At 74.2% G+C, this 55746-nt stretch carries 53 protein-coding genes (2 of these 53 only partly in view); 30 read left to right on the forward strand and 23 right to left on the reverse strand.

What is annotated here, in order from left to right; genetic code table 11:
• Positions 1-394 carry the 3' portion of a GNAT family N-acetyltransferase gene (locus tag ACZ6I1_RS02775; protein ID WP_469282332.1) on the forward strand. The gene continues 146 nt to the left of window position 1, outside the view, so only the last 394 of its 540 coding nucleotides appear in the window; its start codon lies off the left edge, out of view; the stop codon is at positions 392-394.
• A gap of 10 nt (positions 395-404) precedes the next feature.
• Here the strand turns inward: ACZ6I1_RS02775 and ACZ6I1_RS02780 are convergent, their stop codons facing one another.
• Positions 405-1097, reverse strand: coding sequence for a glycerophosphodiester phosphodiesterase (locus tag ACZ6I1_RS02780; protein WP_469282334.1), 693 nt, complete (start codon positions 1095-1097; stop codon positions 405-407).
• A 191-nt stretch (positions 1098-1288) separates the two neighbouring features.
• A complete protein-coding gene (locus ACZ6I1_RS02785) occupies positions 1289-1897 on the reverse strand; it encodes a PadR family transcriptional regulator (RefSeq protein WP_469282336.1) in 609 nt (202 codons plus the stop codon).
• 66 nt (positions 1898-1963) lie between these two features.
• Between ACZ6I1_RS02785 and ACZ6I1_RS02790 the strand changes: the two genes are divergently transcribed.
• The 6 genes from ACZ6I1_RS02790 to ACZ6I1_RS02815 all read left to right on the forward strand — a co-directional run bounded on the left by ACZ6I1_RS02790 (position 1964) and on the right by ACZ6I1_RS02815 (position 8140).
• Positions 1964-3088 carry an LLM class flavin-dependent oxidoreductase gene (locus tag ACZ6I1_RS02790; RefSeq protein WP_469282338.1) on the forward strand — a complete coding sequence of 375 codons (1125 nt, stop codon included), beginning with the start codon at positions 1964-1966 and terminating at the stop codon, positions 3086-3088.
• On the forward strand, positions 3085-4095 hold the full coding sequence (locus ACZ6I1_RS02795; protein ID WP_469282340.1) for an alpha/beta hydrolase: 1011 nt from the start codon (positions 3085-3087) through the stop codon (positions 4093-4095). The genes ACZ6I1_RS02790 and ACZ6I1_RS02795 overlap by 4 nt, the downstream gene beginning before the upstream one ends.
• Positions 4096-4176: 81 nt before the next feature.
• Positions 4177-5583, forward strand: a complete 1407-nt coding sequence (locus tag ACZ6I1_RS02800) for a DUF6421 family protein (RefSeq protein ID WP_469282343.1) — start codon at positions 4177-4179, stop codon at positions 5581-5583.
• A gap of 26 nt (positions 5584-5609) precedes the next feature.
• On the forward strand, positions 5610-6371 hold the full coding sequence (locus ACZ6I1_RS02805; protein WP_469282345.1) for an SDR family NAD(P)-dependent oxidoreductase: 762 nt from the start codon (positions 5610-5612) through the stop codon (positions 6369-6371).
• Positions 6350-7444: a threonine aldolase family protein gene (locus tag ACZ6I1_RS02810; RefSeq protein WP_469282346.1), complete on the forward strand. Its 1095-nt coding sequence runs from the start codon at positions 6350-6352 to the stop codon at positions 7442-7444. Before ACZ6I1_RS02805 ends, ACZ6I1_RS02810 begins: the two co-directional genes overlap by 22 nt.
• 93 nt (positions 7445-7537) lie before the next feature.
• Positions 7538-8140: a transglutaminase-like domain-containing protein gene (locus tag ACZ6I1_RS02815; RefSeq protein ID WP_469282348.1), complete on the forward strand. Its 603-nt coding sequence runs from the start codon at positions 7538-7540 to the stop codon at positions 8138-8140.
• On the opposite strand, the gene ACZ6I1_RS02820 is transcribed toward ACZ6I1_RS02815, so the two are convergent.
• A complete protein-coding gene (locus ACZ6I1_RS02820; RefSeq protein ID WP_469282350.1) occupies positions 8076-9317 on the reverse strand; it encodes an MFS transporter in 1242 nt (413 codons plus the stop codon). The genes ACZ6I1_RS02815 and ACZ6I1_RS02820 overlap by 65 nt on opposite strands.
• Before the next feature lie 80 nt (positions 9318-9397).
• Here ACZ6I1_RS02820 and ACZ6I1_RS02825 point away from each other — a divergent pair, with 80 nt between their 5' ends.
• Entirely contained in the window at positions 9398-9949 is a 552-nt protein-coding gene (locus ACZ6I1_RS02825; RefSeq protein WP_469282352.1) for a CGNR zinc finger domain-containing protein, read from the forward strand.
• Between the two features lie 138 nt (positions 9950-10087).
• Complete coding sequence (locus ACZ6I1_RS02830) at positions 10088-11290, forward strand: alginate lyase family protein (RefSeq protein WP_469282354.1); 1203 nt, start codon at positions 10088-10090, stop codon at positions 11288-11290.
• Positions 11291-11351: 61 nt separating this feature from the next.
• On the opposite strand, the gene ACZ6I1_RS02835 is transcribed toward ACZ6I1_RS02830, so the two are convergent.
• Positions 11352-12074: a lysophospholipid acyltransferase family protein gene (locus ACZ6I1_RS02835; RefSeq protein ID WP_469282356.1), complete on the reverse strand. Its 723-nt coding sequence runs from the start codon at positions 12072-12074 to the stop codon at positions 11352-11354.
• Positions 12075-12409: 335 nt separating this feature from the next.
• Between ACZ6I1_RS02835 and ACZ6I1_RS02840 the strand changes: the two genes are divergently transcribed.
• The 6 genes from ACZ6I1_RS02840 (at position 12410) to ACZ6I1_RS02865 (ending at position 17026) form a co-directional block, all read left to right on the forward strand.
• A complete protein-coding gene (locus ACZ6I1_RS02840) occupies positions 12410-12733 on the forward strand; it encodes a TlpA family protein disulfide reductase (protein ID WP_469282359.1) in 324 nt (107 codons plus the stop codon).
• A gap of 110 nt (positions 12734-12843) precedes the next feature.
• Complete coding sequence (locus ACZ6I1_RS02845; protein ID WP_362597307.1) at positions 12844-12924, forward strand: putative leader peptide; 81 nt, start codon at positions 12844-12846, stop codon at positions 12922-12924.
• 101 nt (positions 12925-13025) lie between these two features.
• Positions 13026-13550 (forward strand): flavin reductase family protein, encoded by a 525-nt coding sequence (locus tag ACZ6I1_RS02850; protein WP_469282617.1) that lies wholly within the window; start codon positions 13026-13028, stop codon positions 13548-13550.
• A 201-nt stretch (positions 13551-13751) separates the two neighbouring features.
• A complete protein-coding gene (locus tag ACZ6I1_RS02855; RefSeq protein WP_469282361.1) occupies positions 13752-14537 on the forward strand; it encodes an electron transfer flavoprotein subunit beta/FixA family protein in 786 nt (261 codons plus the stop codon).
• Positions 14538-14594: 57 nt separating this feature from the next.
• Positions 14595-15557, forward strand: coding sequence for an electron transfer flavoprotein subunit alpha/FixB family protein (locus ACZ6I1_RS02860; protein WP_469282363.1), 963 nt, complete (start codon positions 14595-14597; stop codon positions 15555-15557).
• Positions 15558-15727: 170 nt separating this feature from the next.
• Positions 15728-17026 carry a DUF6986 family protein gene (locus tag ACZ6I1_RS02865; protein ID WP_469282365.1) on the forward strand — a complete coding sequence of 433 codons (1299 nt, stop codon included), beginning with the start codon at positions 15728-15730 and terminating at the stop codon, positions 17024-17026.
• Between the two features lie 17 nt (positions 17027-17043).
• Here the strand turns inward: ACZ6I1_RS02865 and ACZ6I1_RS02870 are convergent, their stop codons facing one another.
• On the reverse strand, positions 17044-17931 hold the full coding sequence (locus tag ACZ6I1_RS02870) for a WD40 repeat domain-containing protein (protein ID WP_469282367.1): 888 nt from the start codon (positions 17929-17931) through the stop codon (positions 17044-17046).
• Positions 17932-17960: 29 nt separating this feature from the next.
• Complete coding sequence (locus tag ACZ6I1_RS02875; protein WP_469282370.1) at positions 17961-19463, reverse strand: WD40 repeat domain-containing protein; 1503 nt, start codon at positions 19461-19463, stop codon at positions 17961-17963.
• 192 nt (positions 19464-19655) lie between these two features.
• Between ACZ6I1_RS02875 and ACZ6I1_RS02880 the strand changes: the two genes are divergently transcribed.
• Entirely contained in the window at positions 19656-19904 is a 249-nt protein-coding gene (locus tag ACZ6I1_RS02880) for a hypothetical protein (protein WP_469282372.1), read from the forward strand.
• Here ACZ6I1_RS02880 and ACZ6I1_RS02885 read toward each other — a convergent pair.
• Positions 19894-20883, reverse strand: coding sequence for a LacI family DNA-binding transcriptional regulator (locus ACZ6I1_RS02885; RefSeq protein WP_469282375.1), 990 nt, complete (start codon positions 20881-20883; stop codon positions 19894-19896). The genes ACZ6I1_RS02880 and ACZ6I1_RS02885 overlap by 11 nt on opposite strands.
• A gap of 189 nt (positions 20884-21072) precedes the next feature.
• Here ACZ6I1_RS02885 and ACZ6I1_RS02890 point away from each other — a divergent pair, with 189 nt between their 5' ends.
• Positions 21073-22113: an NUDIX hydrolase gene (locus ACZ6I1_RS02890; RefSeq protein ID WP_469282377.1), complete on the forward strand. Its 1041-nt coding sequence runs from the start codon at positions 21073-21075 to the stop codon at positions 22111-22113.
• An 8-nt stretch (positions 22114-22121) separates the two neighbouring features.
• On the opposite strand, the gene ACZ6I1_RS02895 is transcribed toward ACZ6I1_RS02890, so the two are convergent.
• Both ACZ6I1_RS02895 and ACZ6I1_RS02900 read right to left on the reverse strand, forming a co-directional pair.
• Positions 22122-22877, reverse strand: coding sequence for an MBL fold metallo-hydrolase (locus tag ACZ6I1_RS02895; RefSeq protein WP_469282379.1), 756 nt, complete (start codon positions 22875-22877; stop codon positions 22122-22124).
• Between the two features lie 163 nt (positions 22878-23040).
• Entirely contained in the window at positions 23041-24405 is a 1365-nt protein-coding gene (locus tag ACZ6I1_RS02900) for a M20/M25/M40 family metallo-hydrolase (protein ID WP_469282381.1), read from the reverse strand.
• 180 nt (positions 24406-24585) lie between these two features.
• Between ACZ6I1_RS02900 and ACZ6I1_RS02905 the strand changes: the two genes are divergently transcribed.
• Complete coding sequence (locus tag ACZ6I1_RS02905) at positions 24586-25905, forward strand: geranylgeranyl reductase family protein (protein ID WP_469282383.1); 1320 nt, start codon at positions 24586-24588, stop codon at positions 25903-25905.
• A gap of 1698 nt (positions 25906-27603) precedes the next feature.
• Here the strand turns inward: ACZ6I1_RS02905 and ACZ6I1_RS02910 are convergent.
• On the reverse strand, positions 27604-28062 hold the full coding sequence (locus ACZ6I1_RS02910) for a nitroreductase/quinone reductase family protein (protein WP_469282385.1): 459 nt from the start codon (positions 28060-28062) through the stop codon (positions 27604-27606).
• Positions 28063-28221: 159 nt separating this feature from the next.
• On the opposite strand from ACZ6I1_RS02910, the gene ACZ6I1_RS02915 reads away from it, so the two are divergent.
• Together ACZ6I1_RS02915 and ACZ6I1_RS02920 are read left to right on the forward strand one after the other, a co-directional pair.
• Complete coding sequence (locus tag ACZ6I1_RS02915; RefSeq protein WP_469282387.1) at positions 28222-28920, forward strand: TetR/AcrR family transcriptional regulator; 699 nt, start codon at positions 28222-28224, stop codon at positions 28918-28920.
• Positions 28921-29077: 157 nt separating this feature from the next.
• Positions 29078-30130 carry a spherulation-specific family 4 protein gene (locus ACZ6I1_RS02920; RefSeq protein WP_469282388.1) on the forward strand — a complete coding sequence of 351 codons (1053 nt, stop codon included), beginning with the start codon at positions 29078-29080 and terminating at the stop codon, positions 30128-30130.
• A gap of 62 nt (positions 30131-30192) precedes the next feature.
• Here ACZ6I1_RS02920 and ACZ6I1_RS02925 read toward each other — a convergent pair whose 3' ends face one another.
• Complete coding sequence (locus ACZ6I1_RS02925) at positions 30193-30936, reverse strand: maleylpyruvate isomerase family mycothiol-dependent enzyme (RefSeq protein ID WP_469282390.1); 744 nt, start codon at positions 30934-30936, stop codon at positions 30193-30195.
• A 37-nt stretch (positions 30937-30973) separates the two neighbouring features.
• Here ACZ6I1_RS02925 and ACZ6I1_RS02930 point away from each other — a divergent pair, with 37 nt between their 5' ends.
• Together ACZ6I1_RS02930 and ACZ6I1_RS02935 are read left to right on the forward strand one after the other, a co-directional pair.
• Positions 30974-31627 carry an alpha-ketoglutarate-dependent dioxygenase AlkB family protein gene (locus ACZ6I1_RS02930; protein ID WP_469282392.1) on the forward strand — a complete coding sequence of 218 codons (654 nt, stop codon included), beginning with the start codon at positions 30974-30976 and terminating at the stop codon, positions 31625-31627.
• Positions 31628-31670: 43 nt separating this feature from the next.
• Positions 31671-32933 carry an ROK family protein gene (locus tag ACZ6I1_RS02935; protein WP_469282395.1) on the forward strand — a complete coding sequence of 421 codons (1263 nt, stop codon included), beginning with the start codon at positions 31671-31673 and terminating at the stop codon, positions 32931-32933.
• 111 nt (positions 32934-33044) lie between these two features.
• Here the strand turns inward: ACZ6I1_RS02935 and ACZ6I1_RS02940 are convergent, their stop codons facing one another.
• A complete protein-coding gene (locus ACZ6I1_RS02940) occupies positions 33045-33593 on the reverse strand; it encodes an ATP-binding protein (protein WP_469282396.1) in 549 nt (182 codons plus the stop codon).
• A 199-nt stretch (positions 33594-33792) separates the two neighbouring features.
• Here ACZ6I1_RS02940 and ACZ6I1_RS02945 point away from each other — a divergent pair, with 199 nt between their 5' ends.
• Entirely contained in the window at positions 33793-34965 is a 1173-nt protein-coding gene (locus ACZ6I1_RS02945) for a PLP-dependent cysteine synthase family protein (RefSeq protein ID WP_469282398.1), read from the forward strand.
• Positions 34966-35066: 101 nt separating this feature from the next.
• Here the strand turns inward: ACZ6I1_RS02945 and ACZ6I1_RS02950 are convergent, their stop codons facing one another.
• Positions 35067-35555: an SRPBCC family protein gene (locus tag ACZ6I1_RS02950; protein WP_469282400.1), complete on the reverse strand. Its 489-nt coding sequence runs from the start codon at positions 35553-35555 to the stop codon at positions 35067-35069.
• A 179-nt stretch (positions 35556-35734) separates the two neighbouring features.
• On the opposite strand from ACZ6I1_RS02950, the gene ACZ6I1_RS02955 reads away from it, so the two are divergent.
• Positions 35735-38290, forward strand: coding sequence for a hypothetical protein (locus ACZ6I1_RS02955; protein ID WP_469282402.1), 2556 nt, complete (start codon positions 35735-35737; stop codon positions 38288-38290).
• Here ACZ6I1_RS02955 and ACZ6I1_RS02960 read toward each other — a convergent pair.
• From ACZ6I1_RS02960 to ACZ6I1_RS02980, 5 genes are all read right to left on the reverse strand, one after another.
• Positions 38187-40700, reverse strand: a complete 2514-nt coding sequence (locus tag ACZ6I1_RS02960) for a right-handed parallel beta-helix repeat-containing protein (RefSeq protein WP_469282404.1) — start codon at positions 40698-40700, stop codon at positions 38187-38189. The genes ACZ6I1_RS02955 and ACZ6I1_RS02960 overlap by 104 nt on opposite strands.
• A gap of 262 nt (positions 40701-40962) precedes the next feature.
• Complete coding sequence (locus ACZ6I1_RS02965; RefSeq protein WP_469282406.1) at positions 40963-41574, reverse strand: Rv1733c family protein; 612 nt, start codon at positions 41572-41574, stop codon at positions 40963-40965.
• A gap of 119 nt (positions 41575-41693) precedes the next feature.
• Positions 41694-42518 carry an MOSC domain-containing protein gene (locus ACZ6I1_RS02970; protein ID WP_469282408.1) on the reverse strand — a complete coding sequence of 275 codons (825 nt, stop codon included), beginning with the start codon at positions 42516-42518 and terminating at the stop codon, positions 41694-41696.
• Between the two features lie 55 nt (positions 42519-42573).
• Positions 42574-43059: a DUF6643 family protein gene (locus tag ACZ6I1_RS02975; protein WP_469282410.1), complete on the reverse strand. Its 486-nt coding sequence runs from the start codon at positions 43057-43059 to the stop codon at positions 42574-42576.
• 246 nt (positions 43060-43305) lie between these two features.
• Positions 43306-44484 carry a glycosyltransferase gene (locus ACZ6I1_RS02980; protein WP_469282412.1) on the reverse strand — a complete coding sequence of 393 codons (1179 nt, stop codon included), beginning with the start codon at positions 44482-44484 and terminating at the stop codon, positions 43306-43308.
• Between the two features lie 802 nt (positions 44485-45286).
• On the opposite strand from ACZ6I1_RS02980, the gene ACZ6I1_RS02985 reads away from it, so the two are divergent.
• A complete protein-coding gene (locus tag ACZ6I1_RS02985; protein ID WP_469282414.1) occupies positions 45287-46078 on the forward strand; it encodes a glutamate racemase in 792 nt (263 codons plus the stop codon).
• 66 nt (positions 46079-46144) lie between these two features.
• Here the strand turns inward: ACZ6I1_RS02985 and ACZ6I1_RS02990 are convergent, their stop codons facing one another.
• Together ACZ6I1_RS02990 and ACZ6I1_RS02995 are read right to left on the reverse strand one after the other, a co-directional pair.
• Entirely contained in the window at positions 46145-47068 is a 924-nt protein-coding gene (locus ACZ6I1_RS02990) for an ADP-ribosylglycohydrolase family protein (protein ID WP_469282619.1), read from the reverse strand.
• Positions 47068-47658 (reverse strand): TetR/AcrR family transcriptional regulator, encoded by a 591-nt coding sequence (locus ACZ6I1_RS02995; RefSeq protein WP_469282416.1) that lies wholly within the window; start codon positions 47656-47658, stop codon positions 47068-47070. The genes ACZ6I1_RS02990 and ACZ6I1_RS02995 overlap by 1 nt, the downstream gene beginning before the upstream one ends.
• A gap of 95 nt (positions 47659-47753) precedes the next feature.
• Here ACZ6I1_RS02995 and ACZ6I1_RS03000 point away from each other — a divergent pair, with 95 nt between their 5' ends.
• A complete protein-coding gene (locus ACZ6I1_RS03000) occupies positions 47754-48812 on the forward strand; it encodes an FAD-dependent oxidoreductase (RefSeq protein ID WP_469282419.1) in 1059 nt (352 codons plus the stop codon).
• Here ACZ6I1_RS03000 and ACZ6I1_RS03005 read toward each other — a convergent pair.
• Entirely contained in the window at positions 48809-49021 is a 213-nt protein-coding gene (locus tag ACZ6I1_RS03005; RefSeq protein ID WP_469282421.1) for a VOC family protein, read from the reverse strand. The two genes, ACZ6I1_RS03000 and ACZ6I1_RS03005, sit on opposite strands and share 4 nt — an antisense overlap.
• Positions 49022-49298: 277 nt before the next feature.
• Between ACZ6I1_RS03005 and ACZ6I1_RS03010 the strand changes: the two genes are divergently transcribed.
• From ACZ6I1_RS03010 to ACZ6I1_RS03020, 3 genes are read left to right on the forward strand one after another with little or no spacing between them, the layout of a single operon-like run.
• Complete coding sequence (locus tag ACZ6I1_RS03010) at positions 49299-49814, forward strand: hypothetical protein (protein ID WP_469282423.1); 516 nt, start codon at positions 49299-49301, stop codon at positions 49812-49814.
• Between the two features lie 30 nt (positions 49815-49844).
• Positions 49845-51497, forward strand: a complete 1653-nt coding sequence (gene lnt, locus ACZ6I1_RS03015; protein ID WP_469282425.1) for an apolipoprotein N-acyltransferase — start codon at positions 49845-49847, stop codon at positions 51495-51497.
• A 29-nt stretch (positions 51498-51526) separates the two neighbouring features.
• Positions 51527-52030, forward strand: coding sequence for an NUDIX hydrolase (locus ACZ6I1_RS03020; protein WP_469282427.1), 504 nt, complete (start codon positions 51527-51529; stop codon positions 52028-52030).
• A 76-nt stretch (positions 52031-52106) separates the two neighbouring features.
• Here the strand turns inward: ACZ6I1_RS03020 and ACZ6I1_RS03025 are convergent, their stop codons facing one another.
• Together ACZ6I1_RS03025 and ACZ6I1_RS03030 are read right to left on the reverse strand one after the other, a co-directional pair.
• Positions 52107-52889 (reverse strand): trypsin-like serine peptidase, encoded by a 783-nt coding sequence (locus tag ACZ6I1_RS03025; RefSeq protein ID WP_469282429.1) that lies wholly within the window; start codon positions 52887-52889, stop codon positions 52107-52109.
• Positions 52890-53024: 135 nt separating this feature from the next.
• Positions 53025-54479, reverse strand: coding sequence for a glycosyltransferase family 39 protein (locus ACZ6I1_RS03030; protein WP_469282431.1), 1455 nt, complete (start codon positions 54477-54479; stop codon positions 53025-53027).
• Positions 54480-54639: 160 nt separating this feature from the next.
• Here ACZ6I1_RS03030 and ACZ6I1_RS03035 point away from each other — a divergent pair, with 160 nt between their 5' ends.
• Positions 54640-55746, forward strand: the 5' portion of a protein-coding gene (locus tag ACZ6I1_RS03035) for an ATP-binding protein (protein ID WP_469282433.1). Its footprint extends 183 nt past the window's final position; the window shows 1107 of its 1290 coding nt (coding positions 1-1107); its start codon is at positions 54640-54642; its stop codon lies beyond the right edge, outside the window.

The raw sequence follows: 55746 nt of genomic DNA on the forward strand, positions 1-55746 counted from the left end.
GCGCACCGATGCGGACGGCGTCCGCCAGATCATCGACGCGCCCGACAGCACCCTGCTGGTCGTGGAGCGCGCGGGCGAGCTCGTCGCCTGCTGCCAGCTCGAACACCGCGGGGACCACGTCTACTTCGGGATGTTCGCGGTCCGTCCCGGGCTCCAGGGCGCGGGCCTCGGCAAGGAGATCCTGGCCGAGGCCGAGCGTCGCGCCCGTGACGTCTGGGGCGCCAAGGAGATGCGGATGACGGTGGTGAACGTACGGGAGGAGCTCATCGCCTACTACGTGCGCCGCGGCTACCGCCGCACCGGCGAGCTGAGCCCCTTCCCCTACGGGGACGAGCGCTTCGGCGTCCCGCTCCGCGACGACCTGGCCTTCGAGCTGCTGGTCAAGTCGCTGTAGCGGACCGGGCCTATGCGGTGAAGCGGCCCGTGCTGCGGATCTCCGGGAAGCCGGTGATCGCACCGTCCAGTTCGAGCGCCCGCGCGAGCCGCAGCAGGTCGAGCGTGTCGACGCCCCGGCCGGTCACCCGCAGCCCGGCGGCGTGCACCGCTTCGACGGCCTCCAGGGTGAGCCGCCGGATGTCCAGGGTGACCGTCGCGGCGCCCGCGGCCGTCGCCAGTTCCACGAGGTCCTCGGCGCCGTCTCGGGGAGCGGCCGCGTGGAGCACGGTCCGGACGCCGGGCACCAGCCGCGCGACCTCGGCGAGCAGCGCACCCTCGAAGGAGGCCACCTCCACCCGCCCGGTCAGGTCGCGGCTCAGGATCGTTTCCGCGAGGGCCCGGGCGGCGGCCCGGTCCCGTACCGCCACCTGGAGCGGGGTCCGGACCGCGTCCAGAACGTCCTCGAAGACCGGCACACGCTCGCCCTGACCCGCGTCCAGTCCGCGCAGTTCGGCCAGGGTCAGATCGGCGACGGCACCCGAGCCGTCGGTGGTCCGGTCCACCTCGGGGTCGTGCAGGGCGACGAGGGCGCCGTCCTTGCTCAGCCGGACGTCCAGGGCGATGGCGTCCATGCCGGACCGTTCCGCTCGGAGGTACGACCGCAGGGTGTTCTCCGGTTCGACACCCATGACCCCGCGGTGACCGATGGTGAGGAAAGTCAAGGTTCTCTCGCTTCCGTCGACGGCGGCTCCCCGCGCGGACGCGGTGTCCCGACCGGCCGCGCGCGATGAGGACGCATGCTAGTGCGCCGAGGGTGCGAAGGGACCGCCCGTGCAAGGCCCCGCAGGAGCGCACCGGCCGCTTCCCGTCGGGGTTGTGGGCCCCCGCGCGGCCGGCGGCGGCGCCGTCGCCGTCACCCGGGCGTGGGCGCGTCCCCGTCGGCTTGACGGACCGCGCCGGACAGCGCGGCCAGGTCGGCCAGGTCGGCCAGCAGGGCCTCGCCGAGCTCCAGTTCCGCCAGGTGCTGCCGCTCGCTCCAGCGCAGCGCGAGCGCCGGAAAGGCCCACTCCGGGACCTCGCCCGCCTGCGCCACCGCCTCCCGTACGGAAGCCAGTTCGGCCCGGGTGCGCTCCAGGTGCTCGACGACCATCGCGCGCAGCCGCTCCGGCTCCGCCAGGTGTCCCAGCCAGACCCGCAGCAGCAGCCCGTGCTTGAGCACCGGAGGACCGGCCTCCGACGTGTCCGCGGCCCAGCCGGCCAGCGCCTCGCGGCCCGCGCCGGTGATGGCGTAGCGCCGCTTGGTCCGCGCCTCCTCCGGCCCCGAGCGGGCGGAAGCCGCGTAACCCAGCTCCTCCAGTCGGCGCAGCTCGGAGTAGATCTGGCTGATCGCGGGCGACCAGTAGAAGAAGCGGAGCGAGGAGTCGGCCCACTTCTTCAGCTCGTAGCCCGTGCGCTCCCCGGGGAACGAAAGAAGGCCGAGAACCGCCCACGCGGTCGGCGGCAGCTCTTGCTTCTTCGACATCTGACTACTAGTCATATTCCTTATTGAAGTAAGACCGGACACGGGACGCAACCCCCTGGAGGCACCGTGAAGTTCTCCGTCATCTTCGAAGCACAGCTCGCCGACCCGACCGTGGAGCGGGAGCACCAGGTGATCCGCGACTGCGTGGAGCAGGCCGTGCTCGCCGAGCAGATGGGCTTCGACCGCGTCTGGGCGGTCGAACACCACGCGCTGAAGTGGTACGCCCACATGTCCGCGCCAGAAGTTTTTTTGACGTGGGTCGCGGCCAGGACCAGCACCATACGCATCGGGCACGGCGTCGTGTGCATGCCCTTCAACTTCAACCACCCGGTCCGGGTCGCCGAACGGGCGGCCATGCTCGACCTGCTCTCCGGCGGGCGGCTCGACCTCGGGGCCGGACGCGGCGGCACCGAACAGGAGACCTCTCTGTGCGGGGTGGACCGCGAGCGCACCACCGCGGAGGTCGAGGAGGCCCTGCGGATCATCGGCAGGGCCTGGCAGGAGGAGGAGCTGGAGTACCACGGCGAACTGATCGACATCGACCCGCACCCGATCCTGCCGCGGCCCGCGCAGACCCCGCACCCGCCGCTCTTCCTGGCGTGTAGCCGCGCCGAGACCCTGGTGCAGGCCGCCGAGCTGGGCATCGGTGCCCTGGTCATGGGCTTCGCCGGACCCGAGTCGATCGCCGGGATGCGCACCGTCTACGACGCGGCGATCGCCGGGCGGGACGGCAGCCGCTTCGTGTCCACCGCCGTCAACGACCACTTCTCCGTGCTCTGCCCGACCATCGTGCTCGACGACCGGGAGGAGGCGCGCCGGATCGGCACCCGCGGCCAGCGCTTCTTCGCCCAGTCCATCGGCCACTGGTACGGCGGCGCGGGCATTCCGGACGAGGCCGTGGTCGCGGGCGCCGACGAGGCCGCGCGGATGCGCGAGGCCGCCGAACAGGTGGTGGCCCGGCTGCACGAGCTGGACATCCCCGTGCGTCCCGCCTCCACCGCCACCTTCAACGCCGACCACGCCTACGGCAGCGCCGACGACGCCATCGCGTACGTGGAACGGCTCAGGGAGGCGGGGGCCGACGAGATCATGTGCCTGATCCAGATGGGCACCGTGGAGCAGGAGGCCTGTCTGGAGACCCTGCGCCAGTGGGGCGAGAAGGTCATACCGCACTTCCGGGGCCGGCGATGACCGGCTCGCCGCCCGCCGAGGCCGAGGCCCCGGACCCCGCCGTCCGGCCCTTCCTCGAGGCGCTGACCGCCGCCTTCCCCGACCTCGGCGGCAGCGTCACCGACGCCCGCGAGGCCCGGCGCATCCTCGCCGCCGCGCCCCGGTCGCCCGCCGACCCGCCCCGGGTCGGAGCCGTCGAGGACCGGACCGTCCCCGGTCCGCCCGGAGCCCCGCCGGTCCCCGTACGGATCTACCTGCCCGACCCCGGGGAGCGGCCCGGGCCGCGCCCCACCGTCGTCTTCCTCCACGGCGGCGGCTTCGTCCTGTGCGACCTGGACACCCACGACACCACCGCGCGCGCCCTGTGCCGGGCGGCCGGCGCGGCCGTGGTCTCCGTGGACTACCGGAGGGCTCCCGAGCACCGCTTCCCGGCCGCCGCCGAGGACGCCCACGCCGTCCTGTGCTGGGCCGGCGGGCACCTCGACGAGCTGGGCGGCGCCCGCGGCTCCCTGGTCGTCGCCGGCGACAGCGCCGGGGGCAACCTGGCCGTCGCCGCACTGCTGCTGGCCCGCGAACGCGGGGGACCGGCCGTCGCCCTCCAGGCGCTGGTCTATCCCGTGCTGGACGCCGCCCAGGACACGGCGTCGTACCGCAGGTACGCGGAGGGCTGGTTCCTGACCGCCGCGCACCTGCGCTGGTTCTGGGAGCAGTACCTGGGCCCGGACGGCGACGGCCGGCATCCGCTGGCCTCCCCGCTGCGCGCCGACCCGACCGGGCTGCCGCCCGCGTACCTGGTGGTCGCCGGCTGCGATCCGCTGCGGGACGAGGCGGAGGCCTACCACCGCGGGCTGACCGCATGCGGGGTCCCCTCCGTGCTGGACGCGCACCCCGGGATGTTCCACGGCTTCCTGGCGTTGGCCGGCGTACTGCCGCAGGCCCGGGAAGCCATGGCAAGACTGGGCGGAGCCATCGATTCCACCCTGACGGACGGGAAGACTTCCGGTGAAGCGGGGGGTATCACAGGATAATTTCCCGAGTTCCCTCTTGAACGGGAGAGCCTCCGCCGCTTACTCTGCCTTGACGTGAGGTTCTCCTGTGGAGGAAGTGACATGACGGAAACTCTTGTGCCGGGTGCCGGCGGTGCCGTGATAACCGCCGGGGAGCGGGTGGTCGACCACCCCGCGTGGCCCGCGCTCAAGGCCGCCGTGGAGGAGATCCGGCCCTGGCAGGCCAAGGACGGTTCCATCGACTTCGAGGCCGCCGGTGCCCCCACCCGTTCCGAGGCCGAGGCCGCGGTCGAGCGCGTGATCGAGGGCGTCGAGACGCTGTCCCCGCTGCTCCCGCACGCCGAGGCCTACCACCAGGCGCTCGTCAAGGACCTGCGCAAGTGGGTCGCCGACGACTTCCGCGTGCCGGACTTCCTCGACTCCCTGCTGGCCTTCCAGCCGGCCGCCGAGCGCGTCGACGGGCTCCAGCACCTCGTGGTCTTCCCCATGTACACGCAGAACGGCAACCCGGACCGCAACCTGGAGGCCGTCGCCCTGCGCATGGTGTGGCCCGAGTGGCTCGCCGAGCTCGAGCGCAACCGGTACGACAACCCGCTGTTCCTCGGCATCACCTTCGAGGACTTCACCCCGGGCTACGACACCAATTCCGCCGTGCTCTTCCCCGAGACCATCGCCGTGCGCGAGGCCCCCGAGCGCTTCACCTGGGGCGGCATCTTCTGCGACCGCGAGGCCGCCCGCTACCGCAAGGTCACCGAGGCCGCCGTCGACATCCTGGGCATCGAGCTGCCCGAGGACATCGCCGCCATGGTCCAGGACCAGGAGCGCTGCGAGAAGGCCTTCGTCCTGTGGGACATGGTCCACGACCGCACCCACAGCCACGGCGACCTGCCGTTCGACCCCTTCATGATCAAGCAGCGCCAGCCGTTCTGGATGTACGGCCTCGAAGAGCTGCGCTGCGACCTCACCGCCTTCAAGGAGGCCGTGAAGCTGGAGTCCGAGGGCAACGAGCACGGCCGCGACGTCCAGTACGCCGTCCTCTTCGACCGGATGTTCCGCTTCCCGGTCTCCGGCGACCGCAACCGCAACTACGACGGTCTCGGCGGCCAGCTGCTCTTCGCGTACCTCCACAAGCACGACGTCGTGCGCTGGACGGACAACAAGCTGAAGATCGACTGGATGCGCGCCCCGCAGGTCACCAACCAGCTGTGCGCCGAGATCGAGGACCTCTACCGGGCCGGCATCGACCGCCCCAAGCTCGTCCACTGGTTCAAGGCCTACGAGCTGGTCTCGACGTACCTCGCGCCGCACCCGGGATCCAAGTGGGCCAAGGGCCCCGACGCCCTCGACATGACGCAGCCTCCGCGCAAGCTCGTGGACGACGTGCTTCCGGACGAGTTTCCGCTCAGCATGTTCTATGAGGCGCTCGCCAAGAAGCTCAAGGGCGTGATCGCCTCGACCAAGGGCATCACCGCCCGCAATGCCGAGCAGGCCGAGCGAGTCGCCGCGTGAGCGACCGCCCACAGGAGGCTGTACAGATGAACGGCTCCGGGAACGGCAACGGAAAGCTGCACGGAGCGGTAGTGGCGGTGGCCGGGGCCGGTGGCCCCGCCGGCCGCGCCACCCTGCTCCGCCTCGCCGAGGCGGGTGCCGTGGTCGTCGCGTCCGACGCCGATCCGGCGCGGCTCGCCGAGGCGGTGGACGCGGCGCGGTACGCCCACGGCGGCGCCACCATCACCGGTGACACCGTGGACCTGCTCGACCTCGCCGCCACCAAGGTCTGGGCCGAGCAGACGGAGAAGGAGTTCGGCCGGATCGACGGGCTGGTCCACCTCGTCGGCGGCTGGCGCGGCAGCAAGACCTTCACCGACGCCGACCTCGCGGACTGGGACTTCCTGGAGAAGCTCCTGATCCGCACCGTCCAGCACACCTCGCTCGCCTTCCACGACGGACTGCTGCGCAGCGACCGCGGCCGCTACGTCCTGGTCAGCCAGTCCGGCGCGCACAAGCCGGTCGCCAACAACGCCGCGTACAACGCCGGCAAGGCGGCCGCCGAGGCGTGGACCCTCGCCATGGCGGACTCCTTCCGCAAGATCGGGGGAGACGAGGGCCCCGGAGCGGCAGCTGCGATCCTGGTGATCAAGGCACTGGTGCACGACGCGATGCGCGCCGAGCGACCCCATGCGAAGTTCGCGGGCTTCACCGACGTGAAGGAGCTGGCCGAGGCCATCGCCGGCGTCTGGGACCGGCCCGCAATCGATGTGAACGGACAGCGTCTGTGGCTCACTCCGCAACCGTGAGAACCGATACAGGGAAGACCGACGCCCGTCGCCACCACGATCCCGCGGTGCGCGGTTTCGCGAGTGACAACTACGCCGGGGTGCACCCGGAGGTCCTGGCCGCCCTGGCGCTCGCCAACGGCGGCCACCAGGTCGCGTACGGCGAGGACGAGTACACCGAGCACCTGCAGAAGGTCATCCGCAGCCACTTCGGTCCGTACGCGGAGGCCTTCCCGGTCTTCAACGGCACCGGTGCGAACGTCACCGCCCTCCAGGCGATGACGGACCGCTGGGGCGCCGTGATCTGCGCCAAGACCGCCCACATCAACGTGGACGAGGGCGGCGCGCCGGAACGCATGGCGGGCATCAAGCTGCTCGCCGTGCCGACGCCGGACGGCAAGCTCACCCCCGAGCTGATCGACCAGGAGGCCTGGGGATTCGATGACGAGCACCGGGCGATGCCCCAGGTCGTCTCGATCACCCAGAACACCGAACTCGGTACCGTCTACACCCCGGACGAGATCAGGGCCATCTGCGAGCACGCGCACGGCCTGGGCATGAAGGTGCACCTCGACGGGGCCCGGATAGCCAACGCCGCGGCCTCGCTCGACGTACCGATGCGCACCTTCACGAACACGGTCGGGGTGGACGTGCTGTCGTACGGCGGCACCAAGAACGGCATGATGTTCGGCGAGGCCGTGGTGGTGCTCAACCCGGACGCGGTCCGGCAGATGAAGCACATCCGCAAGATGTCCATGCAGCTCGCGTCCAAGATGCGGTTCGTGTCCGTGCAGCTGGAGGCGCTGCTCGCCAAGGACCTGTGGCTGCGCAACGCCCGCCACGCCAACGCGATGGCGCAGCGGCTCGCGGCCGGCGTGCGCGAGACGGACGGCGTGGAGATCCTCTACCCGGTGCAGGCCAACGCGGTGTTCGCGCGGCTTCCGCACGAGGTGTCGAGGCGGCTGCAGGAGCGCTACCGCTTCTACTTCTGGGACGAGGCCGCGGGCGACGTCCGCTGGATGTGCGGCTTCGACACCCAGGAGGAGGACGTGGACGGCTTCCTCCAGGCGCTGAAGGAGGAGCTCGCGCGCTGAGCCGGGACCCCTCCGCCGGCCTGCTCCGCGTCTATGCGCACACCTCAAAACTCGATAGTCATGCGCGGCATTGCATAGGTATGCTCCTGGGTCATGGAATTGACCCAGGAGCATCCCGACCTGGCCGCCTATCTGGCGGCCGACGAAGCCCTCGATCACGGACATCCGCTGGTCCGGGAAACCGCCGACGCCTTCTGGACCGCCTCGGCCGGCGACGCGCACGCGTACGCCGAGGCGGTCTTCGCGTTCGTCCGCGACACCATCCCGCACTCCGCCGACTCCGGCGACCTGCGCGTCTCCTGGCGCGCCTCGGAGGTCCTGGCCACCCGCAACGGCATCTGCCACGCCAAATCGCACGCCCTCGTCGCCCTGCTGCGGGCCCGGGGCATCCCGGCCGCCCTGTGCTACCAGCGGCTCGCCGACGACGACGGGACGAACCCCCTGGTCCACGGCCTGGTCGCGCTCCGGCTGCCCGGGGGTGAGCGCTGGGCGCGGGTGGACCCGCGCGGCAACAAGCCCGGCGTGGACGCGCGGTTCAGCCTCGACGTGGAGCAACTGGCCTTCCCCGTACGCCCGGAAGTCGGCGAGGCCGACTACCCCGAGCTGTACGCCGCCCCGCACCCGGCCGTGCTCACGGCGCTCCAGGACTCCGCGGACCGGCCGCAGTTGTGGGAGAACCTGCCGACCGCTCTGTGACGATCGGAGGCGCCGGTACGGGGCCTCCGGCGGCCGCCAGGGCGTGCAGCAGGGCCGCCGCGAGCTGGAGTGCGGCGATCCCGGTGAGCAGCGTCCACGCGGGCGCTTCGGCCGCGAACCCCACCAGGGCCGCCCCGGCCGACGCCGCCGTCACCTTGAGTCCGGCGCCCAGGGTGAACACCTGCGTCCGCACCGCGTCCGGGGCGTGCTCCGAGCGGATCCGCAGGGTGGCCGTCAGGAGCGGTCCGTCGCACACCCCCGCGACGGCGAACAGTGCGGCCGTGACGGCGACGGACGGTGTGAACGCGGCCGCGGCCAGCGCCACCCCGGTCCCGGCCAGGGCCCAGCGCACCAGCCGGCCCGGCTCCACGGACGTCATGCGGCCCAGCGTCAGCGAGCCCAGCAGGGCGCCCACCGCGAAGGCCGTCATCAGCACGCCCCCGGCGCCCGGACTGCCGAGCCCGGCGGCCAGCAGGACCGAGGTGGTGGTGAGGGAGCCGATGCCCACGAAGGCCAGGGTCGTCGCCGAGGTGACGGCCCGCAGCTCCCGGACCCGCCACAGGGCCGCGAGACCCGCGCCCAGCCCGGCCCGGGTCCGGTCCCGGGGTGCGCCCGCGCCCGGGCCCCCGTACGGGAGGGTCGCGGCCAGCGCGGCCGCCAGCGCGCCGGACACCGCCAGGACGGCCATCGCCGGGCCCGCCGAGCCCAGTGCCGCGATCAGGCTGACCGCCGCGGGGGCGGTCACCGCGGCGGCGTTGTAGGTGGAGGCGTCCCAGCCGTAGGCCCGGTCCCGCCCGGCCCCCGCCGGGACCAGCCCCGTCACCAGGCTGGACAGCCCGCCCGTCACCATCGGCCCGCAGCTGCCGCCGAGCACCGCCACCCCCAGGACCAGCGGCAGCGGGGCACGGCCCAGCAGTACGGCCAGCGTGGCCCCGGCCGCCGTGAACCCGGCGAGGGTGCCGGTGTGGAAGAGCCGCGGCCGTCCGGTCCGGCCCGCGGCGGCGCCCGCCAGCGGAGCCGCCAGCACGTGCGGCGCGAGCCAGGCGGTCAGGACGAACGCCCCGTACGAGGCGCTCCCGGTGCGCTCCAGGGCGAGCAGCACCACCGCCATGCCCATGCCCTCGGAGGCGAACCGCGCGGCCAGCGCCGCCGCCAGGTACCGCCCGAACCCGCTCATCCCGGCCCCTCCCCGCTGCTGTAACGTGATAACGGCTCAAGACGTTACGGCATTCGGGTGTACGGCGAAAGGATCCGGGCATGGCGGACTCGCGAGGGGGCTTCTCGGCGGCCCGGCGGCTGATCGACCTCGCCGAGGCGGTCCGCGCGGACCCCGCGCTGCCGCGCACCGCGCTCGCGCAGCTGCTGGCCGGGCACGGGGAGCGCCCGGCGGACCTCACCGAGGAGGCGTTCTCCGAGGCGGACTCCGCCGAACTGCGGGCCGCGGCCCGGCGGATGGCGGCGGTCCTCGGCGAGAGCGACGAGGACCGGACCGCCGAGGCCCTCAACGCGCTGCTGGAGGAGTGCGCCACCCGGCCCCGCCTGACCCGGCACGACGGTCACGCCTGGCACCTGCACGTGGACCGGGGTGAGGAGGCGGGATGGGGCGACTGGTTCCTCGCCTCGGGCGCCCTCGCGCTGGCCCAACTGCTCACCGAGTACGGGCGGATCGCCTGGGGTGCCTGCGCCGCGGAGGGGTGCGGGCGGCTCTTCCTCGCCACCGGGCCGGGCAGTGCGCGCCGGTACTGCTCCACCACGTGCTCCAGCCGCGCGCGGGTGGCCGCCCATCGCCGGCGCAAGCGCGAAGCCTGAACGGCGCTGACGTGCCGGCGGCCTGACGAGGTGACAGGAAACTTTCTTGTCAGATGGCGTTGTCAGCTTGACATGAGCATGAGTATCTTCGGGGCACCGGAACCCCCTCCGCCGGAACCTCCAACCGGAAGGCCCCCCATGCGTTTCGGACTCCCCGCCGGGCTCGCCGCCCTGGCCCTCGGCTTATTGGCGGCCGTGGTCCCCGCCCCCACCGGCGCGGTACCCGCGGCACCCCCGGCTCCCGCCGCCCCCGCGCAGTTCGTCCACCCCGGAGTGCTCAACAGCCGCGCCCAGCTGGATTTCGTACGGGCCCAGGTGCAAGAGGGCCGCCTGCCCTGGAAGCAGGCGTTCGACGCCATGCTCGCGAGCACGTACGGATCGCTGACCCGCACGCCCAAGCCACGCGCCGTCGTCGAGTGCGGCTCGTACTCGAACCCGAACAACGGCTGCTCCGAGGAGCGCGAGGACGCCATCGCCGCGTACACCCACGCGCTCGCCTGGTACCTCACCAGGGACGCGAAGTACGCCGAGAAGTCGATCCAGCTCATGGACGCCTGGTCCGCGACGATCAAGGACCACACCAACAGCAACGCGCCCCTGCAGAGCGGCTGGGCCGGATCGACCTGGCCGCGCGCCGCCGAGATCATCAAGCACACCTACACCGGCGGCTGGCCGAACCGGAACCGGTTCGCGACGATGCTGCGCGAGGTCTACCTGCCCGAGGTGATCAACGGGAGGCCGAACAGCAACGGCAACTGGGAACTGATCATGATGGACGCGGCCGTCGGCATCGCGGTCCACCTCGACGACCGGGCCGCCTACGACAAGGCGATGGGCATCTACCTCGGTCGTGTCCCCGCCTACTTCTACCTGGCGTCCGACGGCGCGCAGCCCGTCTACCCGCCCCGCTCCTCCATCGACAGCCGCAGCGAGCTCATCGACTACTGGCACGGCCAGACCACCTTCGTGGACGGCCTCGCCCAGGAGACCTGCCGGGACTTCGGCCACACCGGCATGGGCATCGCGGCGACCATGCACGTCGCCGAGACCTCGCGGATCCAGGGCCGTGATCTGTACCCGCAGTTCAAGGACCGTTTCCGGCACGCGCTGGGCTTCCACGCCAAGTACGAACTCGGCGAGTCCGTCCCGTCCTGGCTCTGCGGCGGAAGCCTGACCAAGGGCATCGGCCCGGCCACCGAGGTCGGCTACAACGCCCTGCACACCCGGCTCGGCATCACCATGGAGAACACCCGCAGGCTCACCGAGGGGCGGCGCCCGGCGGGCACCGAGAACCACTTCGAGGCCTGGGAGACCCTGACCCACGCCGACAATCCCCACTGAGCGCGCACCACGGGAGCGCGGCCCCTCCCCCCGGGGGAACGGGCCGCGCTTCGGCGTCGGGTCAGCCGGCTTCCTTGACCTGGGCCGCCGTCGGCGCGGTGCCGCCCAGGTGGGCGGGCAGCCACCAGGAGTCGGTCGCGTCCTTGGGCTTGTCCGGGTAGGCGCGCTGCGCCGCGTCGAGCAGCTCCTGCACGCGCTCGCGCAGCCGGCGGGTGATGGCCCCGGCGTACTGGTCCGTCGGCGCCTCGATCGGCTCGCCGACCCGCATCGTCACGGGGATGTGACTGCGCTTCAGGTTCTTCGGGCGGCCCTTGGTCCACAGCCGCTGGGTGCCCCACAGCGCCACCGGGATGAGCGGGACCCCGGCCTCCTGGGCCATGCGCGCCGCACCCGACTTGAAGCTCTTGAGGGTGAAGGACTGGGAGATCGTCGCCTCGGGGAACACCCCGATGATCTCACCGGCCCGCAGCGAGTCCAGGGCGTGCTGGTAGGCCGTCTCGCCCTGCTTGCGGTCCACGGGGATGTGCTTCATCGCGCGCATCAGGGGACCGGACACCTTGTGCCGGAACACCGACTCCTTCGCCATGAAGCGCACCAGGCGCTTCTGCGGCCGCGCCGTCAGGCCGGCGAAGATGAAGTCGAGGTAGCCGATGTGGTTCGACACCAGGACCGCCCCGCCCTTGCGCGGGATGTTCTCGGTGCCCTGCATGTCGATACGGATGTCCAGCGCGCGGAACAGCCCGTGCGCGGCGCCGATCACGGGAGGATAGACGAGCTCAGCCATGGTGGGGAGACCCCGCTTTCTGCCTGGGGAGGTGCTCCCGGCCGGAAGTTACGGAAGCGTAGGTACGCGACCCATGGGGGATCGTGCCCCAAACGCGCGCTGCTGGCCAGCCCAGACGAGTGTGCCCGGCGAGATTCTCGTCACGCCGGGAATGCGGTGCCCGCGCCGGGCGCTCCGATGAGAGTACGAGCGTACGGGCAGGGTGCGCGTAAGCGAGGACGGCGAGGGGAGCGCGGGTGCGCGGGCAGCACGATGGCGGGGGCCGCGGCGGGGACGGCGCAGGCGGCGTCCCGGGCGGTGGTCGGCACGGTAGCCAGAACGGCGGCCGGAGCGCCGTGCAGGGCGGCGTCCAGGGCCGCCTCGATGCCGCGGACCTGGGTGCGGAACCCGGTGAGCGGGCCAGCCTGGTGCAGTTCTCCAGCGCTTTCTGCCAGCCCTGCCGGGCCACGCGGCGGATCCTCGCCGAGGTCGCGGGGATGGTCGAAGGGGTCGCGCACATCGAGATCGACGCCGAGGACCGCCTCGAGCTGGTCCGGGCGCTGGGCATCGAGAAGACCCCCACCGTGCTCGTCCTGGACGCGGCGGGCCGGATCGTGCGGCGGGCGGCCGGAATGCCGCGGAAGGCGGATGTGATCGCCGCCCTGGGCGCCGCCGTATGACGCGAGCGCCGGTACACGCGCCGTCGCGCGGGCCCGTACGCAGCGTGACGCGCCTGACATCTGACGGATCCCGCTTGACTGTGTACACAGGAGATCGCCAGGCTGGCCGCATGCCGTATGAACCCCTGCTCTACGGACGGGTCCACGTGGACCTCGTCCGCTACGCGAGCGCGCGCTGTCGGGACCACTGAACGCCCCCGGTCCCCGATCCCCGACAGCGCCCGCGTGCTCCGCGGCAGAAGGAAGTACCCCGATGACCGCTCCTGCGGCCCCGACGACCACCTCGTCCCCGATGTCCTCCTCCCCGACGCCTTCGTCTCCCCGGCTCGGCGCAGGCCGCCCCGGCTCGCCGGACCTCCTGCGCTCGGTGTTCCGGCAGCACGCCGCCGGAGTCGCCGTGATCACCGCCGAGACCTGCGGCCGGCCGGCGGGCTTCACCGCCACCTCGCTGAACTCCGTCTCCGCCGATCCGCCGCTGCTGTCCTTCACGATCGGCACCGGCTCCTCCAGCTGGCCCGCCGTGCGCGACAGCGACCACCTAGGCGTCCACATACTCGGCGAGCACCAGCGGGATCTCGCGGGCCTGTTCGCCCGGAGCGGGGCGGACCGTTTCGGCCCGGCCACCGGCTGGAGCACCGGGCCGCACGGGGTGCCGGTCCTGGACGGCGTGCTCGCGTGGCTGGTCTGCCGGGTGGTGGCGCGGGTGCCCGCGGGCGAGCACCGTGTGATCATCGCGGAGGCGGTCGCGGGGGATCCGGCCGGGGAAGGCCGGCCCCTGCTGTACCACCAAGGTCGCTTCAACGCGCTGCGCGACTGAATCGTCCCTGTTGGGGCGGGTCGAGGCGGCGTTGGACAGATCACAGTTCACCGAGCTTGCGCCTGCGCGGGACCCAAGGTGTACTGACGAGTAACATTCCCTTCGGAGCGCGGGCCGCCCCGACCGGGATCCGCCCGACAAGGCGCCTATGCTGCCTGCACAAGGCGGTACCAGAAAAGACGATGCGGTAGGAGAGCCGGCGTGAGCCTGAGGATCGTTGTCTGTGTGAAGTACGTGCCCGACGCCACCGGCGACCGGCAGTTCACCGAGGACTTGACCGTCAACCGTGACGACGTCGACGGCCTGCTGTCGGAGCTCGACGAGTACGCCGTCGAGCAGGCGCTGCAGATCGCCGACGAAGCCGACGACGCGGAGATCACCGTCCTGACGGTGGGTCCCGAGGACGCCAAGGACGCGCTGCGCAAGGCGCTGTCGATGGGCGCCGACAAGGCCATCCACGTCGAGGACGACGACCTGCACGGCACCGACGTCATGGGCACCTCGCTGGTGCTCGCCAAGGCGATCGAGAAGGCCGGCTACGACCTGGTCATCACCGGCATGGCCTCGACCGACGGCACCATGGGCGTGCTCCCGGCGATCCTGGCCGAGCGCCTGGGCGTCCCGCAGGTCACCCTGCTCTCCGAGGTCAAGGTCGAGGACGGCACCGTGACCGGCCGCCGCGACGGCGACACCGCGAGCGAGACGCTGGAGGCCTCCCTCCCCGCGCTCGTCTCGGTGACGGACCAGTCGGGCGAGGCCCGCTACCCGTCCTTCAAGGGCATCATGGCCGCCAAGAAGAAGCCGGTGGAGTCCTGGGACCTGGAGGAGCTGGACATCGAGGCCGACGAGGTCGGCCTGGAAGGCTCCTGGACCAAGGTCGACTCCGCGGCGCAGCGCCCGGCCCGCACCGCCGGCACGATCGTCAAGGACGAGGGCGAGGGCGGCAAGCAGCTGGCCGAGTTCCTGGCCGGCCAGAAGTTCATCTAGAGCTTCGGTCATCCCTCTTAGCCCCCAGACACTTCGCAATAGCAGGAGAGCAGTCCCATGGCTGAAGTTCTCGTCTACGTCGACCACGTGGACGGCGCCGTCCGCAAGCCCACCCTCGAGCTGCTGACGCTGGCCCGCCGCATCGGCGAGCCCGTCGCCGTCGCCCTGGGCGCCGGCGCCGAGGCCACCGCGGCCGTGCTCGCCGAGCACGGTGCCGTCAAGGTCCTCACCGCCGACGCCCCCGAGTTCACCGAGTACCTCGTGGTACCCAAGGTGGACGCGCTCCAGGCCGCGTACGAGGCCGTCTCCCCGGCCGCCGTGCTCGTCCCGTCCTCCGCCGAGGGCAAGGAGATCGCCGCCCGCCTGGCGGTCCGCATCGGCTCCGGCATCATCACCGACGCCGTCGACCTCGAGGCCGGTGACGAGGGTCCGGTCGCGACGCAGTCCGCGTTCGCCGCGTCCTTCACCACCAAGTCCCGCGTGTCCAAGGGCACCCCGGTCATCACCGTGAAGCCGAACTCGGCTCCGGTCGAGGCCGCCCCGGCCGCCGGCACCGTCGAGGCGCTCGCCGTCACCTTCGGCGCCCTGGCCACCGGCACCAAGGTCACCGGCCGCACTCCGCGCGAGTCGACCGGCCGCCCCGAGCTGACCGAGGCCGCGATCGTGGTCTCCGGCGGCCGCGGCGTCAACGGCGCCGAGAACTTCCACATCATCGAGGAGCTCGCGGACTCCCTCGGTGCCGCCGTCGGCGCCTCGCGCGCCGCCGTCGACGCCGGCTGGTACCCGCACTCCAACCAGGTCGGCCAGACCGGCAAGTCGGTCTCCCCGCAGCTGTACATCGCCTCCGGCATCTCCGGCGCGATCCAGCACCGGGCCGGCATGCAGACCTCGAAGACCATCGTGGCCATCAACAAGGACGCCGAGGCCCCGATCTTCGACCTGGTCGACTACGGCGTGGTCGGCGACCTCTTCACGGTCGTCCCGCAGCTGACCGAGGAGATCAAGGCGCGCAAGGGCTAGTCCCTGACCTGCATATCTCTCCAACTCGGGGCCGTGTGGTGATTGTCACCACACGGCCCCGAGTCGTTTGTCCAGGACGGCGGGGGGACCATTGACTGAGCGGAACCCCGTGACTAAATTCTGCTATGCGGATCTAAGCTTCCGTGAAGCGGAAAAGAGGAGAGTGCACGATGGGTCAGCAGGAGAAGGTGGCGACGAGCCTCGCAGGCGCGGTCAGCGAGGGCATCAGCGCCTCCCTCGCCCCGGTGGACGCGGAACTCGCGCGCCACTACCCGGGCGACCCCGGCACCCGCCAGCCCATCCACACCGTCTACGTGCCCGGTGACGTGTTCGCCGCGGACACCATCCGCTCCTGGGGCGACCAGGCCCTCGCGGCGCTCGACGAGCACGCCCCGGACGCCGCCACCTTCGCCAAGGTGCTGGGCATCTCCGACGAGCTGGCCGTACCCGTGTACGACCGCGTCCGGGCCAAGCTCGCGGCCGAGCCGATCGAGGACCTCCGCGTCGACTTCGAGGACGGCTTCGGCGTCCGCTCCGACGAGGAGGAGGACCAGGCCGCGGCCCGCGCCGCCCGCCTCGTCTCCGAAGCCTTCTCCAACGGCACGAACGCCCCGTACATGGGCATCCGCATGAAGTGCATGGAGTCCAACGTCCGCGACCGCGGCATCCGCACCACGGACATCTTCCTGTCCGGCCTGCTGGAGCACGGCGGCCTGCCGGACGGGCTGGTCCTCACCCTGCCCAAGGTCACCTACGCCGAGCAGGTCAGCGCCTTCGTCAAGCTGCTGGAGGCCTTCGAGACCACCCGCGGCCTGCGGCCGGGCCGGATCGGCTTCGAGATCCAGATCGAGACCAGCCAGTCCATCGTCGCCTCCGACGGCACCGCCACCGTCGCCCGGATGATCGAGGCCTCCAAGGGCCGTGCCACCGGCCTGCACTACGGCACCTTCGACTACAGCGCCTGCGTCGGCGTCTCCGCCGCCTACCAGTCGAGCGACCACCCGGCCGCCGACCACGCGAAGGCGATCATGCAGGTCGCGGCCGCCGGCACCGGCGTGCGCGTGTCCGACGGTTCCACGAACGTGCTGCCGATCGGCAGCACCGAGCACGTCCACGAGGCCTGGAAGCTGCACTACGGCCTGACCCGGCGCGCCCTGGCCCGCGCCTACTACCAGGGCTGGGACATGCACCCGGCGCACCTCCCGACCCGCTACGCGGCGGTCTTCACCTTCTACCGCGAGGGCCTCGAGGCCGCCGCCGCGCGCCTGAAGGCGTACGTCGCCAAGATCGAGGGCGATGTGATGGACGAGCCCGCCACCGCGAAGGCCCTGGCCGGCTACCTGGTCCGCGGCCTGGACTGCGGCGCCGTCGGCACCGAGGAGGTCACCGCCCTGACCGGCCTGACCCGCGCCGAACTGGACGCCTTCGCCATCCCGCGCCGTTCGGCGACCCTGACGGCGACGGCGTAAGCGCCCGCCTCTCCCTGCTACCGGCTGTCCCGCGGCCCGGCCCCGTTCACCGGGTCCGGGCCGCGGCCCGTGTCGCGGGGAGACAGCGGCGACAGCCAGAGCCGCACGGTGCCGTCCGCGCCGGTGGCGGCCAGCAGGCCGCCGTCGGGGGAGAAGGCGACACCGTGGACGGCGGTGCCGTCCCCCGCCGGAGCGGCCGCGTACGCGCAGGTGACGGGGTTCCAGAGGTGCACGCCGTCGTCGGCGGCGATCGCGAGCAGGGTGCCGTCGGGTGAGAACGCCAGGTCATGGATCCCCCCGGGATGGACGGCCGGCGGCCCGGGACGGTGAAAGCCGCCGGAGTACGACAGCAGGACCCTGCCCGTCACATCGCCCGAGGCCACCAGCCGGCTGTCCGCCGAGCAGGCCAGCGCGCGTACCGGGGACTCGTGGCGCGGGTACGCCAGACCCTGCCGCAGCCCGGTGGCCGGATTCCAGCTCACGAGGGTGTGGCCGGCGGCGAGGACCAGCAGACTGCCGTCGGGCACGCAGACGACGGCGGTCACTTCCCCCTCGTCCGTTCCGGAGAAGCCCTCACCCGTCGGACGGTCGCCGGTGGCGTTCCACAGCCGCATCCGGCCGTCCGATGCGACCACGGCGATGAACCGGCCGGCCGGATCGAAGGCCAGCTCCTTGATCAAGGAGATCCGGCCGCGCAGCGGCGCGCTGCGATCCGACATCGGGGTCCACAGCGCGGCCCGGCCGTCGTCATGGGGGAACGTCAGTCCCCAATGGATGCCCGGCCTGCCCGGCGTGCAGTCCATGCTGTCCTCGGGCAGGCCGCGGCCGCCCACCGGGTCCCAGGCCATGACGCGCTCGCCGGTCGCGACGGCGAAGATCCTGCTGCCGTCGGGGGAGAAGGCCACCTTCCCCAGGGACCCCCGGGCGCCACCGGTCAGGGTGGGCAGCGGGACCGCGGTTCCCCGTAGAGGACCGCGCCCAGGGCCCGGTCCGCGAGCGGAGCGAGGGCGGCGGGCCGAGGGGGCGGGTCCATGCTGTGGACGACCACGGTGTCGCCCTCGCCGCACGCGGCGAGCGTGCGGCCGTCGGCGGAGAAGGCGACGTTCTGGAGCCGGTGGCCGTCACCGGTCAAGGGCCCGCCGACGGGGGTGCCGGTGCCCGTGTCCCACAGCTGGACCGTACCGTTGTCGTCGGCGGCGGCCAGCAGCCGGCCGTCCGGGCTGAAGGCCACGTCCCAGACCAGCCCGGCGGCCCAGGCGAGGGCCGGGCCCACCGGCTTGCCGGTGACGGTGTCCCAGAGCCGGGCCTGCACGGACTCACCGCCGGTGGCCAGCAGCCGGCCGTCACAGCTGAAGGCAACGGCGACGACCTCACCGCCGTGGCTGAGACCGGGCTCCCCGACGGTCGTGCCCGCCACCGGGTCCCACAGCTCGACCAGACTCCTGCCGCACAGCGCGGCCAGCAGCCGGCCGTCCCGGAGATGGCCCAGCGCGCGGACCGTGCCACGATCACCCGTCAGAGGCGGACCGGCGGGCCGCCCGGTGGACACCTCCCAGCGGAGCACCGGGCCGGAGGCGGCGGCGTCGGCGGTGGCCAGGGTGCGGCCGTCGGGTGAGAACGCCAGCGCGCAGACGGTCCTCCCGTGGCCGAGCATCGGCGGCCCCAGTGGATCCAGGGTCGTGGCCGCCCACAGGCGCACGGAGTGGTCGACATTACCGGAAGCCAGGATGCGGCCGTCGGGCGAGAACGCCAGGCAGTGCGCCCCGATGTCACCGGTGTCCCGGGTGCCGACGAGCCGGCCGTTCGCCAGATCCCACATGCGGATGGTGTGGTCCTTGCCCGTGATGGCGAGGTGGCGCCCGTCGGGCGAGAACGCCAGTCCCCAGAGGTTTCCGCTGTCCGCGGTCAGCAGGTGGGCCAGGGCGAAGCCGCTCGGGTGGGCGGAGCGTACGGGAACGGGAGCCCGGGGCGGGGCGTTCGTGCGGGACGGCGCGGCCCGGGGCGTCGGCGCGGCCGCCGGGGGCGGGGCCGACGCCGCCGGGGGTGGGACCGCCGCCGGTACCGGCGCGGGTTCCGGCAGCGGGCGGGCGTCGGCCCGGCCCGGACCCTGCGGCGGCCGCAGCCTCCGCACCGCGCGCCAGCGGGCACGCCAGGGCTCCAGGGCGGCGGAGTTGTGCGCCGGGACGGGGCGTTCGCGGCCGTACTCGTCGTAGGCAAGGAGGACGCGCACGAGTCCCATCAGCAGGTCGAAGCCCAGCAGCCGTTTGCCGCGGAAGGCGTCGCTCTGGGTGGCGGCGGGCAGTCGGACGCCGGCCAGGCAGTCTTTCGCCCGGGCCTCCAGCCGCCGGTACGAGGGCGCCCCGCGGTCGAGGCGCAACTCCCTCAAGTCGGCTGCGAGCCGGGCCAGTTCCTCCTCGAAGCTGCTCTGCGCATCCACGCTGCGTCCCTCCCGGGCCGTACGGAACACCAGGCTAGGGGCCGCTCGGCGAACAGTCCCGGAATTTCCCGAACAGGGCGGAGCGGCCGGAGAACAGGGGCGCTGTACGGGGGAGTTCGGCGCCGGTTCGGTCCGTTACGGGTTCGTTCCATCGGCGTGGGGTGCGGAGGAACGGGCCGGTGCAATGGCGTCATGACCACCACTCCGCAGCCTCCACCGTCGTCCTCGTCCTCCCGGCCGTCCTCCCAGCCACCGCCGGAGCGGGTGGAAGAGCCGTTTCTGTCGCTGCACTCCGCCGTCGTACTCATCGGCGCCGTGCTGATCGGCATCGTCGTGGGTGTACTCGCCCACCTCGGCGGCATGCGCCCCGCGCCGGCCGTGCTGGCCGGACTCGCCGCCGCGGGCGCGTCGGTGCCGGTCCTGCGCGCCCTCATCCGCTGAACGGCGGGAGTTCTCCCGAGCCGCGGGGGATGAGGCGGGTCGGCAGTTCGATGCGGGATGGGGGGAGGCCGGCTCCCGCGAGGCGCTGGAAGAGGCGGTCCGTGGCCACCCGGCCCAGTGCCGCCGGGTCCTGGGCGACCACCGTCACGCCGGGGCGCAGCAGATCGGCCAGTTCGAAATCGTCGAAGCCGACCAGGGCCACCGGGTGGTCCAGGGCGGTGAGGACGCGCACCAGCGTGACCGTCACGCGGTTGTTGCCGGCGAAGACGGCCGACACCGGGTCGGGGCCCGTGAGCATCGAACGGGCCGCCGCCGCCACCCGTTCGGGGGCCGTGGAGCCGAGCGAGACCCAGGATTCGGCCGGTGTCAGGCCCGCGTCCGCCATCGCCGCGCGGTAGCCGCGCAGCCGCTCCGTCGCCGTGTGGATGCGGGGGTGGTCGCCGATGAAGCCGATCCTGCGGTGGCCGCCCGCGATCAGGTGGGCCACCCCGTCACGGGCTCCGCCGAAGCTGTCCGAGAGGACGACGTCCGCCTCGATCCGGCCGGCGGGGCGGTCCACGAACACGGTGGCCACGCCCGCCCGGATCTCCGGCTCCAGGTAGCGGTGGTCGTCGCCCGCCGGGATCACGATCAGCCCGTCCACCCGGCGCGCGCACAGGGCGAGCGCCAACTCCCGCTCCCGGTCCGGGTCCTCGGCGCTGGAGCCGTTGATGAGCAGCGCCCCGTGCGCGCGGGCCACCTCCTCCACCGCCCGGTTCAGCGGACCGTAGAAGGGGTCGGCGAGGTCCTCCAGGACCAGACCCACGGTGGCGGTACGGCCCTTGCGCAGCACGCGTGCGCTGTCGTTGCGGCGGAAACCCAGGGCGTCGATGGCCTCCTGGACCCGCCGTTCGGTGTCGGGGGTGACCCCGGCCTCCCCGTTGACCACGCGCGACACCGTTTTCAGGCCCACGCCCGCCCGGGCCGCCACGTCCTTCATGGTCGGCCGGTTTCCGTAACGGGGGTCGGACGGGCGGCGGCTGTGGGGCACGGTGGGGAAACCTCCGGAGATATCGGGCGGGGCGCTGACCTTGAGGATAAGCACTCGGCCGATAGTGAGGTTTCCGTGCCAGGGTGGGGCGGGCAAGCCACTGGGGGCTCCGGACGAGCCATGGGGAGAGGGGTAGACGTGATTGTCTGGATCAACGGCACATTCGGCGCCGGGAAGACCAGCACGGCCCGCGAACTGACCGGGATCCTGCCGGACAGCACCCTGTTCGACCCGGAGTTCATCGGCGACGCGCTGCGGGTGCTGCTGCCGCGCAAGCGCCTGGCGGAGGTCTCCGACTACCAGGACCTGCCGAGCTGGCGGCGCCTGGTGGTGGACACGGCGGCGGCGATGCTCACGGAGCTGGGCGGGCTGCTCGTCGTACCGATGACACTGCTCAGGCAGGAGTACCGGGACGAGATCTTCGGCGCTCTGGCGGCCCGGCGGATCCCGGTGCGCCATGTGCTCCTGGCCCCTGCGGAAACGATCCTTCGGCATCGGATCGCGACACGGGAGGAGCCGGGCGTCGCGCCGGAGGACCACGACCTGCGGGTCCGCCAGTGGGCCTACGACCACCTCCCCGCCTACCAGCACGCGCTCGGCTGGCTCACCGCCGACGCGCACGTCATCGACAACGGTGCCCTGAGCGTGCGGGAGACCGCGGAGCGGATCGTCGAAGCCGTCCGCACCGAGGAGGCCTCCGTCTGCGACATCGTGCAGACCCCGGAGCCCACGCGGGAGACGGTGGCGTCCGGGGTGCTGCTCTTCGACGAGCAGGACCGGGTGCTGCTGGTGGATCCGACGTACAAGGCGGGCTGGGAGTTCCCGGGCGGCGTCGTCGAAGCCGGCGAGGCCCCGGCCTGTGCGGCCGTACGGGAGGTCGCCGAGGAACTGGGTCTCGAACTGGACCGCGCCCCCGGACTGCTGGTGGTCGACTGGGAGCGCCCGCAGCCGCCCGGCTACGGGGGCCTGCGCCTGCTCTTCGACGGCGGCCGCCTCCCGGACGGCGCGCAGGCCCGGCTCCGGCTGCCCGGCCCGGAACTGCGGGCCTGGCGGTTCGTCACGGAGGCCGAGGCCGCCGGAATGCTCCCGCAGCACCGCTACGAGCGGCTGCGCTGGGCCCTGCGCGCCCGGGAACGCGGCCGTCCGCTGTACCTGGAGGCGGGCGTCCCGGTCGGCTGACGGGACCCTCAGGACGCGGAGCCGGTGGGGCGGGGGGCGTTGTCGTCGTTCTCGGTGTCGGTGTCGGTGTCGGTGTCGGTGTCGGCCGCTGCTTTCGCGAGCGCGGCCGCCGTGTCCGTCGTCAGCGGGTCGCCGTGCCCGAAGCAGGCCACGGCGGGAGACAGCGCGGCCAGGCGCCGGAAGGAGCCGATCGCCGCGGCCCGGTCCACGTTGAACACGCCGAGCATCAGCGGGCCGACGGCGGCGACGCAGTCCCCGGTGAACAGCACGCCGTGGCGCGGGAGGTGGACGCCGATGCTGCCGTCGGTGTGGCCCGGGGCGTGCACCGCGTACGCTCCGTCCCCGAAGCCCAGTGCGTCACCGTCCTCCACTTCCTGGTCGACCGGGGTCGGCGGGGCCTCGGGGACGGTCAGGCCGTGCGCGTACAGCGGCACTTCCCAGTCGAGCAGGACCGGTTCGGGCACGGGACGCTCGCCGCGGATCACGGGCGCGTCCAGCCGGTGCGCCAGTACCCGGGCGCCCCAGCGGGCGGCGAGCTCACCGGCCGCGCCGACGTGGTCGCGGTGGCAGTGGGTCAGCACGATCCGCTCCAACCGCTCCGGCAGCAGCCCGAGGGAACGTATCGCCCCCTCGATCTCGGCGGCGGACCCGACGTGCCCCGAGTCGATCAGGGTCAGTGCCTCGGCGTCCTGCCAGAGATAGGCCTGGCCGATGGGGAAGCGGAGCATGTGCAGGCGGTCCGGGAGCACTTCGACGAGATCCATACCGGGAACGTACGGACCCGCGCCGCCCCGCGCACGGCTCGAACCCGCGATTTCACCAGGAGCCGAGTCCGCTCAGAGCGCACCCGCCCGCCGGGGGGGGGCAGGCTGCGCGCCGGCGCCGCACCGTGGTGTGCGGCGCCACCCCCGCGCGCAGCGGCCGGCCTCAGCCGCGCTTGGACTCCGCGTAGTTGACGAGGAAGTGGGCCTCCGCCACCGACAGGCGCTCCAGCTCCTGCGGCGAGACGCTCTCGTTCACCGCGTGGATCTGCGCCTCCGGCTCGCTCAGCCCGATCAGCAGCATCTCCGCGTCCGGGTACAGCTGCGCCAGGGTGTTGCACAGCGGGATCGAGCCGCCCATGCCGGCGACCTGCATCTCCTGACCCGGGTACGCCACCTGCATGGCCGCCGCCATCGACGCGTACGCCGGGCTGCTCGTGTCCGCCTGGAACGGCTGTCCCTGGCCCACGACCTCGAGCTCCAGCTTCGCCTGCCACGGGGTGTGCGCCGTCAGGTGGGCCTCCAGCAGCTTGATGGCCACGGTGGTGTCCACGCCCGGCGGCACCCGCAGGCTGATCAGCGCGCCGGCGCTCGCGTGCACCGACGGCGTCGCGCCGACCACCGAGGGGCAGTCGATGCCCAGTACGGTCACGGCGGGGCGGGCCCACAGCCGGTCCGCTATCGTGCCCTCGCCGATCAGCTCGACCCCGTCCAGCACCTTCGCGTCGGCGCGGAAGTCCGCCTCCGGGTACTGCAGGCCCTCCCACACGGCGTCCGACGCCAGCCCGTCCACGGTGGTCGAACCGTCCGCCGCGCGCAGCGAGTCCAGCAGCCGGATCAGCGCCGCCAGCGCGTCGGGGGCGACGCCCCCGAACAGGCCGGAGTGCAGGTTGCCGCTCAGGGTGTCGATCTTGACCTTGATCAGGGTCATCCCGCGCAGCGTGGCCGTCACCGTCGGCAGTCCGAGACGGAAGTTGCCGGAGTCGCCGATGACGACGGCGTCCGCGGCCAGCAGCTCGGGGTGCGCCTCGGCGTACTGCTGGAGGCCGCCGGTGCCCTGCTCCTCGGAGCCCTCGACGATCACCTTCACGCTCACCGGCACGCCGCCGTTGGCCTTCAGGGCGCGCAGCGCCAGCAGGTGCATGATGAACCCGCCCTTGCAGTCGGCGGCGCCGCGCCCGTACCAGCGGCCGTCGCGCTCGGTCAGCTCGAACGCGGGGGAGATCCAGGCGGCGTCGTCCAGCGGCGGCTGCACGTCGTAGTGCGCGTAGAGCAGCACGGTCGGCGCGCCCTCCGGGCCGGGCAGGAAGCCGTACACGGACTGGGTGCCGTCGGGGGTGTCGAGCAGCGCCACGTCCTGGAACCCCTCGGCGCGCAGCGCGTCCGCCACCCAGTTCGCGGCGGCCTCGCTCTCGCTCTGGGGGAACTGCGCCCAGTCCGCCACCGACTGGAAGGCCACCAGCTCGGTCAGCTCCCGCTTGGCGCGGGGCATCAGCGAGGCGATGGTCTCGGCGATCGGATTCTGGGACATGGGCACGCTCCTTTTGGGTGCGACGTTGTGCTCGGTATACGCCGCCCGCGTCCGCGTGGTGCGCGTACGCCGGGTACGGCGGAAGACAGTCCCGATCCTCGCACAGCGGGGCGAGGCGGCGTCTCGCCGTAGGATTTCCCCGGCATCGGAGCAACGGGTGATCAGGAGCAGCAGCACATCGTGAGCAGCGACAGCGACAGCGACAGCGACAGCGACGACGTACGCGACCGGGACGAAGGGAACGCCGCGCGGGGGGCGGACGGCGAGGTGGCCGGGGGCAGCGGGGAAACCGGCGAAGTGTGGGACGTGGTCGTCGTCGGCGCCGGGCCGGCCGGCTCCTCGGCGGCGTACGCGGCGGCGACGGCGGGGCGGCGCGTCCTGCTGTTGGAGAAGGCCGAGCTGCCCCGGTACAAGACCTGCGGCGGCGGCATCATCGGGCCCTCGCGCGACGCCCTGCCGCCGGGCTTCGTGCTGCCCCTCAAGGACCGCATCCACGCGGTCACCTTCTCGCTGGAGGGGAAGCTGACCCGGACCCGGCGCTCGAAGCACATGCTGTTCGGGCTCATCAACCGGCCGGAGTTCGACGCCGGTCTGGTCGCCGAGGCCGAGAAGGCCGGCGCGACGGTCCGTACGGGCACCGCGGTGGCCCGAGTCGAACAGCACGGCGCGTCCGTGCCCGACCGGCGCACGGTCGCCGTGGTGCTCGCCGACGGGGAGACGGTGCTGGCCCGCGCGGTGGTCGGGGCGGACGGCAGCGCGAGCCGGATCGGCGCACACGTCGGCGTGGAGATGGAGCAGGTCGACCTGGGTCTGGAGGCGGAGATCCCCGTCCCGGACACCGTCGCCGAGGACTGGAAGGGGCGGGTGCTGATCGACTGGGGCCCGCTGCCCGGCAGTTACGGCTGGGTCTTCCCCAAGGGCGACACCCTCACCGTCGGGGTCATCTCGGCCAAGGGCGAGGGCGCCGCGACCAAACGCTACCTGGACGACTTCATCGCCCGGCTCGGTCTCGCCGGTTTCGAACCCGCCGTCTCCTCCGGCCACCTGACCCGCTGCCGCACGCCCGATTCGCCGCTGTCGCGGGGCCGGGTACTGGTGGCGGGCGACGCCGCCGGACTCCTCGAGCCGTGGACCAGGGAGGGCATCTCCTTCGCGCTGCGCTCGGGGCGGCTGGCGGGGGAGTGGGCGGTGAAGATCTCGGAGGCGCAGGACGGGGTGGACGCCCGCCGCCAGGCCCTCAACTACGCCTTCGCCGTGAAGGCGGGGCTGGGCGTGGAGATGGGCGTCGGGAAGCGGATGCTGTCCGTCTTCGAGGCCCGGCCGGGGCTGTTGCACGCGGCGATCACCGGATTCCGGCCGGCGTGGCGGGCCTTCGCCCGTATCACGCGGGGCTCGACGACGCTGGCCGACCTGGTGCGGACGTACCCGCTGGCGCGCAGGGCGCTGCACGCGCTGGACGCCCGGCAGGCGGCCCGCAACGGCGGCCGCGCCCAGGCGTAGGCCCCGACCCCCGGGCCCCTGGCCGGGGCTCGGGGTCGGGTGGCTCGGCTGCGCCGGGGCCGGTCCCTGCCGGGAGCTACCCCGAGCGCGGCTGCACGTGGCGTGTCCGGCTGCGCCGGCACTTGCCTCCTGCGGGAGCTCGGTGGTGCCCCTCGGCGGCCGGGGGTAGCACGTGGCGTGTTCGGCTGCGCCGGGGACCGGTCCCTGTCGGGAGCTGCGCCGGGCGGGTAGCACCTGGCGTGTCCGGCTGCGCCGGCACTTGCCTCCTACGGCAGCTCGGTGGTGCCCCTGGCCGTGGCGGTGTCGGGCGATTCCGGGGTCGGTCCCGTGCATGAGCCGCCTCGGGCGGGGCTGCGCCTGGCGTGTCCGGCTGCGCCGTCACCTGGCTCCTGCCGGAGTTCGGTGGTGCCCCTGGGTAGGGGTTGGCGTGGCGGTCTTCGGCGGTGCCGGGGCCGGTCCCGTGCGGGAGCCGCCCCGGGCGGGGCTGCACGTGGCGTGTCCGGCTGCGCCGGCACTTGCCTCCTGCGGGAGCTGAGTGGTGCCCCTGGGCGGGGGTTGGTGTGGCGGTGTTGGGCGGTGCCGGGGGCGGTCCCGTGCGGGGAGCTGCCCCCCGCGGGGTAGCACCGGGCGTGTCCGCTGCGCCGGCACTTGCCTCCTGCGGGAGCTCGGTGGTGCCCCTGGGGGTTTGGTGGGGCGGTGTTCGGCGGTGGTGGGCCGGTCCCTGGTGGGAGCAGCCGCGGGCGGGGCTGCACGAGGCGTGTCCGGCCGTGTCGGCACCTGCCTCCGGCGGGAGCTCGGCGATGCCGCTGGCCGGGGGTTGTGTGTGGCGGTGCGGGGGCCGGTCGCGTGCGGGAGCCGCCCCAGGTGGGGCGATACGCCGCGTGTCCGGCTGCGCCGTCACCGGGCCCTTGCGGGGTCTGTCCCGGGCGGGGCTGCGCCCCGCGTGTCCTGCTGCGTCGGCGCCGGTCCCTAGGACAGCTCGGTGGTGCGCCTGGGCGGGTTGGGTGTGGCGGTGCGGGGGCCGGTCGCGTGTGGGAGCTGTCCCAGGCGGGGGGATCGGGCGTGTCCGGCTGCGCCGTCACCGGGGCCCTTGCGGGGGCTGCTCCGGGCGGGGCTGCGCCTGGCTTGTCGTGCGGCGTCGGCACCGCGGTTCCTACGGCAGCTCGGTGGTGGCCCCTGGCGGGGGTTGGATGCGGCGGTGTGTGGGCCGGTCGCGTGTGGGAGCTGTCCCAGGTAGGGCGATACGCGGGTGTCTGGCTGCGCTGTCAGCGGGCCCTTGCGGGGGGTGTCCCGGGCGGGGCTTCCTGTGGCGCCGGCACTGGTCCCTATGGCAACTCGGTGGTGCGCCTGCGGGGTTGGGTGTGGCGGTGTGTGGGCCGGTCGCGTGCGGGAGCCCCAGGCGGGGCGATACGCCGCGTGTCCGGCTGCGCCGTCACCGGGCCCCTTGCGGGGTGTGTCCCGGGCGGGGCTGCACGTGGCCTGTTCGGCTGTGTCGGTACCTGCCTCCTGTGGGAGCTCGGTGTTGCCCCTGGGTGGGGGGTGCGGTGTGGCCGTGTTTGGGCGGTGTTGGGTGGGCCGGGGCCGGAGGCCTGTCCCAGGGTGCGGGGGGGGGTAGGCGCTGGCATGCCGACACGTCGGCGTGTGCGGCCGGTCCGATAGCCACCCCGCCCAGTCCCCGGCCCGGGAGCGCCGGCCGGGTCAGGAGGACACCGTGATGCGGAAGACGGGGTGGTCGGTTGCGGCCGCCTGGAGTTCCGCTGCGGAGGACTGGGCGGTGACTCCCTGGAAGAAGCGGTTGACCTCCCAGCCCCACTTCTCCAGGTAGGCGCGCAGGACGGCCGCCTGCAGGACGGGGTCGGTGATCTCCGTGGCGGTGAACGTGCGGACCTTGCGGCCCACGCGCAGTTCGCCGCCGCCGGCGACCCGCATGTTGCGGACCCACTGGGAGTGGCCGCGGGCCGAGACCAGGTACTGCGCGCCCTCGTACGTGTGCGGGTTGACCGGGATCCGCTGCATCGTGCCGGACGTGCGCCCGCGGACCGACAGCTCGGCGCTGCCCGCGAGGCTGATGCCCAGCCGGGCCAGCTTTCCGAGGAGCGAGTTGAAGCGGGTGGCGAGCGGGCCGGCCTGGACGTAGTACGGGCTGGACGCGTTCATCGTGGCCTCCGGATCGGATCGGTAGTCCTTTTCGAGAGCAGTGCTCTCGCTTGAGATCAGTGTGCACGGATCGGTGCACCGAATCAAGAGCGGTGCTCTCGAAATGGAGCAGGGCTCCGATTCTTGGGCAGTGCTCCGCCTCATGGCACACTGACGCGCATGAACACCGTGCGAGGGGCCAGGGAACGGGCCCGCATCGAGGTCACCGCCGCCATCAAGGACGAGGCCCGCCGCAGGCTCGCGGCCGAAGGCGCCGCCAAACTCTCCCTGCGCGCGGTCGCCCGCGAGCTCGGGATGGTCTCCTCCGCCCTCTACCGCTACTTCCCGAGCCGCGACGAGCTGCTCACGGCCCTGATCGTCGACGCGTACGACAGCGTCGGCGCGGCGGCGGAGGAGGCCGACGCCCGTTCCCTGGCCGCCGGGGACCCGCCCCGTGCCCGCTGGGTCGCGGTCTGCGGGGCCGTCCGCGCCTGGGCGCTGGAGCACCCGCACGAGTACGCCCTCATCTACGGTTCCCCCGTCCCCGGCTACAGCGCCCCCGCCGACACCATCGCCCCCGCCTCGCGCGTCGGCAACGCCCTGATCGCCATCCTCCGCGCCGCCTACGAGGGCCACGGCCTGGCCCTGCCGCCGCTCCCCGCGGCCCTGCGGCCCGAGGCCGTCCGGATGACCGCCGACTTCGCCGAGGGCCTGCCTCCGGAGGTCACGGCCGCGCTCGTCGCCGCCTGGGCCCAACTGGTCGGACTGGTCTCCTTCGAGTTGTTCGGGCAGTTCAACCGGGTGGTCGAGGACCGGGACGCCTTCTTCGCGCATGCCGCCGGCCAGCTGGCCCAGGCAGTGGGACTGTCCGTCGCATGAGGTGAACGCGCCGGAGCCCGGCGCGGATTCATGCGATGCGGCGACGGATCGCTCTTCTGTTTGTCGGATGAATGCGGGCGGTTCGGCCTTGGAGTACGGGCCGCCCGTCTACTGTTCCTCGGGTCGAACACCCCCAGCCACCGCCGGAGGAACGTTCATGCGCCGCGCCGTCAAGGCCCTGTACGCCGTCCTGGTCACCGCGTTACTCGCCGCGCCGTCGCCCGCCCCCACGCTGCCGGCCTCGGCGCGCGGCGCGGACCCGGCGCCCGCCGGCCCTGCCTCCCCGGACCCCACCTCCCCGGACCCCACCTCCCCGGACCCCACCTCCCCGGACCCGTCGCCAGCGGACCGTGTGCCCCCGCTCCCACCCGCCCCGAGCCCCACCGCGCCCCCCGCCCCGCGGATGCCCGGCGTCCGGGGGCTCGAGATCGGAGTCCCGGCCTACGTCTGGGCGAACGACCCCGTGCTGGCCGGCCTCACCGCGACCGGACCGGCCGCCTCCGTGGTGGTCCTCAACCCCGGCAACGGCGACGCCCCGTTCGACGCCGCCTGGCGGGCCCGCGCCGACGTCCTGCGCGGCGGTACCACCGCCACCGGCGAGAAGACCAAGGTGCTCGGCTACGTCCACACCGACCACGGCAACCGCGACTCCGCCGCCGTCAAGGCCTCCGTCGACAACTACCTGAACGCACCGGACGGCCGCCTCCACGTCGACGGCATCTTCTTCGACGTCGTCAGCCGCGACTGCGGCCCCGGCAACGCCACCCGCGACCACTACGCGGAACTGCGCCGCTACGTCGAAGACGCCCTGCACGCCGTCGACCCCGCCGCCTCCGGCCTCGTCGTCAACAACCCGGGCACGGCCATCGCCGACTGCTACCTGGAGCCGGGGCGCCGCACCGCGGACGTGTTCGTCACATACGAGGACACCTACGCCGCCTACACCGGCGGCGGCTGGCTCGGCGGCAACGTCTTCGACCCCCTGAACGGCTACCGCGCCGGCACCGAACTCGACCCGGCCGGCACGGCGTTCTGGCACCTGGTCCACGAGGTCCCGGACGCCGACGCGATGCGCACGACCCTGCGCACCGCCTTCGACCGCGGCGCGGGCTACGCCTACGCGACCAGCGCGATCATGCCCAACCCCTGGAACACCGCCCCGCAATGGGAGTTCCGCAGCCAGACCGAGCTCGCCGCAACCCTCGGCTAGGAGGACGGCACGGCACGGCAGGGTGCCGTGCCCAGGGCCCCGCCGCCCCCGATGCCCCGCCCTCAGATTCCGGCCGTCTCGCTCCACAGCCGCGCCAGCGCCAGGTCGCCGGTCACCCCCGGCCCCGCCAGCGGAAGCCGGTTCCACAGGGCCGCGTACAGCCAGGCCGCCTCGCCCTGCAGCTCGCAGTCGACCGGATCGTCCGTGGCACCCAGGACCGTACGGGCCGGCTCCGGAGACAGGTGTACGGTCCACACCGCACCCGTGTCCGCCGCCCTGACGCGCAGCACCCGGGGCTCCGGGGTCCGCACCCGGCTGCGTGGCCGCGCGTGGAAGCCGGTCAGCAGCTCGTCCACCCCGTCCTCGGCGAACTCCGGCGCCGGCGGCGAGAACACGACACCGAGCGCCGCCTCCGCGTCCATCCGGTGCACGGCCGTCTCATGGGCCTGCCGCCGCGCCCAGAACGCCAGCGGCGAGGGCGCGGCCGTCGGCAGGAACGTCCAGCACTGCACGTCGGCCGGTGCCTCGGCCAGCGTGCGGACCAGGTCCGCGTGACCCTCGCGGAACCAGGCCAGCAGCTCCCCGCCGGTCAGCTCCGGCGGGTCCGGGAACGGCACCGGCTCCAGCCGCCCCTCCCCGACGAAAGCGGCCGCCCAGCGGTGCACGGAGCCGGTGTGCCGGAGCAGATCGGCGACGCGCCACCCCGGACAGGTGGGCACGAGGGTGTCCGGACCGGCCTGCTCCGCCAGCTCGGCGAGCAGCTCGCCCTCCCGCTCGAGGGCCTTCACGAAATCGGTGATCTCCATGGGGGAAGTCTGTCAGCGGGCCCGCGACAATCAAGACATGGACGGGGAACTCTTCCCGCGCGAGCGGACCGTGATCGCACCGGGCGCCGTGCACGTGCCCGACTGGCTCGGAGCCGCGGCGCAGCGGGAGTTGCTGGCCGCCTGCCGCGCGTGGGCCCGCCCGCCCGCGGGCCTGCGCACGGTCCACACCCCCGGCGGCGGGACGATGACCGCCCGGCAGGTGTGCCTGGGGCTGCACTGGTACCCGTACGGCTACGCCCGCACCGCCGTCGACGGCGACGGGGCCCCGGTCAAACCGATGCCCGGATGGCTCGCCGGACTGGGGCGGGAGGCGGTGGCCGCCGCGTACGGGAAGCCGCCGGGGCCGGAGGTCGTGTACGACATCGCCCTGATCAACTTCTACGAGGGCGACTCCCGCATGGGCATGCACCGCGACGCCGAGGAGCGGTCCGGGGCGCCCGTGGTCTCCCTCAGCCTGGGCGACTCCTGCGTCTTCCGGTTCGGGAACACCGTCTCCCGCGGCCGGCCGTACCAGGACGTGCAGCTGCGCAGCGGTGACCTGTTCGTCTTCGGAGAATCGAGCCGACTGGCCTATCACGGGGTGCCGAAGGTCCTGCCGGGTACGGGCCCGCAAGGACTCGGGCTCACCGGCCGGCTGAACATCACGCTCCGGGTCGGCGGGCTCGGCTAGCGGGAGGCGTCCGGCACCCTCCGATCATGCGAGGATCGGGTGCATGAACGGCGACGGGGCCCCACCGCGGGTGGGGGATGTGACCACGGTGTCCACGGCTTCCGCGAGGACCAAGCTGGAGCGGGGCCGTGGCGCTCTCGGCCCGGCGCTGGAGCTCGTCCACACCGGCCGCGCCCCGACCCGCGCCGTCCTGACGGCCGAGCTCGGAGTCACCCGCGCGACCGCCGGAGCGGTCGCCGCCGAGCTGGAGGCGCTCGGGCTGATCCGGGTCGACTCGCGCCCCGGCGGCGCCGGCGGCACCCAGGGCCGCCCCTCGCACCGGCTCTCCGTGGACGAGAACGGGCCCGTGGCACTGGCCGCGCAGGTGCACCCGGACGGGTTCCGGGCCGCGCTGGTGGGCCTCGGCGGCCGGATCGTGGCCACCGCACCCGGCAAGGTCACCGTCTCCGCCGACCCGGCGCAGGTGCTCGGCGCGGTGGTGGAGGCCGGAGCGGCGCTGCTCGCGCAGACCGGCCGCCGCTGCGTCGGCGCGGGCCTGGCGGTCCCGTCGGCGGTCGCGGAGCCGGAGGGTACGGCTCTCAACCCGCTGCACCTGGCCTGGCCTGCGGGTTCTCCCGTACGGGCCGTCTTCGCGGAGTGCGTCAAGGCCGCCGGGATCGACGGCCCCGCGCTGACCGGGAACGACGTCAACCTCGCCGCCCTGGCCGAGCACCGGCACGGCGCGGGCCGCAGCGCGCAGCACCTGCTGTGCGTGGCCACCGGGCACCGCGGGGTGGGCGGGGCGCTCGTGCTGGACGGCCGCCTGCACAGCGGGAGTTCCGGCCTGGCCCTGGAGGTCGGCCACCTCACGGTGAACCCCGAGGGGCGGGCCTGCCACTGCGGCAGCCGCGGCTGTCTGGACGTCGAGGCGGACCCGCTGGCCTTCCTCACGGCGGCGGGCCGCACCCCCGGCCCCGAGGTGTCGCTGCTCCAGCAGGCGCGGGACCTGCTGCGGGCCGAGTACGCGGAGCCGGCGGTACGGGCGGCCGCCGAGGAGCTCATCGACCGGCTCGGGCTCGGCCTCGCGGGGCTCGTGAACATCCTCAACCCGGACCGGATCATTCTGGGCGGGCTGCACCGGGAGCTGCTCCACGCCGATCCCGAGCGGCTGCGCGCGGTGGTCGCGGACCGCAGCCTGTGGGGGCGCAGCGGGAGCGTGCCGATCCTGCCGTGCACCCTGGACCACAACAGCCTGGTCGGCGCGGCCGAGCTGGCGTGGCAGCCGGTGCTCGACGACCCGCTGGGCACCCTGGGGGCCGCGGCCTAGCCACGCGCAGCCCCCGGGCCCGGCGTCCGGGTGCCCCGCCGCCGCATCGCGCATCGCCGCGCCGCCGCGAGCCTGTCGGCTCGGGCCCGGGCGGGGCGGGGCGGCCGTGCGCTACCCGGGCCTGACGCCGACCGACGCCGCCACCGACAGGCCTGCCGAGACGGCCGCCGGGTCCACGGCGACGAGCGCGGTCCGGGCGGGCTCTCGTACGGGCTTGGTCTTGATCCGTACCGGATGCGGCGCAGCCACCGGGGCGGGGGCCGCGGTGAGGGAGAACCAGACGACCTTGCCCGGCCCGTCCGTCTGGTGGCGGGCGCCCCACGCCTCGCTGACCGCCTCCACGAGCGCGAGTCCGCGTCCGCAGGTCTCCAGCGCGTCCGTCGTCGCGGCCCGGAGCACCGGAAGCCGCGGGTCGCTGTCGATGACCGAGACCGTGAGCCGCCCGAGACGGAATTCGATCTCGACGGTGCAGGTCTTGTCCGGCTGTGCGTGGCGGTGCACGTTGCTGAGCAGTTCCGTCACGCCGAGCGCGGCCCGGTCGATGAGCGGATCGAGCTGCCAGTGACGCAACTGGGCGGAAACGATGCGGCGTATCTGGCCTATACGCGACGGCAACGCCTGCAGTTCGACGACGCAGTGCCTGCGGGAATGACTGATCACGGCTGCGACTCCCCGACATGAGTGTTACGGGTGCTGCACCCTCGGTAATGCTCCACCAGGGTCACCCACAGTGCCGTCTAGTGCAACCGAACGCGATCGAAAGCGATCCGCATGGAAACCCAAAGTGACTGTTTGTGCAGGTGAGGGAGGTACATTGCGAAAGGCAGGGGGCGATTACACGCACGAAGGAGCACGGCGCATGAGCACCACCGGCACCAGCGGAACAACGGGCACCAGCGGCACCCCGGGGACGGTGGCCGCGACGGCCACGACCCTCGACGTCGACCGCAGCGACGCGCACTACCGCGCCTGGCTGAAAGAAGCCGTCCGCAAGGTCCAGGCCGACGCCAACCGCTCCGCGGACACCCACCTGCTGCGCTTCCCCCTCCCCGAGGACTGGGGCATCGACCTCTACCTCAAGGACGAGTCCACGCACCCGACGGGCTCCCTCAAGCACCGCCTGGCACGCTCGCTCTTCCTCTACGCCCTGTGCAACGGGTGGGTCCGCCCCGGCCGCCCGGTCATCGAGGCCTCGTCCGGCTCCACCGCCGTCTCCGAGGCCTATTTCGCCAAGCTGATCGGCGTCCCGTTCATCGCCGTGATGCCGCGCACCACCAGCGCCGAGAAGTGCCGCCTCATCGAATTCCACGGCGGCGAATGCCACTTCGTCGACGACCCGATGAAGATGTACGAGGAGTCGGCGGACCTCGCCGCCCGCACCGGCGGCCACTACATGGACCAGTTCACGTACGCGGAGCGGGCCACCGACTGGCGGGGCAACAACAACATCGCGGAATCGATGTACCAGCAGCTGCGCCTGGAGCGGTACCCCGAGCCCGCCTGGATCGTCGCCACGGCCGGCACCGGCGGCACCTCCGCGACCATCGCGCGCTACGTGCACTACATGCAGCACGACACCCGCCTGTGCGTCCCGGACCCGGAGAACTCCTGTTTCTTCGAAGGCTGGACCGGCAACGACCCGCACGCGAGCAGCGATTGCGGCTCGCGCATCGAGGGCATCGGACGGCCGCGCATGGAGCCGAGCTTCGTGCCGGGCGCCATCGACCGCATGATGAAGGTCCCGGACGCGGCGAGCGTCGCCGCCTGCCGGGCGCTGGAGACGGCGATAGGGCGCAAGGCGGGCGGTTCCACCGGCACCGGCCTGTGGAGCGCCCTGAAGATCGTCTCGGAGATGGTGGCCGACGGCCGCAAGGGCAGCGTCGTCACCCTGCTCTGCGATCCGGGCGACCGCTACCTGGACAAGTACTACTCCGACGCGTGGCTGGCGGAGCAGGGCCTCGACATCGCCCCGTACGCGAAGACCCTCGACACCCTGCTGACGACGGGGGTCTGGCGCGAGCCGTCGTCCTGACCCCGCGCGCGCGGGGGTCGCGGGCGCGGCCGGCGGGCGGCTGGCGGCCGGGGGAGTCTGGCGGCCCGAGGCCGGTGGTGGGCCGACGGGCCGACCGGCCTCTACTGGCCGGCCGCGCGCCGGGCGCCGAGCAGGCCGTCCAGGCCGCGGACGGCCGTGCGGAAGGAGTGGCCCAGGCCCGGGCGGGCGGCCGTCAGGGCCAGTCGGAAGGCCGCCGGGCCGTCCGCCGCGAAGGTCCACCGGACGTGCGTGCCCGAACCGGCGGGCGTCAGCCGCCACTCCTCCAACAGGGCCCGTACGCCGGGGGCGTTGGTCTCGTCCACCCGGTACGCGTACCGCTGCTCCGGATCCGCCGCCATGACGGTCTCCTGGAAGCGCACCCCGCCCACCAGCCGTATCTCCCGGCCCGCACCTCCGTGCGTGGGACGGGCCAGCGTGACCGCGCGGAACCAGCGCGGCCAGCCCACGACGTCCTCGGCCAGCGCCCGGTACACCGCCTCCGGCGGCGCCGCGGCCCCGGCGGTGAAGGCCAGCCGGACCGGCGCGTCCTCGATGAAGTCCAGCCCCACCGGGCGGAGTCGGCGAGCCATGGCGGTACCTCCCGTGTCGTCGAGCGGTCAGGTGCGCGCGTCACCCTAGCTGGCTGTCCGTCAGATGTCCGCTCCCGAGAGGCATGTGCACTGCCGGGCGGCGCGGGCCCTGGCCACGGGCCCCCGCAGCGCGGGATGCTGGAACCGAGCCGATCCCGCCCCGCGAGCGGAGCCCAGCTGTGCCGGAGACCCCGGAGACCCCCACACCAACCGACCCGGACCCGACGCCGAACCCCGACCCGACCCCGACCCCGGCCCCGACCCCGGCCCCGGGCGCGACCCCGGGCGCGACCCCGGCCCCGACCCCGCCCCTCGCCCTGGAACTCCTCGTCCACGGCGTCGCCGGCGCCTCCCCCGCCGAACTGCTCGGCGACCCGCGCACCGTGCGCGTCACCGGTGACTCCACCGCGGCCGTCTTCCGCCGCACCGAGGACGCCGACGCCGAAGCCCACCCCGAGCGGTACGCCGGGCGGCCCGTCCCCGAGGCCTACTGCTGGTCCCGGCTCACCTCCGGCAACGGGGCCCGCGCCCTGTGGCTGCTGCTCCTGCCCTTCATGGTGGTCAACCTCGCCCACTGGGCCCGGCCGGCCACGCCCGCCGCCGATCCTGCGCCCCGCGCGGTGCGCACGTACGGGGTGCTCGTACGGATCCTCGCGCTCAGCCTGACCGTGCTGCTGATCGCGGCCGCCTGCGAGGTCGCGCTCGACCTGTTCGCCTGGCAGTGCGCGGGATCCGGCACCTGCACCGCCGACCGCTCCTGGCTTGGATTCCTCGCCGACGGCGGCTGGTGGGCCCAGCCGGGGCGACGGCTCGCCCTCGGCGCGCTGGTCCCCGCCGCGCTGACGGGGCTGCTCTGGTTCCTGTCGAACCGCACGTGGAGCGCCTACGAGTCCCAGCCGCCGCCCGCCGGCGCCCCCGACCCGGACACGGCCTCGGACACGGCGCCCGCGCTCGGCCGCCCCGGATTCTGGTACGGGCGACGGATCGTGGCCCGGCTGCGCGCCGCCCACACCGCCGCCGGGCTGCTCACCGTGGCCGCGGCCGTCGCCGCGCCCACCGCCCGCCAGGACCGGGCCGCAGGGGCCCCCGTACTCGAAGCCCTGGGCTGGGTGCTGGAGGCGCTGCTCGTCGCCGGCGGGCTCACCGTGGCCTGGGTGGTGGGCCGGCGCGGCCGCACCGAGGCCCGGCCGGACCACCGGCTCGACCGGGCCGCGGTCACCCTGCTGCCCGGCGCCGCCGTCGCGCTCCTCGCCGCCGTCCTCCTGTACGCCTGCTGGTCGCGCCCCGGCTGGACCTCCGCCGGGCGCCTGCCCGGGGACTTCGCCTTCGGGGTGCTCATGCTGGGCCAGGGCCTGTGCGTGCTCGGCCTCGCCGTGGTCGCCGCCCGCCTGCACCGCCGCGCCCCCGATCCGGCCGCCGCCCTGCACGGCCTGGGCGGTCCCGCCATCGCCATGCTGGGCTGCGCGCTCGGCGGGGTGATGTCCGGCGGGGTCGCCCAGCGCGTCGCCGACTGGCTGGACGGGGACGCCACCCCCGGCATGGCCGGGGCGCCGCTGCCCGGACCGCCCGTGCTGCTGTCCTGGCAGGCCGCCGTGCTGCCGCCGCTGCTCCTCGTACTGGCCGTGCTCGCCGCCTGGTTCGCGGTGCGCGGAGCCCGGGCCAGGCGCAGGCTCGCCGGGTCGGTCGCCGCCGAGTACCCGGGGGAGGCGCCGGACCGGTCCCGGAGCCGCCGGATCGCGGGAGCCCGGGCCGCCGCCGCGCTCACCGACTCCGCGCCGTGGTTCGTGGCGGCCGTCTCCGGGATCACCCTGCTGCTCGGCGCGGGGGCGCTCGCCGGAGCCTGGAGCGGCGGGCAGGTCCCGGGTGAGGCCGCCCGGGGGAGCGGCCCGTTCCTGGAGACCGCCGCCCGGGCCGCCCAGGACACCGGGTCCTGGCTGATCGGGTTCGGCTTCGTCCTCTTCGTCACGTGGGGCCGGCGTGCCTACCGGGATGCCGCGGCCCGCCGCACCATCGGCATCCTGTGGGACGTCGGCACCTTCTGGCCGCGCGCCGCCCACCCGTTCGCACCGCCCTGCTACGCCGAGCGGGCCGTGCCCGACCTGACCTGGCGGATGACCGGCTGGACCGGCCGCACCGGCGGCCGCCTGGTCATCTCCGGCCACTCCCAGGGCAGCGTGCTCGCCGCGGCGGCCGTCTGGCAGCTGCCGCCGGCCGTCCGCCGCCGGGTCGCCCTGCTCACCTACGGGTCCCCGCTCGGCCGTCTCTACGGCCGCTGGTTCCCGGCCTACTTCGGACCCGGCCCGCTCAGCGCGCTGCACGACGAGGTCGACTGCTGGCGCAACCTGTGGCGGGCCACCGACCCGATCGGCGGCCCGGTGCTCCCCGGCACCCCGCAGGACGTGGACCGCGGCCCGCTCGCCGATCCGGTCGCCTACGGCCGCAGCGCCCGCCACCCGCTGCCCGCCCCGATCCTGGGCCACTCCGACTACCAGGCCGACCCCGCCTTCGCCGCCGAACGCGACGCCCTGCTCGCGCTCCTGGACCCGGCGGCACCTCCCCGGGCGCCGCGCCACCCCGGTCCGGCGGGACGCAACACCGGCGAGGCGGGCGGGGCAGTTCCGGGTCAGCGGCTCAACAAGACGCCGACTGTGCCGACTGTGCCGATTGAGCCGGCTGGGCCGACTGGGGCAGCGGGGCCGGCCGGGGCGGCAGATCCGCCGGGAACAGCAGGGTGAGCTCGTCCGTACTCGGCTCCGACAGCTGGGCCACCCGCCCCGCGTGCCGCTCCACCATCGACTCGAAGGTCTGGCGCGCGGTGCGCCCGTTGCCGAAGGCCGGCCCCTTGGGCAGCTCCGTGAAGTACCCCAGCAGCGCCTCGCCGGTGCCCTCCCCGAGCCGGTACTCGTGCTCCTCCGCCTGCTGCTCCACGATCCGCAGCAGCTCCTCGGGCCCGTAGTCGCCGAAGGTGATGGTCCGGGAGAACCGCGAGGCCACCCCCGGGTTCACGGTCAGGAAGCGGTCCATCTCCGCCGTGTACCCGGCGACGATCACCACCACCGCGTCCCGGTGGTCCTCCATCAGCTTCACCAGGGTGTCGATCGCCTCGCGCCCGAAGTCCCGGCCCGAGTCCTCCGGCGCCAGCGCGTACGCCTCGTCGATGAACAGGACCCCGCCGCGTGCCCGTTCGAAGGCCTCCTGCGTACGGATCGCCGTGGACCCGATGTGCTCGCCGACCAGGTCCACCCGGGACACCTCCACCAGGTGCCCGCGCTCCAGGACCCCGAGGGAGGCGAGGATCTCCCCGTACAGCCGGGCGACCGTGGTCTTGCCCGTGCCGGGGGAGCCGGTGAAGACGAGGTGCCGGCGCACCGAAGCCGCCTTGAGGCCCGCCTGCTGCCGCCGCCGGCCCACCTCGATCATGTCGGTGAGCGCACGCACCTCGCGCTTGACGCTGTCCAGGCCGACCAGCGCGTCGAGCTGCCCCAGCACCTCGCCGGAGGCGCGGGCCGCCACTGACGGGCCGCCGCCGTCCCGGCCGTCGCGTGCGTCCGCCGAGCGCGCCACGGGAACCTCGGCCGCCTGCGGTACGGGGCTCTGCGCCGCCCCGGCCGTACGGGCCTCCGCCCGCGCCCCGGCGACCGCACCGGCCGCGGCCGCCCGGGCCGCCGGCCGGATGCCGGACCCGTCGCCCGTGCAGTCCTCGGCGACCGGCCCGTCCTCCGGGAACTCGTACCCGCCGCGGGCACAGCGCTCGGTGTGGCAGGCGGCGAGCGTCGTGCGGCAGCCGTCGAGGACATGGAACCCGAAACCGGCACTGTTCGTCACCCGGCAGGCGGTGAAGGTGCCGCGGCCGCCCGCCGACACGTAGAAACCGGACTCGGCGGGGGAGGTGACCGTGCACCGCTCCACGGTGGGATCGGCGCCCTTGGTGACGATCACCCCGGTCTGCACGGCGTCGATGGTGCAGTTGGCGAGGGTGCCGCCGCTGCCGTGGTCGCGGAACCACGCCCCCGTGGCCGCCTCCCGGATCCGGCAGTCGTCGAGCTGCGCGGTGGCCCCGTCGCTCACCGACACCGCGGTGTTGCGCACTTGGGAGAGATCGCTGTCGACCACGTCGACGCGCGAACCGCGGTCCAGCACGAACAGCGCGTCCGGCACGTCGTGGACCCGGCAGGAGTCGAGGGAGACGGTGGCCCCGTCACTGATCCACACCGCCGGATAGTCGCCCGTGCTGTCGTGGATCTCGCAGGACTCGGCGTCGACCCGGGTCCCCGGGTCCCACACCGACAGTCCGTTGCGGCCGAAGCGGCGCACCGTCGTGCGGCTGAGGGTGAGCACCGAACGGGACCTCAGGTCGACCGCGTTCTCGGGGATGTCGTGGATGTCGCAGCCGGCCAGCGTGAGGACCGCGTCGGTGTCGAGGGTGACGCCGTCGGCGGAGGTGCGGTGCACCGAGCAGTCCGTGAGCCGGGCGGTGGCGCGGGACGCGACCTGCACACCGCTGCCCTTGATCTCGTACACCTCGCAGCCCAGCGCCTCCAGGCCCGAGCCCTCGCCGGTGACTCCGATGCCCGCGCCCGTGGCGTGGTGGATCCGGCAGCGCTCCAGGCGCGGGCGGCCGCCGCCGCGCACCGAGATCCCGGTCTGGCCGGCGGCCACGACCTCGCACTCCTCGAACACCCCGCCGCCGCCGTCCAGTACGGCGATGCCGACCCCGCCCGGATTCTCCACGGTGCAGCGCCGCACCAGGGGCCGGGCTCCGCTGCCGCGGACCTCGATGCCGGCCGCCGACCGCGTGCTGACCCGCAGGTCGGTCAGTTCGGGGGCGCCCTCCTCCACGAGCAGCGCGGGAGCGGCCCCGTCCTGGCCCTCCAGATGCAGGTCCTGCACCACGGCCGAGGCGCGCACGGTCAGCGCGACCCCGTCGGGCGGGGCGATCCGCACCGACCCCAGCCCGCCCTCGGGCCCGCGCAGGGTCACGGCGTGGTCCAGCACCAGGTTCTCCCGGTAGGTGCCGGGGGAGATGGACAGCACGTCTCCGTCGCCCGCGACGGCCAGGGCCGCGGCCAGCGTCGGATACTCACCGGAGCGGCGCCGCCAGCGCGAGGCCCCTCCGTGCGTCACCTGGACCGTGCCCTGAGCCATGGTGCTGTCGTGCCCCCACCCTCGTACTCGCCGGGCCGCCGATGCGGCCGGTCTGGTCTGGCCGGTCCACCGTAGCGCGCGCGGGCCACCTGAGTTGCCAGTGCCGGGACCGGAAAGGCCCACCGGGTCGCGGGGTGCCGGTACACCCCCTCGCCGCGTCGCCGGACCGCGTACGCACCGACCGTACGGGCCGGTCTCTGCCGTGCGGTGCACCGCACGGGCGCACCGCGACCCGGCCGGCCCTGCCGCCCGCGGCGCCCGGTCAACTGCCCGCGCCCGCCCGGCCCCAGTCGGGCCCCGCCGCCGCCCACGCACGGTCCAGCAGCATGTACCGCTGGTGGACGAGCCTGCGCACGACCAGCCGGCGGACCGTCTCGGCCAGCGCGGCCGCAGCGAGCGCGGCGGCCAGGCCCGCCAGAGCGGCGTGGAGGGCGGCCGAGGACGGGTCGAGCGGCTGCCCGACCAGCCGCCCGCGCGCATCGGTCCATATCCGGAACTGCTCGCCGGGGCGCGGCGGTTCCTCGGCGGCCGGCACCGTGCCCTGGTGGCTGCTGCCGTCGGGCGCGGTCCACGCGGCCACGACCTGGGTGCGGTGCGGCGCCGTCCGCTGGGCGGAGGGCTCGGCGGACGCGTCCGCGGCCGACCCGGCGGCCGGCCGGACCACCACCGCCGGGACGAGATGCCGCTCCTGCCGCTGCTCGAGGGCGGCCTGCTGCAACGTGCCGCCCACCTGTATGCCCGCGACGCAGCCGACGGCCGGAGCCACCAGCAGCACGCACACCAGCGCCGCGAACGCCACCCACGCCTCGAAGAGATCGGTCTGCCGGCGCAGCGGATTGCGCCGCCAGCGCCACACTCCCATTGCTGTCCACACGGTCCGGCTCCCCCAACGTACGCCAGCCATCCGTCCTGTCCTGACTGATCCAACGGTGTGGTCGCACCGGTGGTTCCAGTCGAGGGGCGGAGCCCCTCGAAGGTGTCATTCCAGACGGGTCATTCAAGAACGCGGACCTCGTCGCCGACGCGTACCGTGCCCAGCCGCACCGGCACCAGCTGCCGCCCGAAGGCCAGGGACTTGCCGATCCGCCGGTGCGCGGCCAGGGTCCTCAGCGGCTCTTTTCCGCGCTCCGCCGTCCGCTGGTCGGTGGTGGTGATGACGCAGCGCCCGCACTCCCGGACCCCGCGGAACTCGGCGTCGCCGATCGCGATGCGCCGCCAGCCGTCCTCCGCCCACGCCTCGGCCCCCGCCACCACCACATTGGGGCGGAAACGGTTCATCGGCAGCGGCCCCTCCGCCGCATGGTCCCCCTGCGCGATCAGCGCGTTGAGCGCGTCCAGCGAAGCCAGGGTCGTGATCAGCAGGGGGTACGCGTCGGCCAGGCTCACCGTCTCGCCCGGCAGTGCGTAATCCGGGTCCACGGGCCGCCGTACGGCCGGATCGTCCAGGTGCACCAGCCGCGCCGGCACCCCGAGGTACGCACTGAACCAGTCGGCCGCGGCGCCCGCCGCGACCACGGTCTCCACCTTCTTCCCGAACAGCACGACCGGCTCCAACGGCCCCGGTCCGGGCACCTCCACGAGCAGCTCCGGCATGCCGGGCGCCGACACCGCGATCCCGCCCCCGGCCACCGGACGGGCCGCCGCCAAGGCCAGCCGCGGCCGCTCGCGTTGCGTGATGACCGTGCCCCCGGCGTCGACCAGCGCCCACCGCCGGTCCCCGGACAAGCCCCAGGGCTCCACGGCCACCTCGTCGGGAGCGGTCCCCGCTACCGATTTGACGGGGTGGACGTGAAGCGACTGGACACGCAAATTCGACATGGGAGCATCCTGCCAGCTGCCCCCGGCACCGCCCCAGCGGCCGGCCCCGCCTCCGTCAGTAGCCGCGCCCCTGGTACGGACGGCCGTACGGGTCCTCGTACGCGGGAGTCGGCACCGGGCGCGGCGCGGCCGGGCGCATGGCCTCGTACCCGGTGGCCGCGGCGACGGGACGGGGCTGCTGCGGCTGGGGCTGCGGCACGTATGCGCCGCGGGCGACCTGTTGCTGCTGCGGGATGTAGGGCGCGGGCGCGTGCTGCAGCGGCATCGGCTGCGGTGCGCCCTGCTGCTGGTAGGGGTAGCCGTAGGCGGGAGCCGGCTGCTGCGGCATGGCCGGGGGCAGCGCGGGCAGGGAGGAGGCGAGGGCCGGCAGGTAACCACCGCTCGAATACCCGGCGCTCGGGGACTCGTAGGCGGCCGGGACGCGGATCGGGGCGATCTGCGGAGTGCCGCGTTCGGCGACGAGGGAGTCGTAGATGGGGGTGTCCGGGAAGGAGGGCGCGGAGTAGTAACCGCCGCCATAAGTGGAGCGGGGGGAGGTCATGGGACCTAAGTTAAGCCCACGGCTTCACCGGGTCCATAGCGAGGTGCCGTCAACACCGCCCTGACCTGCATATTCGCAGGTCAGGACCCCACGTTTCACTTGACGTTCACGTGCACGATTCGCCACTTCCACCCCACCTTGTTCACACTCGTACCCACCGGTTGTGCAGTGCACCGACTTGGTGCTGACGCAGCGTCACAAGCCGGTGACCTCGGATGACGTTGATTCGGGCAGCAGTTCGCCGTTTCAGGCGTCGCTGGGGCGGGCATAGGTTCGGCCCTTCCATGCCGCGCCGCGGCCCCGGTAGTGCTGCACGGCCGAATCGACGGTCATCAGCAGGTACAGCAGGGCCGTGAGCGGAAGGAGCGGAGCGAGCGCCGCGGGCTGCCGGTAGTAGCGCAGCATCGGCAGGTAGGTGCCCGCCATCAGCAGCCAGGCCAGGCCGCCGGCCCACGCGGTGACGGCGTGCCCGGACGTCAGACCGGACAGCAGGGCGGTCGGCGGCACGAGGTAGACGAGCACCAGCCCCGCGACCGTCCCGGCGAGGAGGAGCGGCTGATGGCGCAGCTGCGCGTAGGCACTGCGCGAGACCATCCGCCACAGGTCCCCGAGCGCCGGGTACGGGCGCACGCTGTCGACCCGCTCCGCCAGGCCGAGCCAGATCCGCCCGCCGGAGCGCTGCACGGCGCGGGCGAGGGACACGTCGTCGATGACGGCCTGGCGGATGACGTCGGGCACGCCCGCCCGTACGGCGGCCCCGGTGCGCAGCAGGACGCAGCCGCCGGCGGCCGCCGCGGTGCGGGCGCCGGGGCGGTTGATCCGGCGGAAGGGGTAGAGCTGGGCGAAGAAGTACACGAAGGCGGGTACGACGAGGCGCTCCCACACGCCGACGACGCGCAGCCGGGCCATCTGGGAGACGAGGTCCAGGTCGGCGGAGGTGGCGGCGCAGACCAGTTCGCGCAGGCTGTCGGGCTCGTGCGCGATGTCGGCGTCGGTGAGGAGGAGGTAGTCGGGCTCGGTGGCGTGCGCGGTGCGGGCGAGCGCGATGCCGTGCCGCAGGGCCCAGAGCTTGCCGGTCCAGCCGGGAGCGGGGTCGCCGGGGGAGGTGACGGTGAGCGGGAGCCCGGGGTGCGCGAGGGCGAGGCGCTGGGCGAGGGCGCCGGTCCCGTCCGTGCTGCCGTCGTCGACCAGGATCACCTCGGCCTCGCCGGGATAGTCCTGGGCGAGCAGCGAGGGCAGGCTGCGGGGCAGCACCTCCGCCTCGTCCCGGGCCGGGACGACCACGGCGACGGAAGGCCAGCGGGCGGGAGCGGTGCGCGGCGGGAGGCGGACGTCGGTGCGCCAGAACATGCCCTGCGCGAGGGTGAGCCAGAGCCAGGCGGCGAGGGAGGCGCAGGCCGCGACGGCGGCGGTGAGGGTGCCCATGGCGGCAGTGTGCCGGGCCCTGCGGGGCGTGTCGCGCGTCTCGCTCCGCGTGGCGGGGGTGGTTGGTGCGGGTCCGCTGCGCGGGGCTCGGGTGTGCGGGTCCGCTGCGCGGGCCTGGTTGTGCGCGGGACGCGGGCGGGTGTCGCTCCAGCGGGCCGGGTCGGCGGTGCCCGCGGGGCGGGACCGGACGGGCCGGGCGGACCTGGGTGAGGGTCGGCGGGCCTGTGCGGGGTCGGGGACCTGGAGGACCCTGGGCGGGGTCGGCAGAACTGGTCGGACTTGGGTGGAGTTGGGCTGAGTTGGGCGGGGGTCGGCGGGCGTGGGCGGAGCCGGGTCGGACCTGGGCGGGGTCGGGCGGGTCTGGGTGGACGTGGCGGGCGTGGGCGGAGCCGGGTCGGACCTGGGCGGAGTGGGGCGTCTGGGTGGACGTGGCGGGCGCGGGCAGACTGGGCGGGGTCGGGCGGGTCCGGGCGGAGCCGGGTCGGACCTGGGCGGAGTGGGGCGTCTGGGTGGACGTGGCGGGCGCGGGCAGACCTGGGCGGGGTCGGGCGGGTCCGGGTGGACGTGGCGGGCGTGGGCGGAGCCGGGTCGGGCCTGGGCGGGGGCGGGCGGACCCGTGTCGGACCCGGGCGCGAGTGGGTCGACCTGGGTGGATGTGGGCGGACGTGGGCGGGGCGGGCCGTGTCGGGGTGGCGGCGTGGGGCGGGGCGGGCCGTGTCGGAGGTGGCCGGTGTCGGGTGTGGGCGGTGTGGGGTCGGGTCGGCGGAGTGGGGTCGGCGGGGGCTTCGACTAAGGTGAGCGGGTGAAGATCGCGCTCATGGACTCCGGAATCGGCCTGCTCGCGGCGGCCGCGGCGGTGTGGCGGCTGCGGCCGGACGCGGAGCTGGTCCTGTCCTCCGACCCCGACGGCATGCCGTGGGGTCCGCGGACGCCCGCCGACCTCACCGGACGGGCGCTCGACGTCGCCCGGGCCGCCGCCGCGCACCGGCCCGACGCACTGATCGTGGCCTGCAACACCGCCTCCGTGCACAGCCTGCCGACCCTGCGCGCGGCACTGGAGCCCGGGATCCCGGTCATCGGCACCGTGCCCGCGATCAAGCCCGCGGCGGCTGCCGGCGGGCGCGTGGCCATCTGGGCCACCCCCGCCACCACCGGCAGCCCGTACCAGCGCGGGCTGATCGGCGAGTTCGCCGCCGGGGCCCGGGTCACCGAGGTGCCGTGCCCCGGTCTGGCCGACGCCGTCGAGGCCGCCGACGACGACGCAGTGGCGGCCGCCGTCGCCGCGGCCGCCGCGCTGACCCCGCCCGACGTCACCGACGTGGTGCTCGGCTGCACGCACTACGAGCTCGTCGAGACCGCCATCCGGGCCGCGCTGGCCGAGCGGACGCAAGGCGCCGAGCTGGTCTACCACGGATCCGCCGAGGCCGTCGCCGTCCAGGCGCTGCGCCGCATCGGCGCCCTGCCCGAGCCCGGTCTGCCCGCCACCGGCGGTCTGACCGTCCTGCGCAGCGGCCGCCTCGGCGCGCTCCCGGCCGCCGCCCTCCGGTATGCGGAAGGCCGCCTGCTGGCAGGCCGGGACGCCGTCGTCGGCTGAGCCAGGCCCGGTCCCGGCCCGGTCCCAGTCCCCTTGCCGGCCCGCGCCGGGCCCCGTCCCGCCGTCCTACGCCGGCCCCGCCCCCGCGAGGTCGCGGGCCAGGGCGCGCAGGTCGGCCGCGTACAGGACGCGGTCTCCGTAGCCGGGCAGCGGCACGTGCAGGGCCGTGATCCAGTGGGCGGGGACGGCCTGTTCCCCGTATACGGCACCGGCCAGGGCGCCCGTCACCGCGGCCACCGTGTCGGTGTCGCCGCCCAGGTCCACGGCGGCCCGTACCGCCTGTGCGAAGCCGGTCGTCGTACGCAGCGCCCATACGGCAGAGCCCAGGCAGGGCCAGACCGCCCCGTTGAACTCCGTGGCCAGGCCCGGGTGCCACGCGGGGTCCAGTACCACCGCGTAGCGCTCGCGGTGGTCGGGATGGACCGCGCCGAGCGTCGCGGGCAGGGCGGCCAGCGGGTCGGCGCCCTCCAGGGCCACCCGGACCAGCTCGTGCAGGACCGCCGTGCCTTCCCAGGCGGCCCGGTCGCCGTGCGTCAGCGCCGCGAGCCGCCGGGCGGCGTCCATGGTCCCGTCGCGCCCGGCGCCCGCGAAGTACACGGCCGAGCCGGCCGCCCGCATCAGCGAACCGTTGCCCGCCGCACGGGCGTTGACCTGGAAGTGCAGGGCCGCGGCCAGATCCCAGGACCCGCCGTTGGTCAGCACGTCCTCGGTCTGGAGCCCGATGTCCTTGGGCTGCCCCGCCGCCCAGCGCTGGAACCGGCGGAAGACGTCCGGGAGTTCCAGGCCGCCGTGCTCCAGCAGGGATTCGCCGACCAGGACCGCCATCTGCGTGTCGTCGGTCGCCTCGCCCGGGTCCCAGCCGCCGCCACCGCGCATCTCCTCGCCCCGCGCGGTGAGTTGTCCCGGCGGGCCGAACTCGTACGGCGCGCCCAGCGCGTCCCCCGCCGCCGAGCCCAGTACGGCGCCCACGGCGCGCTCGAGGCGGCTGATCACCGTGTCTCCTCGGGGCAGACGGTGGCCAGCAGGCCGCGCGTGAACGCGTCGAGATCGTCCAGCCCGGCCGCCGCCAGGGTGTCCGGGGCGCCGGCCAGCAGGTGCGGGAGGGCGCCGTGCAGGGCGAGGGTGAGTGCGCGGACGTGCTCCGGTCCGGCCGGCAGCCCGGCGGCGCGCAGCAGCCGCGTGTACGCCGCGAAGTCCGAGGCGCCGACGGGATCCAGCAGCCCGGCCAGCCAGGGGCGGCGCGCCGCCTCGGTCTGGAGCTCCAGGTAGGCCAGCATCCGGGACCGGCCCGGTCCGGCCACGTCCCGCAGCAGCCCCGCGAGCAGCGCCGCCAGTTCCCGCGCGTCGGCCGGTCCGGGCCCGGCCCCTACCAGGGCGGCGGCAAGCGCCCGGTACTGCTCCAGGCAGCGCTCGGCCACCGCCCGCAGGAGCGCGTCGCGGGTCGGGAAGTAGTTCTTGGCCGTGCCCGTCGGCACGGCGGCGGCCGCGTCGACGGCCCGGTGCGTCAGCCCGCGCCCTCCCGCGTCCGCCAGTACGGCGATGGCCGCGTCCCGCAGCCGGTCCCTCCGGTCCTGGTTCACCTTGTCAGCATAACCACATCCGTGGTACCACAGGTGTAGTACCACGGCCGTGGTGGTCGGGGTCCGGGCGGCAACAAGGCGTGAGGAGTCGGGCCATGCGCAGCGAGAAGAAGGCCGTCGTGGTGGGGGCGGGTGTCGGCGGGCTCGCCACCGCCATCGGCCTGCGGCGTGCGGGCTGGGCCGTGACCGTACTGGAAGGCCGGACCGCGCTCGAACGCTACGGAACCGCCTTCGGCATCCACCCCACCGCCCAGACCGCGCTCGAACGGCTCGGCCTCGGTGACGTGCTGCGCGAGCACGCCGTCCCCTACCGCGACGCCCGGATCCGGCGCCCCGACGGCACGGTGCTGGCCGCGCTCCCGCTCGAACGGATCGAACGCAAGGCGGGCCGGCCCGAACTGCTCATATCCCGGCCGCGCCTGATCGACGCCCTGCTCGCGGCGCTCGACCGGACCGGCGGTACGGAGATCGTCTACGGGCAGCGCCTCACCGACCCGGCCGGCCTCGACGCCGCACTCGTCGTCGGCGCCGACGGCATCAACAGCGCGGTCCGCACGGCGTACTTCGGCCGGACCAGCGCCCCCCGCACGATCGGCTCCGCCGCCTGGATCGGCATCGCCGGATTCGAGACCGGGGTGTACGGCGAGACCTGGGGCGCGGGCCGCTTCTTCGGGATGACCCCCGTCGCGCCCGGCCGCACCAACTGGTACGCCGCCGTCCCCGGTGCGGCCTTCCCCGAGACCACCCCCGCCGACGCGCTGCGGGACGCCTTCGCGGGCTGGCACGACCCCATCCCGCGGATCCTCGCGGAGACCGACCCCGCGACCTGGATCCGGTACGAGATGCGCCATCTCCATCCGGCGCTGCCCGCCTTCGTCGCGGCCGGCCGGGTGGCCCTCGTCGGCGACGCCGCCCACGCCATGACCCCCCACCTCGGGCAGGGCGCCTGCACCGCCCTGCTCGACGCGGAGGCCCTCACCCGGTCCGTCGCCGCCGCCGGACCGGGCGGCCTCCCCGCCGCGCTGCGCGCGTACGACACCGAGCGCCGCCGCAGCGCCCAGCGCGTCGCGTTCGCCTCCCGGACCCTGCACCGCTTCATGACCGGAGGCCGCCCGGGCCTGCGCGACGCCCTGGTCGGCCTCCTCCCCGGCTAGGCCCTCTCGGCCAGGCGCCGCACCAGCTCCTCCCCGGACACCTCCTCCACGCGCGTCAGGAACACCCACAGGTGCCCGAACGGATCGCGCAGGATGGCGGTCCGGTCACCGTGGAACTGGTCCGCCGGCTCCTGTACCAGCTCCGCGCCCGCCGCGGCCGCGGTCCGCGCGAGCGCGTCCACGTCCGGGACGAACACGTGCAGCGCCACCGAGGTCCCGGGGGTGATCGATCCGGAACTCCTCGGCCGCGCCGAACGCCCGCGCGTAGAAGGTGATCGCGGCGGCCGCGTCGGCGACCATGACGTGCGGCACCACCGCGGTGCGGTAGCGCTCGGGAACGGTCCCGCTCTGCCCTGCCCGTCGTGTGATCATGCGGGGGACCGTAGGACCTCAAGTTTGGTTCAGGTCAAGCGCGGGCAGTCGCGCGGTACACCGACCGGGCGAGAGGCGGTGGCAGGCATGCGGAACGTGAGTACGCTGCTACTCATGACCGGTCACCCCCCGGGTCCGCTCTGGACGGGCCGGGCCTCCAACCGCGCGCAGTGGGTTCTCGCAGCGGCCGGTGCGGCCTGTCTGGCGCTCGGTATCCAGCTCGCCGTCGACAACTCCTGGACCAACGGCATCGTCCCGCTGGTCATGTCCGTGGTCGGCTGCCTCGCCGCCGGTCTGCTCATCCTCTACGGCACCCTCGCCTTCGTGTACGTGGCCGTCACCGTCGACTCCGAGGCCTTCGAGGTCCGCTGCGGGCACATCGGGCTGCCGCGCCGCAAGATCCGCCTGGCGGACGTGGTGTCCGCCGAGTTCGTCCCGCGGATCACCCCGCAGCACTGGGGCGGCTGGGGCTACCGCTGGCGCCCCGAGAAGGGCACGGCGGTCATCGTCCGCCGCGGCGAGGGAGTGAAACTGAGGCTCGACGACGGGAAGCTCTTCACGGTCACCGTCGACGACGCCGAGAACGCCGTCCGGGTCATCCGCGCCCACCTGCGGGCCCTCGCCCGCTGATCCGGACGCGCACGACGTACACTCCGCCAGATGAGCAGCAGTGTCACCCGCGCGGCCGGGAACGAGCCCGCGGACCCCTCCCTCGCAGCCAAGGCGGCAGCCGCCACGGAGCCCGCGGGGTCCCCCGCCGAACGGCCCGGCGCACACCCGGCCGCCGCGAAGCGGAAGGGCGCCGGACTGGTGCGGGCCCTTCTCGCCGCCCTCGCCGGAGTGCTGCTCTACCTCAGTTTCCCGCCCCGCCCCCTGTGGTGGCTGGCCCCCCTCGCCCTCGCGGTGCTCGCCGGCTGCCTGCACGGCCGCCGGGCACGGGCCGGCTTCGGACTCGGGTTCCTCGCCGGCCTCGGCTACCTGCTGCCGCTGCTCGTCTGGACCGGCGAGGAGGTCGGCCCCGTACCGTGGCTGGCGCTGGCCACCCTCGAAGCCGTCTTCATCGGCCTCACCGGGCTCGGCATCGCCCTCGTGAGCCGGCTCCCGGCCTGGCCGCTGTTCGCCGCCGCCGTCTGGGTCGCGGGCGAGGCACTGCGCGCCCGGCTCCCGTTCGGCGGATTCCCCTGGGGCAAGCTCGCCTTCGGCCAGGCCGACGGCGTCTTCACCCCGCTCGCCGCGCTCGGCGGCACCCCGCTGCTCTCCTTCGCCGTCGCCCTCTGCGGATGCGGTCTGTACGAAGCCCTGCGCACCGCCCTGGAGCATCCGCGCCGGGCCGCCGCCGCGCTGGCCGCCCTGACCGTCGCCGCCCCCATCGGCGCGGGCCTCGCCGCCCGACCGCTGGTCTCCGACGCCGCCGAGGACGGCACCGTCGTGGCCGCCGTGATCCAGGGCAACGTGCCGCGCCTGGGCCTCGACTTCAACGCCCAGCGCCGCCAGGTCCTGGACAACCACGCCCAGCGCACCGAACAGCTCGCCGAGGACGTCAAGGCGGGCCGGGTCCCGAAGCCCGACTTCGTGGTCTGGCCGGAGAACTCCTCCGACCTCGACCCGTACTCCCAGCCCGACGCCTACCGCGTCATCGACAAGGCCGTCAAGGCGATCGGCGTGCCCGTGGCCATCGGCGCCGTCGTGGCCCCCGAGACCGGTCCGCTGCGCAACACGATGATCCTCTGGGACCCGGTGAGCGGCCCCACCGCCACCTACGACAAGCGCAAGATCCAGCCCTTCGGCGAGCGCATCCCGATGCGCTCCGTCGTCCGGCTCTTCAGCGCCGACGTGGACCGGGTGCGGCGCGACTTCGGCCCCGGCAAGGACCCCGGCGTGTTCGACATGGCCGGAAGCGGCGTCGGCATGGTCACCTGCTTCGAGGCCGCCTTCGACGACGCCGTGCGCTCCACCGTCCGGGACGGCGCCCAGGTGATCGCCGTACCCAGCAACAACGCCACCTTCGGCCGCAGCCAGATGACCTACCAGCAGCTCGCCATGGACCGGATCCGCGCCGTCGAGCACAGCCGGACCGTCCTCGTACCGGTCACCAGCGGGGTGAGCGCGGTGATCCGCCCCGACGGGGACATCGTGCGCCGGACGGAGATGTTCACCGCGGACGCACTGGTCACCGAGATCCCGCTGCGCTCCACCGAAACCCCCGCGACCCGGCTCGGACCGCTGCCCGAGTACGCACTGCTCGCGCTCGCCGCCGCCGGCTTCGGCTGGACCCTGACCCGCCGGATCCGCGCCCGCCGGGCCGTGGCGTAGCGCACCGGGCGGGGTCGTAGGGTCGGGGGATGACCACACCCGATTACATCCGCGAGATCCGCGCCACCGCCGGGCACCGGCTGCTCCTGCTGCCCGGCGTCACGGCCATCGTCGTCGACGACCGGGGCCGGGTGCTGCTCGGCCGGCGCTCCGACACCGGCCGCTGGTCCGTGGTCGGCGGAATCGCCGAACCGGGGGAGCAGCCCGCCGAGACCGCCGTGCGCGAGGTGTACGAGGAGACCGCGGTGCGGTGCGTGCCCGAGCGGGTGGTCCTCGTCCAGATGCTCGCGCCCATCACCTACCCCAACGGCGACGTCTGCCAGTTCCAGGACATCACCTTCCGCTGCCGGGCGACCGGCGGGGAGGCGCGCGCGAACGACAGCGAGTCGCTGGAGGTGGCCTGGTTCGAGGTGGACGACCTGCCGCCGCTGGAGCACTTCGCCCTGGACCGCATCCACCGCGCCCTGCGCGACGAGCCGACCTGGTTCGAGGCCCCGGCCGCGGTCCCGGAAGAAGCCGCGGTCGCGGAGTAGCGGGCCGGCGGGTCCGGCAGGTGGTGCGGGCCGGGCGGGTCGGGCGGGCCGGGCGGGCCGGGCGGGCCGGGCCGGGTCAGCCCGCGGCCGAGGCCTCGCGGTAGAGCTCCACCGCCCGGTCGCCCATCAGCGCGCTGTACGAGATCTCCGGCACGGTGCCGCCGCCCTCGTGGCCGCCGAGGACCCCGGCCAGGGCGCCGTCCACCAGCCAGGGGCTGCCGCTGGTGCCGCCGCTGAGGCCGGGGCACTCGATGCGGCGCTGGGTCGGCGAGAACAGGGCGGTGGTGTTGGCGCAGCGCAGCGGGGTCTCCTCGCTGCTCGGGTACCCGACGACGGTCACCGTGGCGCCGGCCGGCTGCCGCGCGGCGACGGGGAAGCCGCCGACCAGGTCCTCGACCCGCTCGGACGAGCCCGCGTCCACCGGGGCCACCGTCGCGAAGGCGATGTCGTCGTCCGGGTCCTCGCCGTCCGTCCAGCCCGGGGCCATGTACACGCCCGTCAGCTGCCATGTGCCGTACGGGGCCTCGCCGTCCCGGTAGCCCGGCGCGAACACGGTGGTGTCCGGGTCCTCCAGGCAGTGCGCGGCGGTGACGATCACATCGCGGTCCTCGCTCCGCACCACGGCGGCGGTACAGAAGTGCCCGCCGTCGAGCCCGCCCGCGAAGAGCGCCCCCACCCGGTCCGCCGTGGCGCCGGCCGCGGCCGGCACGGTGCTGCCGAGCGGCTGCCCGGCCGCCGCGTCGGGTACGTCCACGCTGATCAGCGCGGCCATCGCGGCCAGCGCCGCCAGGATCCGGGACGCCCGCCGGGCACGGGCACGGCCGACTGCACGGGGCTGGGGGAGCATGCGGTGGATCATGCTTCGACCCTGCCCGGCGAACCTGTGTCCGGAGCCCGAGATTCCGTATGAATCCGCTGTGCATCCGGTGCGCCCCCTGTGAAGGGCACGTCGTGAAGGACGCGTCCGCGGGGCGGGCCACCCCCCTGACGGGCCCTACCCGAGGCGCTCGTACACGGTCACCCGGCGGCCCCGGACCTGCCGGTCCTCCACCACCGTGAACCGCTCCCGCAGGACGGCGGCCTTGGCCTTGTCACGCTCCGCCGACGGCGCCTTCGCGACCTTCGCCGCGTCCGTCACCAGCAGCACCCGCCGCTGCCCGAGCAGCGCCGCGGAGATCGCGGCCGGACCGGCCTCCTCGCCCTTGAGGGTGCCCGAGGCCGTGGGGGTGTTCGCCAGGGCGATGTCGGCCAGGCCCGTGAAGGCGCCGGGGGAGACCAGTGCGGTGTCCCGGCGCGCGGCGGGGACGAACAGCACGGCGTCCCCGTCCCGCTTCAGCCGTGCCACCTCCCCGGCCACCGCCAGCACGTCGTCGACCCGGCTCGCCGGAGCCCGCTTGCCCAGCTCCACCGGCAGCAGGGCCAGCGCCGCGACCCCCGCCACACCCGGCACGAGCAGGTGGCGGGCGCTCGGGAAGCGGGGTGCGCAGGCCCGTACGGCGGCGCCCAGCGCGGCCCCGATCAGCAGCGCCAGACCCAGCAGGGAGAACAGCACGTACCGGTCCAGGAACAGCGGCTGGACCACCGAGACGCCGATCAGCCCCAGCTGGGGCACCGCCAGCAGCGGAAGCCCGACAGCCGCCGCCGTCAGCCGCGCCCGGGCGGGCCGGTCCGCCGCCGCGCAGAGGCCGCCCACCGCCAGGAGGATGCCCGGCCCGATCAGCATGTGCCAGGTCAGCGGCGGTATCCACGACACCTGGTCGGACTGCCCCCGGCTGAAGAGGATCAGCGGCAGCGCCCCCGCCACCGCTCCCGCACCGTACGCCGCCCAGCGCAGCCACACCCCGCGCCCGGCCCGCACCCACCACAGCGTCACGGCGTGGGCGGGCAGGATCAGCAGCGAGAGCCAGTTCAGCAGGGCGCAGACCAGCACGGTGATCCCGTACCCCGCCCAGCGCGGCCAGGCCCGCCGCCGGGGCCCGGTTTCCAGCAGCGACACCAGCAGCAGGGTCGACAGCCCCGCCCCGGCCGCGACCAGTGCGTACGGCCGGCCCTCCTGGAGGTAGAACTGCACGGCCGGCAACAGCCCGAGGGCCAGTCCGCCGCCGAGCCCCGCCCAGAACCCGGCCAGGCGCCGCCCGATCAGCGCCACGCACGCCGCGGCGGCGGCGACCGCCAGCACCGACGGCAGCCGCAGGGTCGTCGTGCTCGCCCCGAAGACCTCGAAGAGGCCGTGCATCAGCAGGTAGTACAGCCCGTGCACGGCGTCGACGTTGCCGAGCATGTGCCAGATCTCGCCCGCCGGCCGCCCGGCCACCTGCCAGGTCGCCGCCTCGTCCCGCCACACGCTGTCCTGCCGGGAGAGCCCCCACAGACCGAACGCCAGGGTCCACAGGAACGGGAGGAGCCAGAGGAGGAGCCCGCGCCGGGCCGCCGGTATGTGGCAAAGCATGAAGGTGCCGGGTCCCTCGGTCTGGCGTTCGGGCGGAAGGCACCAGTCTATGGACGACACGGACGGTTTGGGGACCGGCTGTTGTGCACGACGGAGCGTGATCGTCCGGCCCCGGCGCCCCTAGCCTCGCCGCAGGAGCACGAACGAGGGGCGGTACCCGGTGAACTGGCTCATCCACGACTACCGCGAGAGCGATCTCGCAGCGGTGGTCCACCTGATCGACACCACGGCGGAACTCGGCCAGGAGTCGGTCTTCTCACTCGCCGAGTGCATCAGCGCCCTCACCGGCCGGCAGCCCTGCGTGGTCGCCGTCCACCAGGGCGTGCCCATCGGCGCCGCCCTCGCCTGCGTCACGGGGGAGCGCGCCTGGGTGATGCGCATCGCGATCGCCGCGGGCTGGCGCGGCCGGGGCCTGGCCAGCGCCCTGCTCGTCGAGCTGGAGCGCCGGCTCATCGCGGCCCGCGTCGGCCGGATCGCGTACGTCCTGCCCGAGGAGGACCTGCTCGGCGAGGGGCTGCTCAACGCCGGGTACACCCGCCAGCCCGCCGTCGCCTACTTCGAGAAGACGGAGCCGCTGCACGGACCGGCCGCCGGCCTGCTCGACGACCTCGGAGGCCGCTTCCTGCCCAGCGACCTGTGGGCCAAGGTCGCCGGCATGGAGCGGGAGAAGGACCTCATCGAACGGCGCGTGGTGCTGCCGCTCGCCGAACCGGAGCGGGCCGCCGCGCACGGCGTGCGGCCGCCGCGCGCCATCACCCTCTTCGGGCCGCCCGGCACCGGCAAGACCACCTTCGCCCGGGCCATCGCCTCCCGGCTCGGCTGGCCCTTCGTGGAACTGCTGCCGTCCCGGCTCGCCGACGAGGGCAACCTGGCCGCCGCGCTGCGCGACGCCTTCGCCCGGATCGCCGAGCTGGAACGGGTCCTCGTCTTCATCGACGAGGTCGAGGAGATCGCGCCCGTGCGCACGGAGCCCGCGCAGCCCGGCGGGATCCACGGGGTGACGAACGAGCTGCTCAAGCTGATACCCGGGTTCCGCGAGGGCGGCGAGCGGCTGCTGGTCTGCGCCACCAACTCCATCCGCTCCCTGGACCCGGCCTTCCTGCGGCCCGGGCGGTTCGACTACCTGATCCCGATCGGCACCCCGGACGCGGGGGCCCGCGCCGCGATCTGGTCCCGCTACACGGAGGGCCGCGCGGACGTCGACGTGGCGGCGCTGGTGGCGTCGACGGAGCTGTTCACCCCGGCCGACATCGAGCACGCGGCGCGG

Source organism: Streptomyces sp. NPDC046303 (genome assembly GCF_055588085.1).

Excerpts from the sequence above, each read along its gene's own strand:
- ACZ6I1_RS02785 (WP_469282336.1), bottom strand. The coding sequence starts at position 1,897 with ATGTCGAAGAAGCAAGAGCTGCCGCCGACCGCGTGGGCGGTTCTCGGC.
- ACZ6I1_RS03025 (WP_469282429.1), bottom strand. The coding sequence starts at position 52,889 with ATGATCCACCGCATGCTCCCCCAGCCCCGTGCAGTCGGCCGTGCCCGT.
- ACZ6I1_RS02975 (WP_469282410.1), bottom strand. The coding sequence starts at position 43,059 with ATGACCTCCCCCCGCTCCACTTATGGCGGCGGTTACTACTCCGCGCCC.
- lnt (WP_469282425.1), top strand. The coding sequence starts at position 49,845 with ATGAGCAGCAGTGTCACCCGCGCGGCCGGGAACGAGCCCGCGGACCCC.
- ACZ6I1_RS02865 (WP_469282365.1), top strand. The coding sequence starts at position 15,728 with ATGGGTCAGCAGGAGAAGGTGGCGACGAGCCTCGCAGGCGCGGTCAGC.
- ACZ6I1_RS02880 (WP_469282372.1), top strand. The coding sequence starts at position 19,656 with ATGACCACCACTCCGCAGCCTCCACCGTCGTCCTCGTCCTCCCGGCCG.
- ACZ6I1_RS02835 (WP_469282356.1), bottom strand. The coding sequence starts at position 12,074 with ATGGCTGAGCTCGTCTATCCTCCCGTGATCGGCGCCGCGCACGGGCTG.
- ACZ6I1_RS02830 (WP_469282354.1), top strand. The coding sequence starts at position 10,088 with ATGCGTTTCGGACTCCCCGCCGGGCTCGCCGCCCTGGCCCTCGGCTTA.
- ACZ6I1_RS02915 (WP_469282387.1), top strand. The coding sequence starts at position 28,222 with ATGAACACCGTGCGAGGGGCCAGGGAACGGGCCCGCATCGAGGTCACC.
- ACZ6I1_RS02805 (WP_469282345.1), top strand. The coding sequence starts at position 5,610 with ATGAACGGCTCCGGGAACGGCAACGGAAAGCTGCACGGAGCGGTAGTG.
- ACZ6I1_RS02825 (WP_469282352.1), top strand. The coding sequence starts at position 9,398 with ATGGCGGACTCGCGAGGGGGCTTCTCGGCGGCCCGGCGGCTGATCGAC.
- ACZ6I1_RS02885 (WP_469282375.1), bottom strand. The coding sequence starts at position 20,883 with ATGAAGGACGTGGCGGCCCGGGCGGGCGTGGGCCTGAAAACGGTGTCG.
- ACZ6I1_RS02910 (WP_469282385.1), bottom strand. The coding sequence starts at position 28,062 with ATGAACGCGTCCAGCCCGTACTACGTCCAGGCCGGCCCGCTCGCCACC.
- ACZ6I1_RS02960 (WP_469282404.1), bottom strand. The coding sequence starts at position 40,700 with ATGGCTCAGGGCACGGTCCAGGTGACGCACGGAGGGGCCTCGCGCTGG.
- ACZ6I1_RS02850 (WP_469282617.1), top strand. The coding sequence starts at position 13,026 with ATGTCCTCCTCCCCGACGCCTTCGTCTCCCCGGCTCGGCGCAGGCCGC.
- ACZ6I1_RS02945 (WP_469282398.1), top strand. The coding sequence starts at position 33,793 with ATGAGCACCACCGGCACCAGCGGAACAACGGGCACCAGCGGCACCCCG.
- ACZ6I1_RS02900 (WP_469282381.1), bottom strand. The coding sequence starts at position 24,405 with ATGTCCCAGAATCCGATCGCCGAGACCATCGCCTCGCTGATGCCCCGC.
- ACZ6I1_RS02925 (WP_469282390.1), bottom strand. The coding sequence starts at position 30,936 with ATGGAGATCACCGATTTCGTGAAGGCCCTCGAGCGGGAGGGCGAGCTG.
- ACZ6I1_RS02795 (WP_469282340.1), top strand. The coding sequence starts at position 3,085 with ATGACCGGCTCGCCGCCCGCCGAGGCCGAGGCCCCGGACCCCGCCGTC.
- ACZ6I1_RS02815 (WP_469282348.1), top strand. The coding sequence starts at position 7,538 with ATGGAATTGACCCAGGAGCATCCCGACCTGGCCGCCTATCTGGCGGCC.
- ACZ6I1_RS02845 (WP_362597307.1), top strand. The coding sequence starts at position 12,844 with ATGCCGTATGAACCCCTGCTCTACGGACGGGTCCACGTGGACCTCGTC.
- ACZ6I1_RS02860 (WP_469282363.1), top strand. The coding sequence starts at position 14,595 with ATGGCTGAAGTTCTCGTCTACGTCGACCACGTGGACGGCGCCGTCCGC.
- ACZ6I1_RS03000 (WP_469282419.1), top strand. The coding sequence starts at position 47,754 with ATGCGCAGCGAGAAGAAGGCCGTCGTGGTGGGGGCGGGTGTCGGCGGG.
- ACZ6I1_RS02930 (WP_469282392.1), top strand. The coding sequence starts at position 30,974 with ATGGACGGGGAACTCTTCCCGCGCGAGCGGACCGTGATCGCACCGGGC.
- ACZ6I1_RS02820 (WP_469282350.1), bottom strand. The coding sequence starts at position 9,317 with ATGAGCGGGTTCGGGCGGTACCTGGCGGCGGCGCTGGCCGCGCGGTTC.
- ACZ6I1_RS02935 (WP_469282395.1), top strand. The coding sequence starts at position 31,671 with ATGAACGGCGACGGGGCCCCACCGCGGGTGGGGGATGTGACCACGGTG.
- ACZ6I1_RS03030 (WP_469282431.1), bottom strand. The coding sequence starts at position 54,479 with ATGCTTTGCCACATACCGGCGGCCCGGCGCGGGCTCCTCCTCTGGCTC.
- ACZ6I1_RS02895 (WP_469282379.1), bottom strand. The coding sequence starts at position 22,877 with ATGGATCTCGTCGAAGTGCTCCCGGACCGCCTGCACATGCTCCGCTTC.
- ACZ6I1_RS02950 (WP_469282400.1), bottom strand. The coding sequence starts at position 35,555 with ATGGCTCGCCGACTCCGCCCGGTGGGGCTGGACTTCATCGAGGACGCG.
- ACZ6I1_RS02970 (WP_469282408.1), bottom strand. The coding sequence starts at position 42,518 with ATGTCGAATTTGCGTGTCCAGTCGCTTCACGTCCACCCCGTCAAATCG.
- ACZ6I1_RS02800 (WP_469282343.1), top strand. The coding sequence starts at position 4,177 with ATGACGGAAACTCTTGTGCCGGGTGCCGGCGGTGCCGTGATAACCGCC.
- ACZ6I1_RS02920 (WP_469282388.1), top strand. The coding sequence starts at position 29,078 with ATGCGCCGCGCCGTCAAGGCCCTGTACGCCGTCCTGGTCACCGCGTTA.
- ACZ6I1_RS03010 (WP_469282423.1), top strand. The coding sequence starts at position 49,299 with ATGACCGGTCACCCCCCGGGTCCGCTCTGGACGGGCCGGGCCTCCAAC.
- ACZ6I1_RS03020 (WP_469282427.1), top strand. The coding sequence starts at position 51,527 with ATGACCACACCCGATTACATCCGCGAGATCCGCGCCACCGCCGGGCAC.
- ACZ6I1_RS02980 (WP_469282412.1), bottom strand. The coding sequence starts at position 44,484 with ATGGGCACCCTCACCGCCGCCGTCGCGGCCTGCGCCTCCCTCGCCGCC.